Below are 57,671 nucleotides of genomic sequence, written 5' to 3'. Positions count from 1 at the left end.
GGCGACGCGGGCGTGCTCGAGCGGCCGCTGCCGCGCTTCGCGTGCGCGAGCACGAAGGACAAGGTGGTGGCCGTTGGGTTGGTGGCGCTGCCGCTCATCTGCCGCGGCCCCATGGTGTCGGCGCAATCGTCGTGGATGACGCTGCAGGGCGACGCGGCCATGGCCGCGCTCATTCAGGTGGCCATCGGCTGCGGCATCGTGGCGGCCGGGCTCATCGCGCTGCTCGTGACCGACCGGGTGTGGAACCGCAGCTTCATCCTCGTGTACGAGCTGTTCGTGCTGCCGGTCACCTTCGTGTCGTTCTGCACGGCGCAAGCCTCGGCCGACCTGTGGTTTCTCCACATGCTCATCGTGGATTCCACGTACAAGGTCACGCTGTTCTACATCGTCATGACGCCGTTTTTGTTCCCGGCCTCGCGTGCGGGCAACGCGTCCTGGCCGCTCATCGGGTCGTTCGCGTTCATGATTGCGGTCCGTGCGCTGTTCGTGGGATTGCAGTCGGCGCTGCCGGCGCCGGCCTACGCGGGCCTCACCGTAACGGTGGTGCTGGCGTCGTTCGCAGGCGGCGGGGTGCTGTCGTTTCTGATCATGCAGCAGCAGGCGAACAGACGCGAGGCCGTGCAGGCCGAGGCGGCGGAAGCCGTGCTGGCGAACCTCGAGGAGCGCTGCGCCGCCGCGGCGGCGCGCTTCGATCTCACGCCGCGCGAGCGGGACGTGCTTCTGTTGCTCGCGCAGAACTACCGTGCACCGTACATTGCCGAGAAGCTGGTGGTGAGCCAGTCGACGGTCAAGACGCACATGCGCAACCTCTACGGCAAGCTGGGCGTGCACTCGCAGGCGGAACTGCTTCTGCGGCTCGAGCAGGAAGCCGAGAGCATTTCGGCCTAGGGTTTAGTGGCGGCGGGCGAAGGCTTCGAGCACGAGCTGGGCGCGAGTGCCGATGGGGGTTTCGTTCTCCGCGAGGAAGCGGGGGACGTCCTCGATGGCAAGCTGGAAGGGTTCGATGAGCTCGGCCGGCTCGGGTTGCGCATCTGAAATGCGCTCCACCTGGGCGAACACGACGTGCACTGTCTCGTCGGTGAGGCCGGTGGACGAGTAGCCCGCCTGCGGAAGCGGTTGGAGCGCCGCCGCCTCGTCGAGGTCGGTGCGCAGGCCGTAGCCCGTCTCCTCGCGCAGCTCGCGGTTCACGCACGTGGCCAGATCTTCGCCCGGCTCCATGAGCCCGGCCGGAAACGCGATGCACCAGCTGTTGAGCGGGTAGCGGAACTCGCGGATGAGCAGCAGCTTCCCGTCGGCCGTTTGCCCCACGATGCACACGGCGTCGGCGGGGGTGCGCATCCCGCGCGCGTTGCCCTCGAGTTCGGCGCGGTACGCGTCGAGGGCCTTGCGCGAGGCGCTCTCGTATTCGTAGCGCGAGCCGTCGGGCATGTCGTAGGCGAGCACGTACTTCTTGATCCAACCATCGGAAACCTGGCGGATGTCGGCAAGCTGGGGAACGGCGGTCATGGGAGCTCCTTCGTGGGTTGGGTGCGGAGACTAGAAGTCGAACACGTCGCCGACGTTGGCGGCGATGCAGAGGTCGGCTTGGCGGTCGCGCGGGGTGGGGGTGCGGTTGACGATGACGAGGCGGCGGCCGGTGAAGAAGTCGATGAGCCCCGCGGCCGGATACACGGCCAAGGAGGTGCCTGCCACGACGAGGAGGTCGGCCTGTGCGAGAGCGTCGACGGCGCCCTGCATCGTGCGCTCGTCGAGCGGCTCCTCGTAGAGCACGACGTCGGGCTTGACGATCCCGCCGCAGGCGGGACACCGCGGGACGCCGTCGGGCGCTTGCGCGCGGAGGGCGAGCAGGTCTTGGACGGGGTAGGGCGCGCGGCAGCCCATGCAGAAGTTGCGCAGGACGCTGCCGTGCAGCTCGAACACGTTTGCGCTGCCGGCTTTCTGATGCAGGCCGTCGATGTTCTGCGTCACGACGGCGCTGAGCGTGCCGGCCTGCTCGAGTTCGGCAAGCTTCCGGTGCGCGCGGTTGGGCTGGGCGTCGAGGGCCAGCATGCGGTCGCAGTAGAAGTCGAAGAACGCGCCAGGATGCGCGTCGAAGAAGCTGCGGCTGATCATCTGCTCGGGCGGGTAGGGGTACTTCTGTGCGTACAGCCCGTCGGGGCTGCGGAAATCGGGGATGCCGCTCTCGGTGGACACGCCCGCGCCGCCGAAGAACACCATCCCGCCCGGAGGCGTGTCGGCCACCCAGCTGCGGAACGTGTCGATGTCGCGTGCGGTGGGTTCGTCCATGGCTCCTCCAATCAGGTTTGCCCCATCATAGCAGGAAGGCGACCGGGTGGTCGCCTTCCTTGGAGCGTGGGTTGTGTGCGGGGGCTAGCCTTCGATGGCGATGCTCTTCTTCTCCTCGAGCTTCGGCTGCTCCTGCTTCTTCGGCACGGCGATGCGCAGCACGCCGTCTTCGAACTTTGCCTTGATGTCGTCTTCCTCGATGTCGTCGCCCACGTAGAACGTACGGCTGCACTTACCGCTGAAGCGCTCCTTGCGGACGTACGTGCCCTTCTCGTCCTTGTCCTCGGACTCAGACTGCGTCTGCGCGGCGATGGTGAGGTAGCCGTCCTTGAGGTCGGCCTGCACGTCATCCTTCTTGAAGCCGGGCAGGTCGATGGTCAGCTCGTAGCCCGCGTCGGTTTCCTTGATGTCCGTGCGCATAAGGCTGGGCGACATTTTCTGCATGGCTTGCATCGGGGCGCTGGCCGCGTCGAAGAACGCGTCGAACGGATCGGTCATCAGCTCGCTCAGCAGGTTGCGATTCCTCCGCATCGGTACCATCATGGCCATGGGTCATCATCTCCTGTTAACTCGGTGGTGTAGGCGGTAGGTTCGGTTGTGCCGGCGCGCCGCCTTGCTTGGTATGGTTGTATTGTAGGAAGGCAATTAGCACTCGGCAAGCGAGAGTGCTAATTGGTTACTTTTTCGTAATGTTTTATGCGCCCCTTTGATGCGCGGCGGGTGCTCCCTTTCTTTTTGGCGCGTCCGGGTGTTTTCCTTTTCCCCCATGGCATGCGAGTGCCCCCCTCCCATGGCGCGCGCGAGCGCTCGCGGGTTGTATGCGGCGCTTGCGCGCCGTCGATGCAACCCGCAGGTCCCCTCAACGGCGCGCCAGCGCCGCACGGACCCGCGAAACTCCGGGCGCGCCAAAGAAAAAGGGAAGGCGCGCCCGCCGCGCGCTAAAGCCCCTCGTCAGGCGCTCTCTACCCCTCGTCTCCCAGGACGCGGTCCATCATTTCTTGGCGGTTGGCTACTCCGAGCTTCGCGTAGATGTGCGCGATGTGCGTCTTCACGGTGTTTTCGGCGAGCACCAGTTCGTCTTGGATGAGCGTGCGCGTGCGTCCTTGGGCCAGCAGGATGAACACCTCGGTTTCGCGGGGCGACAACTTGTACGCGACGGCGATGTCTTTGCAGCGGTCGGCAATGGCGCGCGACACGTGTTCGCCCGTCAAATCGCCCTGCGGGGCGGGAGCGGAAACGGAGCAGGAGGTCGGCGCGGGTTCCGGCTCAACAGGGTCGTTCTGCGCGCCGAGGCGCCGCGCGCCCATCCACTCGCTCACGATGGCGGCAATGGTGAGCGAATAGGCGGCGCCCAGCATCACCATGCTGCTGAACGCCACGCCGCTGCCCAGCAACGCCACCCATAGGATGGAGCTGAGCGCGTAGACGGCCGCGGCGATGCCCATCACGCGATACGACGGCATGGTCAGCGCGTCGACAGCCGTCACCACCACCATCCAGAACAGCAGGTGAGCGCACGAGTCGTCGAGCCTCATGAACGCGTCAAGCAGCGCGGCGGGAATGCCCTGCGCCGACGTCTGAGACACCACGACGAACAGTCCGCCGATCACGAAGATGAACGCCGGCTGAAAGCGCAGGTCGAGGCGCCATTGCGTCGTTTTCACCAACGTGGCGTACGCGAACAGGGCCAAGAGAGCCGTGGAAACGAGCGAGAACAGGAGGCCGGCGAACAGACCCTGCGCGGCAACGGCCTCGTTTCCCCACAGCCCGATGGAGCTGAACGATCGCACGGTGGCCAGCAGCAGCGCGCCGGCTGCAACCAGCACCATGAGGCTGCGTCGGCCTTCGTGCCCCTTCGGCAGCTCGGCGCGCCGAGGCTGAAGCTCGAGCGCGTCCGATCCCGCTGCGGCGCTGCGGGCGCCCTTGAGCAGGGCCGCCGAGACGAGCGGAAGCGCTATGGTGATAACGATTTGCCAGACGGAAGGCACCGCTTCGCGCACGATGGGCAGCACGAGCGTCTCCGTCGCCAATGCGGCGACGATGCACCAGGCGGTGCAGGCGAAGGTTTGCGTGCGGGTGAGCAAGAGGTAAAACCGCGAGGCGATCCAGAAGTACCCCGCGCCGAATATGACCAACCCGGCTACGGCCAACACGATGGGATCGAACAGGCTTTGGTTCGACGCGAGGGCGAAACAGGCGGTGCCCACCGATGACGCGAGCGGCAGCACGTAGGAAAACGGACGGTCGCGTTCGCGCAGCCAACGCGGGGCAAGCGCGAAGGCGATGCCCACGGCAAGGATACCCAGCAGGAAGAACAGGCGCGGATTGACGGCGGGGTCGAGGTCGTGCAGCGAGGAGGGGAAGCCTCCGGTATGGCCGGCCAAGGTGCACCAGAGCAGGTTCGCTCCCAATCCGGCGGAGGCAAGGACGGCACTGCGATTGACGCGCGCGGCGGCGCTGTTGTGCATGGTCCGATCCCCCCGATTCTCTTCCCGGCGCTCCCTCAAGCGTCGGTGCGAAGCCCCTGGCAGGGCTGGGTCATTATATACGATTTCCACGATAGGCGAAAAGGTGCCCACCTCCATCAACCAAACCGGGGGATACCCGCACGGGTTCGCCCCATTATTCACCCGGATGCGTTGATGGTGCGCGAAACGGTTCGATCGTACCATCGTCCCCGCATGCGGCAGGCGCGCGTTGCGCGTGGGAAGGAGGGTCGGGCCGAAGGTTCGCGCCGTTGCATTTCGGATGAGAGAAGACGGAGGAGATCATGAAAAACATGCGACTGAAAACCGCGCTCGGCATGGCGGGGGTGGTGGTCGTCACGGCGGCCTGCTGCGTCGCCGGCCCCGCGTTGGCTGTCGATTCCGCATCGACTGCGGACGAAATCGTGCGGGGAGGGGAGCCGGACGGCGACGTCCAGTATCCGGGCAAAGAGTACATCGTGGACAACTACAGTAAGTGGGACAAGATTGCCGAGGAGTATGCCCCCGAAATCATCAAGTACGCGAACGGGCAGCTGGTGCAGCGCACGCCCACCGAGTACGAGTGCCCCCATTGGATGCAGCAAAGCTGGACCATTTCGTACAACACGTACTACCTCGACGCCGACAATCGCGGGTGCAATTCGTGCCACGCCGATTTGAACGCGATGATCGAGAACATGGAATACAAGCACGCCACCATCGACAACGAAGCGCTTGAGACGTACGGCGATGTGAACCAATGCATCTCGTGCCACCGCGACAACGGCGACGATTTCGGCCGCCTCATACATGCCATCCACTTCAACGAGCGCAGCGGTTCCAAGTTCGCCGAGGGCTCGAACGGCACGTGCCAATCGTGCCACGACGCGACGGCGGACGGCAACGGCATGCAGCTGTGGGACAACGTGAAGCACGAGGCGCTGCAGGGCATCAACAAGGTTGAGAACGTGCAGGGCGAGTTCGCAACAACCCAGGACAAGGTGCAGACGCAGGACGAGCTGTACAGCTACGACTTCGTCCACGGCTACTACGACCACATGCGCTACGCCTGCAGCCCTGCAGGTTTGGACATCGACCTGCCGCAAAGCATGTTCGACGAGTGGGAAATAACCATCGACGGCAACGTGAACGAGCCCTATACGGCGAACCTGCCCGACCTGGTGGCCGAGGCCGAGGCGGCCGGCGTCGTGGTGACGAAGCCGTCGAAGATGGTGTGCGAGCTGAATCCCATCGGCGGTGGCGGCATCGGCCAGGCCGAAATCACGGGCATTCCCGTAAGCTGGCTCATCGAGAAGGCGGGCGGCTACACCGAAGACACGAACAGCGTGCGCGTCATTCGCGCGGACGGTTCGTCGCGCAGCGGGTTCGACCTCTCGGTGCTCGACAAGGGGTACTTGGTGTACAAAATCGGCGGCGAATACCTTGACGCGCGACACGGTTTCCCGGTGACGCACTGGCAGGAAACGTACGACGCACAGATTTTCTCGAAGCAGATCAACGGCTACCACGTGACGTCCGATGTGATGGACGAGCGCGTATGCGGCCAGGTCAACCAAGAAGGTGCGCAGGTGAACCGCCCGAACGTGACGGTGTGCGGCGTACCCGAGGGCCTCATCATCCAGAACGGGCAGCCGTTCACGTTCAGCGGTTACGCCGATGCGTTCGACCATCCCATGAAGACGGTGGAATTCTCCATGGACGGCGGCGAGACGTGGACCCCGTTCGAGGTGGGCGACGTCGATCCGGCGAAGTGGCTGTGGTGGAGCTTCACGTTCACGCCCGAAAAGGAGGGCGCATACGTGCTGAGCGTGCGCGGCACGGACGTTGACGGCGAAGTGAGCTATCGCAATCACGAGGTGCTGGTGAACGCGAAGGACGAGATGCCGTCCGAAGACGAGATCACCGAGATCGGGAAGATCGTCGATCCGGCTTTGGCCGACGGCGAAGCTTCCGGCGATCAGCAGTAAGCGAGGATGAGTGACATGACACAACGAAGCAAAAGGGTGTTCGCCGGCGTTGCCGGGGCGGCGCTGCTGTTCACCGGGTCGGGCATGGCGTTGAATGCGCTGAACCCCGCCCCTGCCGATGCGTCCGACGAGGCGCGTGGAACAACCCATACGTTCAACGAGAACGTGGTGGAGGCCTCCTGGGCCGACATCGACGACGGCTCGTACGTGCGCGTGCCGGACGTGCAAGGGACCTTCGTGTTCAATCAGCTGGGAACGACGCCGAACGACGAGCTGTTCAACGTATTCGGCACGGCGCTGACTTCGATGTGCTCGAAGCCCGCCGTTGAGCTGGGCTCTCAAGCGGACGGAGTGGCCAACTATTACGTGAACGTGGGCGGCCACATCCAGAAGAACTTCACGGTGGATGTGAGCGCGCTGTCCGAAGATGCCAGCGAGGAGACGCTTATGGCGTGCTCGTGCGCGACGGGCTCGCCCTTCGGGCAGGCGGCGGTGCTGGGCGTGCCGCTTGCCTCCATCGTCGAAATGGCCGACTTGGAAGACGGCGTGAACACCGTGACGGCGTACGGCGCCGATGGATTCGGACAGCCCTTGCCGCTGCGCTACGCGTTGGAGCACGACGCGATGCTGGTCTATCAGGTGAACGGCGAAGAACTGACGTCGGCCGAAGGGTCGAGCATGCAGCTCTGGATGCCCGAGACCGTAGCGCGCTACTTCACACGCAACATCACCGACATCGAGCTGACGCGCGAAGATGCCGTGCCGGACGTGCAGCAGGTCGATCCGTGCTACCGCAACAAGGTGAACATCATGAACTACGCCGACGGCTGCACGTTCGCCGCGGGAGACGAGATCACCTTCGAAGGGGTGGCCGACGATGTGGGCAGCCCCATCGAGGCCATCGAGTTCTCGTTCGACGGTGGAACCACCTGGACAACATGCGCCACTGAAGGCGCCACTGCCGACAAGTGGGTGAACTGGCAGTTCACCACCACCTTCGAAGAGCAGGGCGATCATCGCATGACCGTCCGAGCCAAAACCGCCGACGGCACAGTATCCCCGCTCGAAGCCACCCTGCTGTTCGCCGTCGAGTAAGGGTAGCTTCCTATGTGGCGCCCGGGCGCTTTCTTTTTCCCATGGCGTGCCCGGGTGCTTTCTTTTTTCCCACGGCGCGCGAGTGCCCCCCTTCCCATGGCGCGCGCGAGCGCTCGCGGGTTGTATGCGGCGCTTGCGCGCCGATGGTGCAACCCGCAGGTCCCCTCAACGGCGCGCCAGCGCCGCACGGACCAGTGAAACTCTGGGCGCGCCATGGGAAGGGGGGGGAGGCGAGTCCGTCGCGCGTCATGGGGTGGCGGGGTGAGGGGCGCGCCCGCTGCGCGCCACCCCTCTCACCTCCCCAAACACCAAAATGACCCCACGGGGGTAATGGTCATCCTCCTTCTTCGAACGCATGATGCGGGCTAGTAAGACGTACGAAACGAGCGAGAAGGAGGAGGATCATGGTCGATGAGACGAAGGGCGCGCCGCCGGAGCCGCGGCGCACGAAGCGCGGGTGGATCGTTGCGGGCGTGGTGGCCGCGGTGGTTGTCGTGGCGGGTATTGGGGCGTGGGTGTGGCACGAGCAGCCCAGCTTCTGCAACGCGCTGTGCCACAGCCCCATGGACGCGTACGTGGAAAGCTACGGCGCGGGCGATCCGGGCACCTTGGTGACGCAGCATGCCGAGACGGGCAAGACGTGCCTCGACTGTCACGAGGCAACCATCACCACGCAGGTGTCCGAGGTGATGGCGTGGGTGTCCGACAGCTACCCCATGGACGAGGACGGCCAGCTGCTGGCCACGGGCAAGGAGTTCGCCACCGAGGAGTTCTGCACGAGCGGCGGCTGCCACGACATGAACGAGGTAGTGAACGCCACCTGGGGCTTCGAGGGCAACGACGAGAAGTACAACCCGCATTCGAGCCATCAGGACAACGCCATCGAATGCAGCGATTGCCACAAGGTGCACGAGACGAGCACGCTGTACTGCGCCAAATGCCACGACCTGCAACTGCCCGAAGGATGGGAGGCCACCAATGAATAACGCACAAAGCGGATTGTCCCGCCGCAGCTTCCTCAAGGGCGCGGGTATCACGGCCCTCGGCGCGGCGGCTGCCGGCGCGCTTGCGGGATGCGGCAACGGCTACGTGAACGCTGCGGAGGCGAAGAACGTCGCCACGCAGATGCCGGGTACGCCCAGCTGGTTGGGCGCGGCGCCCGACGTGGCCGAAACCGACATCACCGAAACCATCGATGTGGACGTGGTGGTAGTGGGGTGCCGCACGGGCGGTTTGCCCGCCGTCATCTCGGCTGCCGAACATGGCGCGAAGGTGCTCGGCATCGAGCAGATGAGCGCCATCGCCACGCCGCGCGAGGACTTGGGAGCGATCGACTCCACGCTGCAACGGGAGTCGTTCGAGGAGTTCCCGCAGTTCGAAATCGACAAGATGGAGGCCATGGAGGACATCGTCCGCTATGCCAACGGCTTCGTGAACTACGATTTGGTGAAGCTGTGGGCCGATGAATCGGGCGACATGATCGACTGGCTGAGCGAGATCATCGCTCGCAACGGCGAATTCGCCATGCGCTTCGAAGGCTCGGTGGGCACGGAGGGGCAGGGCGCGCGCGACAAGGCGTGGGCCACGGGCCACAGCCCGGAGAAGCTCACGGACAACAAGGACGTCACCTTCGGCACCACGCTGCGCGACTATGCCGAAGAGCTCGGCGCCGAGTTCCGCTACGACACCATGCTGGTGAAGTGCGAGCAGGATGCGTCGGGGCGTGTGACGGGCGTCATCTGCCGCGACGGGAACGACCGCCACTATCTGCGCGTCAACGCGAGCAAGGGCGTCATCCTGGCCACCGGCGGCTACGCGGCGAACACCGAGATGGTGGAGGCGCGTCAGGCGTGGAACAACCGCTTGAAAATCAACGTGCCGGTGGGCGGGAGCTGCACGGGCGACGGCATCAAGGCCGCCCTGTGGTGCGGTGCCACCATCGATCCCATCGGCGCGGCCGTCACGTTCAACCGGGCGTGCTGCAAGCCCGACGAAGTGGCCGGCAGCGACCTCGTGGGCAAGTGGTTCTGGTTCGGCGAGCAGCCGTTCCTCAAGGTCAACCTGAACGGCAAGCGCTTCTGCAACGAGAGCGGCCCGTACGATTACATGCTGCACTCGGCGTTCATGCAGCCGTACCATACCTATGTTGACATCTGGGATTCGGACTATGTCGAGCAGGTGCGTCAGATCAACGAGGTGGGCTGCTGCCGCCTGTACCCCTTCGACAACGGGGCGCCGTCGAACATGCCCATCACGAAGATGGCGAGCGATTTCGAAGCGCTCATCGAGGCGGGCTACATCCAGCAGGCCGACACGATGGAGGAGCTGGCCGAGAAGCTGAACCTGCCGGTGGATGCCACGGTGGAAACGTGGGAGCGCTACAACGGGTTCGCCGAAGCGGGCAAGGACGACGACTACAACAAGGAGCCCTACCGCCTGACGCAGCTCACCCATCCGCCGTACTACGGCGTGCGCACGGGCGCGTGGTTCTTGGCCACCATCGACGGCGTGCTGATCGACACCGACATGCATGCGGTGGACGAGGCGGGCAAGGCTATCGACGGTCTGTACATGGTGGGGAACGACTCGGGCGGTTTCTTCAGCGTGAGCTACCCCAACCTGTTCACCGGCTTGGCCGCGGGCCGCACGATGACGTTCGGTCGCCGCGCCGGCATGCTGGCGGCCACCGGGCAGGCGTAGGCCCCGCATCGACCCCTCTTGCGAAGCCCTGCCGCTCGATGCGGCGGGGCTTCGCTGGCGAAGGGCACATGCCGCCCCGGGTTCGATGTCGCTGTCCAGCTGCCGACCCTCGAGGCCTCCCGTATCGACAGAGAGACGCTGCCCGCATAGAATACGGCCATGGATTCGTTCGATCTCTTCAACATAGCGCTTGACGGGTACAGCGCGCTTTTGTGCGCGATGATGGGCGCCCAGGCGCTCGTTGCCGCCCGCGGGCGCCGCGACGAGGTGAGTCGCTGCTTCGCGGGCATCTGCCTGGCGAACACCGTCATGGCCTTGGGGGATATAACGTCGTGGGCTCCTGCGCCACCGTTGGATCAAGGCCAGTATGTGCTGGTGGTGGCGGGTTCCTTCGCTTACTATGCGGCCGTGATGCCCCTCTATCTGTTCTTCACGGGCTACATCGTATCGTACTTGGAACGCCGCACGCAGCTTGCGCCGGCGGTACGTCGCGCGATCCCGCCGCTTCTGGGGGTGCTGTTCGTGGCGTATTCGGCCTGCTGCGTTGCCTCGCTGTGGAACGGGATGCTGTTCGTCGTGACTCCTGAGGCGGGTTATGAGCGCGGTAGCCTGTTCTGGATATCGCAAGCGTCCGTCATTGCGCTGCACCTGTTCAACGCTGTTATCATCCTGCGCCATTTCGGCAGTCTGACCGCAGCGGAGCGCCTGGGCTTCGCAAGCTATCTCCTGCTGCCGATGGTGGCCAACGCGATGCAGGTGGCGATGTTCGGCGTGGCGCTTCTGAACGCTGCCATCACGGTGGTGCTGCTCATCATCTTCATCAGCATCCAATCCGAGCGCAAGGCGCTTTTGGCGCGGCGCGAGCAGGAGCTGGCCGAGACGCGCGCCGACATCATGCTCAGCCAGATTCAGCCGCACTTCCTGTACAACACGCTTACGGCCATTCGCGAGATGTGCCTGAGCGATCCGACCGAGGCGGCGCGCATGGTCACGGACTTCTCGGCGTATCTGCGCGAGAACATGGCCTCGCTCACCAGCCGCGAGCCCATCCCGTTCGAACGCGAGTTGCGGCATGCGTGCACGTACCTGGCGCTCGAGCAGAAGCGGTTCGGCGATCGGCTGCGCGTGGAGTTCGACGTGCGGGCCACGGCGTTTTCGCTGCCGCCTCTGTCGCTGCAGGCGCTCGCGGAGAACGCGGTGCGTCACGGCGTGACGAAGCGCGAGGAGGGAGGCCGGGTGCGCGTGGCCTCTACGGAGGAGCCGGACGCGTTTGTGGTGACGGTTGCCGACGATGGCGTGGGCTTCGAGCCGGATGCGGTGGGGCTCGACGGTCGGTTGCACGTGGGCATCGCGAACGTGAGCGCACGCGTGGAGGCGCTGTGCGGCGGCGCGCTTGTGGTGGACAGTACGCTGGGTGCGGGCACGCGCGCGACGCTGCGCATCCCGAAGGGGGAGGGCGCGGGCGGCGGTGCCGGCAGCGGAAGGGGCGGCGAATGAACATCATCGTAGTGGACGACGAGCCGCTGGCGCTGCGCGGCATTGCGCGCCTTGTGCGGGAGGCCGGCGAGGCGAGCGAGGTGCAGGAGTTCTCGCTGCCGCGCACGGCGCTCGCCTTTGCGCGCGAGCATCGCGTGGACGTGGCGTTTCTCGACATCGAGATGCCCGGGATGAGCGGCATCGAGCTGGCGAAAGCGCTCAAGGACAGGAATCCCGACACGCATATCGTGTTCGTGACCAGCTACGAGCAGTATGCCCTCGATGCATTCACCGTGCGCGCGACGGGCTATTTGCTGAAGCCGGCGCGTCTTGAGGACGTGCGTCGCGAGCTCACCTTCGTCTACGATGAGCGCCGTGCGCGCGTGCGCCGGCCGAGCATCGTGCACGTGCGGACGTTCGGAGGGTTCGAAGCTGAGGTGGACGGCGTACCGCTGTCGTTCAAGCGCTCGAAGTCCAAAGAGCTGTTCGCGCTTTTGGTGGACAAGCGCGGTTGCGGCGTGGCTACGCGCGAGGCGTGCGCGGTGCTCTGGGAGGACGCGCCCTACAATGCTTCGAGGCGCAGCTACTTCCAAAACATCGTGGCCGATCTGCGCGCCGCGCTCACCGCTGCGGGCGCGGAGGCGGTGCTCGTGCGCTCGCGGAACAGCCTGGCCATCGACCCGGCGCTCATCGACAGCGACAGTTACCGCTTCCTCGAGGGCGACCCTGTTGCGGTGAACTCGTATCGCGGCGACTACCTGCCCGCCTATTCGTGGGCCGAGTACTCCATAGGCCCGTTCCTGCGCATGGGCTAAGGTTCGCCGCGCTTCGTGCGGTAGGGAGTCGCGCCTGCGCGCCAAGCCGTTCGCGGGAATTCCCGTGTGCGTGTTGCCGTTTTGTTGCACAGCCTTCTTTATCATAAATCCGATTTTTGCATGCGTGCGATGTCGGAGGAGATAATGAAGCGATTGGGAAACATGGCGCTCGGGGTGCTGCTTGCGTGTTCGCTCGTGCCAGTGCCGGCGGGCGCGGCATGGGCTGCCGAGCCGACTGCGAGCAATGGCTCGGGTGCTGCGACCAGTGCTGCGGCGGCGCAACGGGCGCTTGTGCCGGGCACGTATGTCGAGCATGAGGCCATTGCGTACGTGATGGATGGCGGCGTGCGGACGTTCTCGTCCGATGGCGGGGCGCTCGAAGGCGCTCAGGATCTGATGGATATCGCGGCAGGTGCGGCCGCCGAGGCGCTTGGCGACGATGCCGACGCGCCTGAGGCCGCGGCTTTCGCGCGCTCGCTCTCGGCGGACGGGAAGGCCGAGGCTGCGGCTGGTCGCCTCGTGCTCGTGCGCGACGAGGCCAAGACTACCGAGCAGCTTATCGCCGATCTCGAAGCCGATCCCCGCGTGGTATTCGCCGAGCCGAACGCCGTGGTGGAGACGGGCGATGCCGACGAAGAGACGGTGCAGACCGCGCCTGCGGACGAAGCACTCGATGAAGAGTGGGCGGACGGGGTTGCGGCAGCCGATACGGTTGACGAGTCCGGTGCAACCGACGCGGATGGCGACGCCTCCGGCTCTGATGCGACCGAGCAGTCGGACGGCGCACCTGCCGAGGTCGTGTTCGGCCAAGACGACGACGGCCCGGCGGCCGACCTCGACGAATTCGTGTGGGGCTTCCGCAACGACGGTCGCATGGGCGGCAGCGCGGAAGGCGACGCGGTGGACATGGAATATGCGGCGTGGCCCGACGCGCAGGCTGCCACCGGTCTCGGCGAGGTGGTTGTGGCCGTCATCGATTCGGGCGTGGACGCCTCGAACCCCGATCTCGCGCCGGTTATGTGGAACGAGGGCTTGACCTCCGGTATCAAGTCCACCGGCAAGGAAGACGAATACGGCTTCGCGGCGGCCGCCGACCCGGCGGCAGGCGTCACGTCGCACACCGGCATAACCAGCTACCACGGCACGCACGTGGCGGGCACCATCGGCGCGGCGTGGGACGATGAGGGCGTGAGCGGCCTCGCGCCGAACGCGCGCATCATGGCGGTGCGCCACAACGACACGCTCGCCGGCATGCTGCAGTGCTTCGACTACGTGAGCCGCGCGTGCGACGCCGGCGTGGACGTGCGGGTGTCCAACAACTCGTGGGGCTTCGGCCAGGGTATGTGGCGCTCCATCGACCTCGCGGTGACCGAGGTTGGGCGACAGGGCGTCGTGAGCGTGTTCGCGTCGGGCAACTCCGCTTTCGACAACGACGCGGCGGCCAGCACGGCCACCACGCTGGCCGACAACCCCTACGCCATCGTGGTGAACGCGCTCGATCCCACGGGCGAGCGCTCCTCGTTCACCCAGTACGGCGAGACGACCACCGACGTGATGGCCCCCGGCTCGGGCATCCTGTCCACGTGGGCCACCGGCGAAGCGAATGCGGCGGGTGTGGCCGATGGCCCGAACTACCTCGGCGAGGAAGACGAAGACGCCGTGCTGTACGAAAGCTTCGATGCCGAGAGCCATGCCGTCGAGGGCGTCGAAAAGGATGCCGCGGGTTTCTACCTTCCGTTCGACGATTCTGCCTCCGTGTCGAACGAGGGCAAGCGTTTTGATGGTGCCGGCTCTCTTGCTGTCGAGTGCTCGGCTGACGGGCCCACCCGGGTCGTGCTCGGGTCGGTCGATCTTTCCGACGTTGCCGAGAAGCCGCGCTACGTGAGCATCCGCTACACGGGCGTGGGTGCAGAGGGCTCCGGTTCCGGGCTCCTCGCCCAGCTCGTCATGTTCGTGAAAACCACCACGAGCGACGAGCCGTACGTTGCCGTGGAGGTCGAAGGGAGCTTCGGTATCGGCGGCGATTCGTGGGGTGGCTTCTACGCCGAACTCCCCGAGAACACGGACTGGGAGAACTTCGGTCTGGGCATCATGTGCGGCGTCTTGTCGTTCGACATGACCGGCGGCGTTCGGACGATCGGCGGCATGCAAGCGGGCACCGTGTACGTGGACAGCGTCGGTTTGGGCAGCGACCTCGTACCTTACGCCTACGAGCAGGGCACGTCGATGGCGTCCCCCGCGGTGGCCGGCGCGGCGACGGTGCTGGCCGGGAAGGGGCTGGCCGAAGTCGAAGGCGACGAGGCGAAGTCGGCCGAGAAGCTGGCAGCGCTGGTGAAAGGCGCGGCTGAGCGCGACGAACGCTACGAGGGCCTGTGTTCCACGAGCGGCTACGCCACGGTGGACGGCGCGCAGAATCCCGGCCCGGCCATCACGGCGGTGTCCGATGCGGACGACGCTGTGGAGGTGGAGGGCTACTTCATGTCCGAGGGTGCGACGACGGTGCGTTTGGGCGACGCGGAAGCCGTCGTGGTGGGCCGCGAAGATCTCGGCGACAACAAGGTGCGTCTGACGGTGCAAAAGCCTGCAGGCTTCGCGGGCGGCCAGACGGTCGTGCGCGCAGAAGCGGGCGGCAAGCTGGCCAGCCACCGCGCCGACTTGAACGCGCGCGTGGACGCGACCTACTACGACCAAACGAACTTGCCCGTTCCCGAGGAGCTTGCCAGCTGGGGCTCGTGGCAGCTTGTGGGCTTCGACGGCGACATCTACTGCCTGCCGCGCACGACCAACTTCACCGAAGAGACGGACGGCTGCGACTGCATGCTGCGCTATCGCCCCGATACGCGGGAGTGGGAGCAGGTACCGCTGCCGACGGATCTTGCACAGGCGGCGGGCTTGCAGGGCATCATCGACGTGTCGGGTGCGACGGTGGGCGGCGCGCTCGTGCTGCAGCTGACCGACGAGCCGGGTTCCGTCACGCTCGTTCGCTACATGGCGGATGGGACCTGGGAGCCTGCCGGCTACACGTTCTCGATTGCGGACGGCGCGCCGTTGTACGGGACGCTGGCGAGCGACGGTGAGTCCGCGTATGTATTCGGTGGTTTGAGCATCGCGAGCGGTGCGGCGGCCGACAACGCCATCGTGTACCGGGTGGACTTCGACGCTCAGTCGCTTGAGGCGTGCGGGGAGCTGTCGACGGGGCGCATTCGACCCCAGGTCTCGTATGGAAACGGTGCCTTCGTGGTTTCGGGCGGCGTGTCGGTAAGCTACCAGGTGGGCGGCGTCTTGGGCGTCGAATTGGCGACGCCGCAAAGCGGCGGAATGGACGTGGATACGGGCGAGGAGATCCCCGAGGGATGGCTTGCGGGCATGCCGGTGAATACGGCGGCGCATGTGGCCGAGACGGGGCAGCTGGCTTGGGCGTCGGGTGCGCTCGCGGACGGCTTCGCGCTCGTGGGCCCCGAAAGCGACGACGGCGCGTCCGACACCTACCTGCTGGCGGGCGACGGCACTTCCGACCCCGAGCAGTATGGCAAGCGTGCTTCGTGGCAGAAGCTGCTCGCTCCGGCGGCCACGGCCTATCGCGGACAACTCTACGTGCTGGCGAGCGTGCAGGACGATCCGTATCGCGCGTTCAGCGCAACGGCGGTGGAGACGGTCGCGCAGCCGGGCGACTATGTGGCACCCGAACCGGAGCCCGAACCGGAGCCCGATCCTGCGCCGCAGCCCGAGCCCGCGCCCGATCCGGCGCCCGAACGTGCTGGCGGTGCGGGCGCGGCGTCGAAGTCGCTGGTCTCCACGGGCGATCCGCTGGCCGCAGTCATGCCGGTTCTTGCGGGTGTGGGCGTGCTGGCGCTGGTGGGCGTGGTGATTGCGGCGGTTCGGCACCGCCGCGCAGGCAAACGTTGAAAAGGTTTGCGTTTTGGAAGAGATGGAACGGAGGAACTGCATGAAAGATGAAAAGCGCCCCCGGCCGCTTGGGCGGTACGTGGGGAGGGCGGTCGTGTCGGCCGCCCTCGCGATGGGGCTCGTGGGCGTGCCGTCCACGGCGCTCGCCGAGGAACCGGCGAATCTGCCTGTCCCTCAAATCAACCTTGCGAGTGGCGAAGGCGCCTTCGACTGGGCGACGGGCGCGTCGTCCGCGCGGACGCTCTCGGAAAGCGCCTTGCCCACTCAGTACGATCTGCGTGAAGAGGGATACGTCACGCCGGTGAAGTTCCAAAACCCGTGGGGTTCCTGCTGGTCGTTCGGCATCGCCGCTGCTTCGGAGGCGAGCATCATCTCCGAAGCTGCACAGAAGGGCATCAATCTCAACGACGACTTCAAAGACATCTCCGAGCGCCATCTGGCTTGGTTCGCCTACACGCCGCTTCTCGCTGACGACGATTCCGGTCAGGGTGGCGAGGGCATGGTGAGCCTCCAAGAGGGCAACAACCGCTTGAACAGCGGCGGGTGGATGGTGTACGGAACCTCCCTGTTCTCGTCGGGCATCGGCCCCGTTCCGGAGTCGGTCGTGCCGTACAAAAACGACGAGGGCTTGATCGACAAGGTGACGGACCCCGCGACGGGCGCTGAGTTCAACTACCAGTACAGCGCCGACGGCACGTGGTCGGTGGACGAGGAGTACCGCTTCCAGCAGATGGTGGAGTTCGAGCAGTCCGTGCAGCTTCCCTCTCCGGGCGATTACAACGTCGAGGGGGATTACGAGGGCGCCGAGCGCGCCAACGACGCCATCAAGCAGCAGCTGTACGAGGGCCGCGGCGTGGCCATTGCGTTCTGCGCGGATCAGTCGCAGCCTGGCCAGATCACCGAGATGGGCTACATGAACCCCGGCATCAACGACACCAAGACGTGGGCGCACTACACCTACGATGAGGAGCCGATCACTCATGCGGTGACCATCGTCGGTTGGGATGACAGCTACGCCGCGGAGAACTTCGGCAACCCCGACCCGGAGACGGGCGAGGTCGATCCCAGCAAGCAGCCGCATGCTGACGGCGCGTGGATCGTCAAGAACAGCTGGGGCTCGGGCGCCGAGTTCCCCAACGGCTATCCCGGCGGCTGGGGCACCGACGAGGACGGCGACGGCAACGGAGACGGCTACTTCTACCTCTCGTACTGGGACAAGAGCATCACCAAGCCCGAGACGTTCGACTTCGCCGTCGAGTCCACGCAAAGCGAGGACGACCACTACTTCGTGCACCAGTACGACTACATGCCCGCGGCGAACGTCGCGAGCAACTCCTCTCCGCTTCCGATGAAAATGGCGAACATCTTCTCCGCCGACGACGCGGAGACGGTCCGCAAGCTCACGTGCGAGACAACGCGTCCCAACACGCAGGTGACCTTCGACGTGTACCTGCTTAACGAGGACGCGACCCTGCCCACTGACGGCGTGAAGCTGGCTACGGTTGAGCAGACGTTCGAGTGGGGCGGCTTCCACGCGGTGGAGTTGACCGACGAGCAGGCGTTCACCCTGCATGCGGACGAGCGCTTCTCGGTGGTGGTAACGCAGCAGTGTCTTGATGATGGCTACTACTATGCCAGCTACGACTTCGGCTGGGATCAGGCGTACCTGGGCACGTTGAAGAGTCAGTACCACGCGCAGTACTACGATCAATACTACGAGGCGTATCTCGTGGCGGCTGAGGACGCTCTGCGGCAGGCGAAGTACGACGAGTTGATCGACGAGGGCATGAGCGAGGAGGAAGCGGCCGCTGCGGCGGACGAGTATATGGAAACTCCGGAGGCTCAGGAGAAGGTTGCCGCTGCAGCAGCTCAGAAGGCCGAAGAGAAGATTCAGGAGATGGTTCCCACCTATTACTTCGAGGGCGTGGTGAACGAGGGCGAAAGCTTCATCTACGCGTCCGACGACAACGGGGCGAACCCTGCGTGGAGGGATTTCCACACGGATTCCGTAGCGAGCGAGGCGCAGAACACGCAGATCGACAACCTGCCCATCAAGGCGTACGGCTATCCGGTTGAAGAGGGTGCCGACGATCCTGCCACCGAGCAGGATATCCAGCAGCTTGAGGAGCGCTTGAGCTTCGGCAAGAACATGCTCGAGAGCGCCGTGGAGAGCGCAGACGGCTCCGATGTGCCCACCTCGCAGTACTGGGTGCCGAGCGAGGTGCGTGCCGAGTTGATCGTCGCCATCATGGAGGCTGAGGACCTGCTTGCAACCGAGCATCCCACGCAAGGGGATGTGCGCCGCATCAGCTTGGCGCTCAGCGTGGCCGCGCAAGCGTTCGACGAGGCCAAACAGCCCGGCTCGCTGGCCGACGAGTATGCGAGCGCCGAGGCCGTGAAGCAGCTTGAGGACGCCATCAAGGACGCGCGCAACGATTTGGCGCAGACCGTCGTGAGCGCGGACGGAGCCGATGTGGCGAAGGGCACGTCGTGGGTGACGCAGGCCGTCCATGACGCGTTCGACGCGGCCATCGCCTCGGCGGAGGCGGCAGTGGGCGCGGAGCGTCCGCTTGCGAGCGACATCGAGCGCGCCGTCGCGGACCTTGCCGCCGCGCGCGAGGCGTTCGACGCCGCGAAGGCCGACGGCTTGAAGGAGGCTGCCGGCTCGGGCGGCACCGAGGAGAAGCCCGATGCCAAGCCCAATGCCAAGCCCGACGCGAAGGGCGGCGCCTTGGTGCAGACCGGTGACGACGCGACGCTCGGCATCGTCGTTGCGTGCGTCGGCGGCCTATCGGCGCTTGTCGCCGGTACGGCGATGGCGATGCGCCGGCGCATCGACAAGGAGTAGCGCGTTAGCGCAGATGTAGGTGTAGGCGGCGGCCGGAGGGATGCCTTCCGGCCGCCTGTTTCGATTTGACGCGTCCTTCTGCGCTGCTGCGGAGGGTTGCGGAAGGAGGCCCGTCATGGGTTTGTTCGGTCCGGGGAAATCCGAAGGGGAGAAGCTGCAGGAGCGCGTGGCGAAGGCGCTTGACGAAATGGGCGTCACCGTGGAGTCGGCGGCTGAGAAAGACGGCGCTTTGCACGTGGGCTGCTTCCAAGGGTCGTCGGGGCTGACCTCGTACAAGAACCTGTCGCTCACCATGGAAGGCGTTATCGGCTTTCTGCAGGCGAACGGGCGCGAGATCGTGGACGTGAAGGTGAGCCCCTGCGGGTCGGGCGATACCGTCATGAGCCAGCTGGTGACGATTCTGTACCGTTGAGGCGGCGCTGCGGCGCGCGGCAGGAAGGGACGTTCATGGTGAAGCGGATTTTTGCGCTGGCACTCAGCGTGGTATTGACGTGCGGGCTCGTGCCTGCGGCGGCGTTCGCGCTGCCCGAGCAGTCGGACGACGGGTCGCTGTCGGGCGGCGATCTGACGGCTGTCGACGTGAGGCCCGGCGCTCTCTCCATGCCGAGCGTCGCTGCCCTGGCGCGCTACAACTATCCGGACGGGGCGGGTGCCCGCGCCGCCGCCGAGGACGGGAACGATCTGGCTTCGCGTTTCGATCTGCGCGAGGCGGGCACCGCCACCCCGGTGAAGTACCAGAACCCGTGGGGTTCGTGCTGGACGTTCGGCACGCTGGCCTCGCTTGAGAGCAACGTGCTGGTGCAAGGCGGCCTCGCCGACGGCGCGACCCCCGATTTCTCCGAGCGTCAGCTGGCGTGGTTCGGCCGCACGACGGTGGGGACGGAGACGGATGCGGGGCAGGCGGGGGAGGGCTCGTTCGCCGAGCGCACGGAGGGCGCGAGCCAAACCGACACCCAGCTCACCTTCAACGCCGGCGGCGACTACGGCACCTCCGCCGCCGTGCTTTCCGCATGGTTCGGCGCAGCCGACGAGGCCGACATTCCCTATACGGATGTGAACGGGGTTTGGGACGAGTACGACACCTCCGGCGACTGGTCGCTGCCCGAAAGCGATCGTACCGCCGCGGCCGTGCATGTACAGGATGTGATCTCGCTTCCCAGCCCCGCCGTGTTCTCCGATCCGGCGAACCCTTCCACCGACAACTACACGTACGATTCTGATGCCACGGCGGCCATCAAGCGTGCGCTCAGGGACAGCGGCGCGGTGTCCGTGAGCTACCATGCCGATCAGTCGCGCCCGATCACCGATCCGGACGACCCCGGCTACGGGGAGGGCACGTACTTCAACTACCTGACGTGGGCCCAGTACGTGAACGCTTACATCACCGAGGACGATCCGGCCACGCCCGACGTGGACGAGCGCACGACGGCCAACCACGCCGTGGCCATCGTGGGCTGGGACGACACGATTTCCCCGGAGACGTTCTCCGATGATCCCGCCAAACAGCCGCCCGAGGGCGGCGCGTGGATCGTCAAGAACAGCTGGGGCGACGACTGGGGTTTGGACGGCTGCTTCTACCTGTCGTTCTACGACATGAGCATCGGCATGCCCACGTCCTTCCTGGTCGATCTGCCCGATGCGGACGGCTCGTTCAGTTACGACTCGAACTATCAGTACGATTATCTGAGCGCTGCGAGCGTGGGCAAGGTGGAGCCGGGCGCGTTCGGGGACGCCGTTGCGGCGGCCAACGTGTTCGCGGCCGAGGGCGACGAGGTGCTGGAAGCCGTGTCCGCGACTACGGCGAACCCTGGCTCCATCGTGTCGGTGGAGGTGTACCTGCTCGACGACGACGCGACCGGCCCCGTCGACGGCACGCTGGTGGCGAGCCAGACCGAAGAGGTGGAGTACGGCGGCTACCACACCATCGCGCTTGACGAGCCGGTGGCCCTTGGCGCGGGTCAGCGGTTCTCCGTGGTGGAGCGCATCGAGGGCTACGAGGGCGCGTACCTGCCGCTTGAGGTGGCGGCCTACGACAAAAACGACCCCGACGAGGCCCAGGGCGGTTACGTGAAGGTGCAGCGGGCCGTGGCGAATGCGGGCGAGAGCTTCTACAGTGCCGACGGGGGCGCCACCTGGAGCGACGTGACGACGCTTTCCGCCGCTGACGTGCAGGGGCTCATCGCACCCTCGAGGTTCGGCGGCTATCCCGCAGTGTATGCGGAGGGCGGCGTGGGCAACGTCATGATCAAGGCGTTCACGACGGATGAGGCGGACGCGCCCGATCCCGAGCCGGACCCCGACCCCGAGGACCCGGACGATCCGGCCCTGCGCTCCTCGTTCGACCCGCGCGAGGAGGGGCTTGTCACGCCGGTGCGCGATCAGGGCGGCAGCGACCTGTGCGGGCCGTTCGCCTCGATGGCGGCGCTGGAAACCTCGCTTGTCTACGACGACGCGGCCTCGGAGGGGCTGATCGAGGCAGGGCTTTCGCCCTACCATGCCGTGTACTTCGCCACGATGGGCGACGAGGAACGCGAAGCCGGCGGTCTGAACGCGTTCATGCCCGACAACCCCTACGCCGGTGGAATCTCGCCCTTCCGCATAGCGAACAGCCTTGCGGCTGGCAAGGGCGCCGTGATCGTGCGCGAGGGCGAGACGGATGCGGCCTACGACTCGATGGACGAGGCGTTGCGCTTCGCAAGCGATGCGCGCTTGACGGGAACGGCGGCGCTGGGCCTTGCGGCCGGCAGCTATTGGGAGGCGCTGGAGGGCGATGCGCTGCGCGCGGCCGCGAAGCGCATCGTCGCCGAGGAGGGGCCGGTGACGGCCGAGTTCTGCAGTTGGCAGGGGCCGAACTTCAACGGCGAGCATTCGTGCTACTACACAGCGCCGGACCAGACGGGCTACGCGGCTGACCATTACGTGGCCGTTGTGGGCTGGGACGACGATTTCTCGCGCGAGAACTTCAACGAAGCAATGCGCCCCGAATGCGACGGCGCATGGCTCGTCAAGAACTCGTGGGGCGCCGACCAAGGCGATGCGGGATACTTCTGGATCTCGTACGAGGACGCTTCGCTCGACGTGCAGACGGCGCTGTTCGGCGAGGTGAAGCGTGCAGGCGAAGCCATGTACCAGTACGACGAGGCGGGTTGGACGGACTCGCTGTCGGTGGGCGGCGATGCGGGCTGGGCTGCGAACGTGTTCGTGGCTGAGCGCGACGAGTGGCTCGACCGTGTGCAGTTCTGCACGACGGGTATCGACACCGCATACGAGGTGGAGGTGCACCGCGGGGCCACCGACGCCGACCCGCGTGGCGGCGAGTTGGTGGCTGCGTGCGCGGGCGTGCGGGAACTTCCCGGCTACGCGACCGTGGAGCTCGACGAGCCGGTGGCGCTGGCCGCAGGCGAGACGTTTTCGGTGGTGGTGCGGGTCGAAAACGAGGGCTACGCGTACCCGCTGGCCGTGGAGACGTTCACGCCCGACCCTGAGATGCCGGGGGCCGAACCCGCGCATATGGGGCGCGGCGCGGACGGCGCGCGCGAGGTGAGCTGGGTGTCGCCCGACGGTGTGAACTGGGTCGATCCTGCAGGTTACGGGCACGACCTCGCGCAGGGCACGGCATCCGGCGGCTCCTCGCGCTCGTACGTGACGAACGTGTGCGTGAAGGCGCTCACGATGCCGCGCGCGGCATCCGGCGGTGCGGGCGAGAACGGCGCGTCTGGCGGGAGCGGCGGCGCAGCGGGCGAAGCGAAGGAGCTTGCGCGCACGGGCGATTCGGCTGCGATGGCGGGTGCGGCAGCGCTTTGCGCGCTGGCTGCGGCGGCGTGCGCGGCGGTTGCCGGTGCAGCTGCGCGCCGCCGTCCCGGCGCGGGCGGACGATAGGAACACAGCGGTTCGGCGAAGGGCGCATGCTACAATGACGGCTATGCAGCAGGTCGTCGACCACATATTCTCACGGGAGCTCGCGCGAACCGCGACCGCGCTCTCGTTCGTGCTGCTTGCCACCTCGCTCATGAACATCGTGGTGTTCCCGCTGTTCGATCCCGTGTTCACGTATGCGCGCGACGTGTCGGTGTTCGCAAGCTCCGCGGCGCTCATCGGCATCGGCCTGGTTGCGGCGTTTCGCCCGGCGCTGTTGCGCGTGCGGCTGCTGCAGCGCGTTGCCCTCGGGTGCTTGGCGGCTGGCGCGCTGCTCGTGCCGCTTTCGCTCTATGCGCTCAGCCCGATCGGGCTTGTGGTGGGCGCGAGCCTTGCGGCTGTCGGTCGCAGCTGGGTGGTGGTTGCGGTGGGCATGGCGGCGTCGCGGCTGGGTGTGCGGCAGGCGGGCGTGTGCGTGTCGCTTGCATTCGTGGCATATTACCTGATGACGGCACTGGTGTGGGTGGTACCCGTGGTAGCGGGCGTCGCGCTGTTCTTCGTGCTCCCCTTCGCTTCCCTCGCGCTTGCGTGGCCGCGCGCTCGGGCGGTGCTCGAGGCGGCCGAGACGGGCGAGGCTCCGGCGGACTTCTCCATCACGCAGCCCTCGTCGTTCCTTCCCTTGGGCAGCCAGCTGTTCGTGTGCCTGTTTCTGTTCCGCGTGGCGTTCGGCTATTCGCTGCGCTTCGGCGAAGTGGGCGGGGTGCCGTTATCCGATTTCCTCGTCATCGTGCCGGTGGCGGCGGTTGCGCTGTACGCGGTTCTGTCGCGGAAAACGTTCCCGGCCGACCTGTTGGCCCAGGTGTCGGTGCTGTTCGTGGTGGCCGGTTTCTTCTTGGGGTCGATGCTGTACGATCGCGCGCCCTTCGCCAGCGTCACGCTGCTGTCGGCGGGGAACACGCTGTTCGACATGGTGGCATGGGTGGCGCTCATCGCCGTGGCCTCGCGCAACGAACGCGGCGCGGTGGCGGCATTCGCGTGGGGGCGCGGCCTCACCGGGCTGGGCACCATCGTGGGGGCGGCGCTCGGCGTGCTGGCGAACGACCTGTTCGGAAGCGATGCGCTGGGCCTGGCGCTCATGGGCGGCACGCTCATTCTCGTGTTCGTGGGGTATGCGCTCATCGGGCTCAAGCGATTCAGCTTCTCCGAGACCATCGCGGGGGTGACGCCGGTTGTCACGACGGTGGTGAAAACGCCGGAGCAGGAATTCGAGGAGCGCTGTCGGCGCGTGGCCGAGCGCTACGGGCTGAGCCCGCGCGAGCTGGAAGTGTTCATGATGCTGGCGCGCGGGCGCGATCGCGCGTACATCCAGGAGCAGCTTGTGGTGTCGCGCAACACCGTGAAAGCGCACGTCAAGCACGTGTATGCCAAGTTGGGCATCCATGCGCACCAAGACCTCATCGACCTGGTTGAAGACTAGGGTGGAATGCGGTTCAACGTATCTTTCACGGTTGGCGATGGGTGCGTCCGATGCCCTATACTGGAGCCTTGCGTTGCGCTGATTCGACCTTGATTCGATTTCGAGAGGAGCCGGCATGACGGTTATCGGCCTCATTTCCGACACCCATGGACGTCTGCCCGACGAGGCGCTTGCTGCCATGGCCGACGTCGACCATATCATCCACGCGGGCGACATCGGCGGCCCCGAGGTGCTGCACGCGCTCGAGGCGCTTGCGCCTACCACGGCCGTGCTGGGCAACAACGACTTCGACGAATACGGCAGCCGCGTTGGGCGCTTCGCGCATCCGGTGATCGACGGCGTGCGGTTCCTCGTGGCGCACTATCCGCGCGACGTGCAGATCGGCTTCAACGGGTGCGCGGGTCTGGCCGCCGGCGACCCTCTTCCGCAGGTGTGCGTCCACGGGCACACGCACGTGCCCGAGCTGCTGTACGGGCCCGAAGCGCGGCCTGCTTCGTTCGTCATCTGCCCAGGTGCGCCGTTCCGCCCGCGCGGCGGCTTCCCGAAATGCACGGGGCGCATGCTCGTCGACGACGGGCGCGTGCTGGGCGTGCGCATTGCGTCGCTCGACGGGCAGACCGTGTTCGAAGTGGGCGAGGACCTGGCGTGACGGTGAAACGGGAACAAATGTTTCACGTGAAACATCCGAAGCAGGCTCGGCAGGCTGCCGCGGTCATCGCGCTTATCGTGCTGCTGGGCGTGTCGTGGATCAACGCGACCATAGCCGATGCTCCGGCGCCGAGCGCGTCGCAGCAGGGGGCTGCGACGTCGGCTTCGGCGGAAGGCGTCAGCGAGGCGGCGTACCGCGCGGCCGAGCGCGACGATGAGCGTGCCTCCGACACGCAGCGCGCGAACCTCGACCCCGCCGCCTTCGAACGCGTGACCGTGCGCCATGTGGTGGACGGCGATACCCTTGCGGTGGCAACCGATGATGGCGAGCACGTGTCGGTGCGTCTCGTCGGTATGGATACGCCCGAGAGCGTGGCACCGCAGGAGGAGCGCAACTGCGAGGAGGGCGTGGTGGCGTCGAATCGCATGAAAGAGCTGGTGAACAGCGACGATACCCTGTGGTTGCAGTACGACACGAGCGTTACCGACAAGTACGGCCGCCTGCTCGCGTACGTATGGCGCACCCTGCCCGCGAGTGCCGAGGAGGCCAACGACCCGGCATTCATCGCGCGCGACATGCTGAACGCGATGCAGGTGATCGACGGCTACGGCCAGGCCAAAACCTACCGTCCCGACACCTTCCACGACACCCTGTTCAAGCAGTGGGGGAGCGAAGCCCTCGACGCGCACCGCGGCGTCACCGCAAAGTGGGCCTAGCGCGCCGCGCAGCCTCGGCTCGCAAAGCGAACGAATGTTTCACGTGAAACATTCCGAACCGCGTCTCGCGCCCAAAACGTAAGCGGGCGCCTCGTTTGAGACGCCCGCTCGGGGAGGGAGGGAATGTCAACGGGAATCAGCCGGCGAGGGCCGCGCTCGGGCGCGCTGCCTGCTGACGCAGGAGCGCCCTGCGCACGCGCAGCACGACATACGTCGCAACCACTACGGTGTACACCACCAGGCTCACGATGGCCGTATCGCGACCCGCGAAGGCCGACGGAGCCAGCAGCAGCACCAAATGCACGTACGTGAGCAGGTAGAACGGGTACGCCAGGCGCTGCACGCCCTTCCAGCGCGCCGCGTTCATGCGACGCTTGACCACCTGAAACGACGTAACCAGCAGCACGGTCATCAGTGCTACGAGCACGGCAGCGAGCGCAAGCGAGAAGCCCAGGTTGCCGGCGAACGCCGAGCCGAGGCGCGGCACGTACGACACGCCGTAGAAGGCGAGATGCCCCAGCGCGAAGATGCAACCGAGGATGGAAAGCTGCCGTCGGATGGGCATGAGCCGAGCGCGCAGCGGCGACGAATCGCCCAACACGCCCACGAACATCACGATGGTGAACAGCAGAAACGCCAGCGCGCAGCGCTGCATGAGCGGCATGAACCATGTCCACCACACCCCTGTGACGTTCGTCGAGACGCCGAACCAGTATAGCGCGACAAGCCCAAGCGCGGCGCAATAGAACGGAACAGGAAAGCGCTTCAACGGCTTGGCCAGCAGAACCACCAAGGCGAAGCATACGACAACCGCAAGCAAGAACCTCATACCAACCCCCTTTGTTGGCTGCAATTCTGTCATACTATCATAGTATAGACGGGAAAACAACGGTATTTGGCGTACGAGAATTACCAGGTATTACGGAAATCATTGTCCTTGAGATAGGCGCATTCAAGCGAGGAATACGCATTGACTGTCATACAATCGGGTGATAGTATGGCCGCAACGGCTGTCACACAAAGTTATGACGGTTATACTCATGCATGGGTCGTTATTGGAGTTGTTGGGGGACAATCCGATCGGGCTTTGTTTCCCGCAGACGATCACGAGGGGGTCAAACGTGGGTACTTCACTGACACGACGCAGTTTCGTCAAATGGGGGTCGGCTACCGCAGGTGCTGCGGCGCTCGTCGGCTTCACCGGCTGCGCGCCGGCAAGCGAGGCCGAAAAGGAGAGCGGCGCGCCCGCTTCCGAGGCAAAGGGCGAGTGGAAGACCGGAGCCTGCATGAACAACTGCAGCTGCGGATCGTCCCGCTGCCTGCTCAAGGTGTACGTCGAAGACGGCGTGCCGCTGAAAATCAGGACGGACGAGCAGGATGAGGACACCATCGAGGTGCCGCAGCGCCGCGCCTGTCCGCGCGGTCGTGCGCAAATCAGCAACATGACATCGCCGGCGCGCATCAAGTACCCGATGAAGCGCAAGGGCTGGAGCCCGGACAATCCGAACGGCGAGATGCGCGGCAAAGACGAATGGGAGCGCATCAGCTGGGACGAAGCGCTCGACTACATTGCCGCCGAGATGAAGAAGGCGTACGACGCATACGGCAACCGCTCTATTCTGGCCGCTGCCTACAACGACATCGGCGACACGTATTTCGATCCGGTCATCTGCCTGCTCAACGAAATGGGCGGCGCCGTGCATCACGACATGGGCACCGTGTCGCTGGGCTCATGGCCGCTGCCCGAGCTGTTCATGACCGGCGGCATGCTCAACGCCCCCGACGCGCTTGCGGTTTCCGAGAGCGATCTGCACTTCCACTTCGGCAACAACTGGATGGCGAACAAGGGAGGCAACACCACTTACCAGCTCGATTACGCTCGCGAGCAGGGCGGCAAGATCATCATCGTCGATCCGTGGCTGAATCAGACGGTGCAGGCCGTTGCCGACGAGTGGGTTGCTATCCGACCTGGCACCGATACGGCATTCTGCATCGGCATGATGTACCACCAGATCGAGAACAACCTGTACGATCAGGAGTTCCTCGACACGTACTGCGTGGGCTTCGACGCCGAGCACATGCCCGAGGGCGCGCCGGTCGAAGACAACTTCAAAGACTACGTGCTGGGCACCTACGACGGCGAACCGAAGACGCCCGAGTGGGCTGAGGCCATCTGCGGCATTCCGGCGGACACGATTCGCCGCCTCGCCGAGGAAATTCACGCCACCGAGAAGGTGGACTTCTTCGCCGGCCAGTCCACGACGAAGATTCCTGCGGGCGAGATGTTCGCGCAGGCGTTCTACACGTTGGCCATGATGCACGGCGGGCTGGGCAAGCCGGGCACCTACGCCTCGTGGGTGGGTCTTCACGAGGGCATGTCGGGCGCGCCGTACTGCACGGCGGGCGACACGTCGAACGGTGCCGGGCTGAACCCGGTGAACCCGTTGACGCCGCCCTCGGTCATGTCGACGCCCGATTGGTCGAAGATCGAAGACCCCTCGTCGTGGGAGCGAATCGACCACACCGAGTGCTGGATTTCCATCCTCAACGGCGAATACGGCCGCGACATATGGCCCGGCGGCAAGAAGCCGCTCGACATCCATGTGATCTACTCGGGCGGGTACCAGAACTCGCTCAACTCGCTGCCGAATGCCAACGCGGCCATCGAAGTGTTCCGCAAGGTCGACTTCGTATGGGGTGCAAACCCGTTCTTCGACCCGTCGCGTCAGTATTGCGACATCGTGCTTCCCGTTGCCACGTGGTGGGAGAAGGGCAACCTGGCCTGGACGAACAACTCCGAGACGGTATACTGGGCCGATCGCATCATGGAGCCGCTGTACGAGTCGAAGCCGGAATCGTACGTGGCCGAGGAGCTCGCGAAGCGTTTGAACGTGGACCCGAAGGCCGTGAACACCATGACCGACGCCGAGCGCACGTATTCGTCCCTCGCCGGCGCCACCTACATGACCGATCACGACACCATGAAGTACGCGCCCCTGTTCACCATCACGCAGGAGGACATCGACGAGTTAGGCGTTGAAGGCACCCCGCAAGAGGGCGTCATGACGGTTGCCGAGTTCAAGGAAAAGGGCTGCTACAAGACCAAGCGCTCCTTCGGCGACAAGCTGACGAACTACCCGTACAAGGCATTCTTCGCCGATCCGCAGGCCAACCCGCTTGCCACATCCACCGGCAAGTTCGAGATCTACTGCCCGATGCTGTCCGGGTACGTCAACTCCGTCGGGTTCTCCACCATCTCGCCCATCGCGAAGTGGCAGATCGGCGATCCGGAGCAGGGTCAGGGCACGCAGACGGACGAGTACCCGCTGCTGCTGTGGACGCCCCATTCGCTGCGCCGCGCCCATACGGTGAACGACAACGTGGCATCGCTGCGCGAGGCGTTCCCGCAGGAGTGCTTTATGAGCGAGGTGGACGCTTCGGAGCGCGGCATCAAGAACGGCGATCTGGTGCTCATGACCAGCCCTTATGGTAAGGTGCTTCGCCCGGCAAAGGTGCTTCCCACGCTCGTTCCCGGTTCGGTGGCGCTGCAGGACGGCGCGTGGATTCAGATCGACGAAGCCACGGGCATCGACATCGGCGGCGATCCGAACATCTTGCAGGCGCCGAAGTCTTCCGGCGAAGCGTCCCAATCGTGGACGGGCACGCTCGTGCAAGTTGAGAAGTACACGGGAGACATCAAGCTCGACCCGGATAAGAATCGGCCCATCGTCATGCCGGTTGGCGTGGAATAGGGGAGGTGCATCATGGCTCAGTACGCATTCTACTTTGATTCCAACAAGTGCTCCGGCTGCAAGACGTGCCAGGTGGCGTGCAAGGAAACCTACAAGCTGCCCGTGAACAACCTGTACCGCAAGGTGCTCAACTACCAGGGCGGATCGTGGGAGCTCAACGAGGCCGGCAGCTACGTTCCCAGCGGCGTGTTCGGGTACTTCGTCTCCATGGCGTGCAATCATTGCGTGGACCCGGCTTGCGTGGCGAACTGCCCGACGGGCGCCATGCAGAAGGACGAGGACACCGGCATCGTGTGGACCGATCACGAGGTGTGCATCGGCTGCAAAACGTGCGCGACGGTGTGTCCCTACGACGCGCCGACGTATGACGAAGAAGCGGGCTACATGCTGAAGTGCGACCTGTGCAAGGACGAGATCGCCGCTGGCGGCAAGCCCATCTGCGTCACCGGCTGCCCCATGCGCGCGCTCGATTTCGGCACGCGCGAGGACATGATTGCCGCGCACGGTGAGGGCGACGTCGAGGTGGAGCCCCTGCCGAAGAACACGACGCATCCGAACCTCATCCTGAACCCGCACCGCAATGCGCAGAAGACGGGTAGCGGAACGGGCGCGCTCGTGAACCTGGAAGAAGAGATCTAGCGATTCGATGGTGAAGGCCGGGCGGCGGCAGCCGAAGCGCTGCGCCGCCGCCCGGCGCATGGGGAAGGGGACGCGATGAACGCGAACTACGACCGGGAAACGCTCGCGGGCGCGCAGCTGTGCTTCGCCCTCGCGTCGCGGCTGCTGTACTGCGAACCCGATGATGCCGAGCTGACCGCGCAGGCGGAGGAGCGCCTGTTCGCGGAGGCGCCGTTCGGCATGGAGCATCCGCAGGTGCGCGAGGGCCTTGCGGCCATGGACGCGTGGTGCGCGGATGCTGCGGCAGAGGGCCCCGATGCGCGGGCCGAGCGCTTCGCCGCCCTGCGACGCGAGTGGTTCCGCCTGTTCGTGGGCGCAGGGGCGCCCGACGCTCCCAGCTGGGAGTCGTTCTACGTCGATCCGAACAGCCAGCTGTTCAGCGTGCACACCCTTGAGGTGCGTGCCTGGTACCAGCGCTACGGCCTGGAGCTCGAGCGCCTCCATGCCGAGCCCGACGACAACCTGGGTCTCATGCTGGGATTCGTCGGCCACCTCATCGACCTGGAAGGGGAGGCGACGGCCGCCGGCGACGAGGCGCGGGCCCGCACCCTGGCGGACGACCAGGAGGCGTTCGTGGCGGAGCACGTGCTGCCGTGGCTTTCCGCGTGGCGCTATTCCGCGCTCAAGCACGCGACTTCGGCGTACTTCCGCGGCGCGGCCGCCTTCGTGTTCGGCCTGTGCGCGTGCTACGCCGAGCGCTTCGGCATCGTGTTCGACGAAGATGCGCAGGCGTTCAAGCGTGCGATTCGCTAGGCAGAGCGCGCGGAAGGCCCTATCATGGACTGAACGACGTCCGCTGAACGACTTCTGGGGAGAGGAGGCGTCAGATGTTCGGGACCTTGGTGGTGTTCTACCTGTTCCTTGGAGGGTGCGGGGCGGGCATCATGCTCGTGACGGCGGTGTGGTCGCTCGCGTTTCACCGAAGCGTCGAGCGCTCGCTCGCGCAGACAAAGGCGTTCGACGACGTGAAAGCGCGGTGCTTCGGCGCCGGCTTCGTCGTATTGTGCCTGGCGGCGCTGTGCCTGCTGCTCGACCTGGGGCGCCCCGAGCGCATGTTCATGCTGTTCACCCGGCCCACGTGGTCCATTCTCACGTTCGGGTCGTACACGCTCATGGCGAACCTGCTGGTGGGCGGCTTCCTCGTGGCGGCAAACCTGCTGTACCTTCCCTTCGTGCATGCGCCGGCGCGCAAAGTGGGCGAGGTGCTGTGCGCGGTGCTGTCGCTGCTCATGATGGGCTACACCGGCGTGTACGTGGGCAGCATCGAGGCGGTGGCGCTGTGGTTCAACCTGGCCGTTCCCGTGCTGTTCGTGCTCTCGTCGCTGTCATCGGGCCTGTCGGCCGTGTTCATCCTGGGCGCGTTCGGCCGCGACGTGCGGCTGCTGGACGGGTGGACGATGCTGCTGCACCGCTGCCATCTGGGAACGCTCGTGCTGGAAGTGGCGGCGCTCGGCGCATTCGTGGGCTTCGCCGTCCTCGACCCGTTCGCCCGCGAATCGCTGGCTCTCCTGCTCGACCCGGCGGGGCTCGGCCCGTGGTTCGTGGTGGGCCTGTGCGGTTTGGGGTTGCTCGTCCCCCTGATCACCGAGGGGTTCGTCATGGCGGCGGACCGCCTTGTGCGGCTGCTGCCGGTTGACGTGCTGTGCATCGCGGGCGGGCTCGTGCTGCGGTTCTGCGTTGTTTGGTCGGGGATGCACTGAAGATGCGCGGTTGCCGGTGCTGAACAAGCTGGTTATCTTGTACAATGCGGGACGGAACGGCCCCGTAATTCAACGTAGGGAAGTGGCATGGCATTATTCGAGATAGACGAGTCGTCCGGGCTGCCGGTGTGGGTACAGCTGCGCAACCGGTTCGTCTACTTGATCAAGACGGGCCACTATCAACCCGGCGATCAGCTGCCCAGCGTGCGCACGCTTGCCGCGGAAGCCGCCATCAACTACAACACGGTGAGCAAGGTGTACATCAACCTCGAGCACGACGGCTACGTGGAGTCGGTGCGCGGACGCGGCGTGTTCGTGCGCGAGACGGCCAAGCTTGCCGCCGACGATGTGCAGTCCATCGCCGACACGGAAATCGAGGAGAGCATCAGGCGCTGCCTTGCGTTGGGCATGACGCTTGATGAAATCATGTTGAGGATGATCGATGTTGCCCATCGCGTTCAGCAGGACGTCGAGGGCGGCGCGAGCATGAGACGGGGCTTGTATGAGAAATCACAAAGGGAAAAATCAGACTGACGGGGCGGCCGCCAAGCCGTTCTCCATCGAGAAGTACAACTCGCGCACCGACCGGCGCACGTCGCAGAACGGCTCGCTCATGTTCTCGGCGTTCGTGTTCGTGGTGGCGCTTGCGGTGGTCATTGCGGCGGGCTACCTGATCACGGGCGCGTTCACCGTGTGGGTGGTGCTCGTGGGCTTCGCCTTGGCCTGCCTGGCCGAGATGTCGGTGCACATCGCCATGCAGTGGGAGAAGATCGTCGTGCTGCGCTTCGGCAAGTTCAGCCGCTCGAAGGGCCCCGGCCTGTACTTCACCATCCCCTTCATCGAGCAGACCGCGCTCAAGGCCGACCAGCGCATCATGGTGACCGGTTTCGGCGCCGAAGAGACGCTGACGAGCGACCTCGTGCCCATCAACGTGGACGCCGTGCTGTTCTGGATGGTGTGGGATGCGGAAAAGGCCTGCCTCGAGGTGGAGAACTACTACAACTCCGTGTCGCTCGTGGCGCAGACCGCGCTGCGCGACGCCATCGGACGCGCGAGCGTGTCGGAGGTGGCCATTCGCCGCAACCAGCTCGACCAGGAGTTGCAGGAGGTTATCGAGGAGCGCACGTCGCTGTGGGGCATCACCGTGCTGTCGGTGGAAATCCGCGACATCGTCATTCCGCAGGAGTTGCAGGAGGTCATGTCCACCGAGGCGCAGGCCGAGCGCGAGAAGAACGCGCGCATGGTGCTTGCCGAGGTGGAGAAGGACATCTCGGCGATGCTCGTGGACGCGGCGAAGGTGTACGAGGAGAACGACGTGGCCCTGCGCCTGCGCACCATGCACCTGCTGTACGAGAGCGTGAAGGGCTCCGGCGGCACCGTGGTCATCCCGAGCGCCTACAGCGAAGGCTTCAGCGACGCCGCCTTCAACCACATGTCCGACTCCCTGAAAACCCCCAAGGGGTAGGGAGCAGCCCTCCTCCCACCTGGGGTAGCGCAGAAATACTCCAGAGTGGGTGAGAGCTTTGGCGGCTCTTTTCCCCTTGTTCCGCAATCCTGGAGGATGGCGGGAGCCCGCTCCCTCGGTAGCATCCGGGGTGTTGTCAGCGTCCGCAGCGTCTGACGAAGCGAAGGGCCTCCCGTCTTCACCCTCCCTCCCGAAGACTCCCCCTCCCTCGGGGCCTTTCGCCTCGGCAGGCGCGCGGCGCTGCGACAGACGAACGGCCGCACGGAAGCGGCCCTGTTGCAGGCAAGGAAGGGGATCAGCATGAAGTCTTTCGAGATGAATCGTCGCGCGTTCTTGGGTTTGGGTGCTACGGCGGCGGTGGCCGCGGGCATGGGCCTGGCGGGCTGCACGCCGAAGGCGGCAAGCGACGAGGCGGCGGCCGCGCAGGCCACCGCCGCCGAGGTCGAGCTGCCGGCGGGCGCGCCGAAGGGCACGCCGGCGACGGCAACCTGGTGCGCCGTGCCCGAAGCCATCACCGATATAGCCGAGGAAAAGTCGTTCGACGTGGTGGTTGTGGGCGCCGGCATCGCGGGCCTGTCCGCGGCGGCTACGGCGGCCGAGAACGGCGCGAGCGTCGCGGTCATCGAAACGCTGAGCACGTACCAGACGCGCGGGCAGGACATCGGCACCGTGAACTCGTCCTATCAGAAGGCGAACGGGCTCGAAGCCAGCGAAGAGGACATCAACCAGATGTGCCTCGCGCTGCAGCGCTATTCCGGCAACCGCACCGACCAGCGCATCTACCGCGTGTGGGGCCAGCGTTCCGGCGCCGACTTCGACTGGTGGTACCAGACCATGCTCGAGCCGAAGGGCTACGGCATCGAGATTCCGCGTTGGCCGATGGAGGTGGAGTACGATCCCGTCGACGGCGAGTGGTTCCCGCAGTTCTGCAACCAGCAGGAGTTCACCGTTCCCGAGGGGCAGGAAGCGGGCATGAACGGCGGCTTCCCCGGTGCCATCGGCGAGCTTGAGGCGTACGCCAAAGAGCACGGCGCCGAGTTCTTCTACGAGCACCGCGGCCGGCAGCTCGTGCGCGGCTCCAATCCGAACGGCACCGAGGGGCGCGTGACGGGCGTCATCGCCGAGACGAGCGATGGCAGCTACGTGAAGTTCACCGCCAAAAACGGCGTGATCCTGGCAACGGGCGACTACGGCCACAACGAGGACATGATGCAGGCATGGTGCCCTTCGCAGCTCGCGCTGTCGAAGGAGAAGAACGTGTATCCCAGCACCGGCAACGTGGGCGACGGGCACCTCATGGGCCTGTGGATCGGCGGCATGATGCAGGGCATTCCGCACGCGTACATGGCGCACGGCACGCCCGGCGGTCTGGGCTCCGACCCCTTCCTCATTCTCGACATGAACGGGCGCCGCTTCACGAACGAGGACATTCCGGGACAGTCGTTCTCCGACCTGGCCGAAGAGCAGCCCGGCACGGTGTTCTGGCAAATCGCCGACGCGAAGTATCCCGAGCAGATGAAATGGTCCTCGCCCACCCACGGCGCGAACATGAGCTTCACGGGCGATATCGATGCCTGGAACGCCGCCATGGAAACGGGCGACAAGGAAACCATCGAGGCGATGCTCACCGAGCAGGGCGTCTCCATGCAGCATGCGTGGACGGTCGAGGAGCTTGCCGAGGGCATCCATGTGGATGCGGCCACGTTGCAGGAAACGCTCGACCGCTACAACGGGTTCGCGCACGACGGCTACGATGCGGACTTCGGCAAGCAGGCAAAGCGCCTGTGGCCGGTGGAGAACCCGCCGTACTTCTACAGCTCGAGCGGGCAGTGGGCGTTCATGCTCACCATGGGCGGTCTCAAGGGCACCGAGAAGGCCGAGGTCATCGACGAGTGGGGCAACCCCATCCCGGGTCTGTGGATGGCGGGCAACGTGCAGGGCATGCGCTTCGCCGTGGACTATCCCACCATCGTGTGCGGCCTCTCGCACTCGCTGTGCCTGACGTTCGGCCGCGTGGCCGGCGAGCAGGCGGCCGCTGCCGATACGAGCGTGACCGAGTACGCGTCAGTGTACGCGACGTGGAAGGAAGCCAATCCCGACGCGGATGCGGCAGGCAGCGGCGCCGGTGGCCCCGGCGGCGCGGGTGATGCGGGGGATGCTCCGGCGCCTGCACAAGGGTAGGCGTGGCGCTTTCGAGCTCCTCCGCTGCTGGAAGGGCCGCCGGTGGGCGGCCCTTTTCGCGCGCGTGCTTCTGCTATACTCTCGGTCAAGTTGAGGGTTTCAGGGGATGGCAGGGGAGCATCATGGACGCGCTATCGACGGTGAAGAAACGCTGGTTCCTGCTGGCGGCGGCCGGGCTTGCCGCGTGCCTCGTCCTGTTCGGCGAGGGCGCCAGTATCAGCAGCCGCGCGTCGGTTGAGACGTTCGCGGTGATGACCGGGGAGAACCCGCTGTCGGGCGGCGTCACCATCATGGCGGCGTTCTTGCTGGTTGCCGTGTTCGCGCGCCCGGCGGCCCGCATGCTGAGCACGACGGCGTTTCTCGTGGTGGACGCCGTGGCGAACGCGCTGGGCGCCGCGCTGCTGCTGTCGGACCTCGTGGGGTTGGGCGGCAACGCGCCGCTGTCTGAGGCGGGCGGCCTGCTCATCGGGTTCGGGTCCGCGCTGCTGCTGGTGCGCTGGGCCGACTTCCTCGTGCCGTTGGGTGCGAAAACGTCGTCGCTGTGCCTGGCGACGGCGCTCGCGTTCGTGGTGGCTTTCGACGTGCTGTCGAAGGCGCTCATCGACCTTGCGTTCGTCCTCGCCGTGCTGGCGCTGTGCGCTTTGTCGCCGTTGCTGCTGGTACGCGCCTCGCGCGGCGAGCGTGCGGAGCGCGAGGAGTGCGCGTCGCAGCCGCACGATTCCATCGAGGAGTACCGCGGCGTGGTGCCCGTGTGGCTGTCGTTCGCTTCCATCGTGTTCTACGCCGTCGTCATGGGCGGCGTGCAGCTGGGCGGCATGGCCGTGAACACCGTCTTCGACGGCGTTGCCGAGGTGGTGGCGTCGACGGGCATCGCGGTGGACGCGGGCATGCTGGTGGCGGTGGTCGTCATCGTGGCGGGCGTGCGCTTCCTGCACGGCAACAACATGAGCTTCTACCGGCTCACCATCCTCGCGCTGCTGGCCGTGTCGCTGTACCTCTCGGCGGTGCTGTCGGCGAATTGGAGCGCGGTCAACCTCGTCATCATGACGGTGGCGCGTATGCTCATATTCGCCTACGTGTGGTCGATGTTCTCGACGCCGGCGAAAACCATGTCGCCCATCAGGCTGTTTTCGGTGGGATGGCTGCTGTTCCTCGTGCCGAACAACGTGGCCATGCGCGTGGGGCAGGCGGTGCTCGGCACCGAGGGGCCGCTCGTGGTGTTCGAGTTGGCGCTTGCCGTGATCTTGCTGCTGTTGTTCGTGTTCGAGTTCACGCCGCTGCTCACCGATCGCTCGGGAGGCGGAAGCGCGGTCGGCGCGACCGACGGCGGCAAGGAAGACGCCTTCGCCGCGCGCATCGCGACGTTGGTGGAGCAGGGCGGGCTGACGCCGCGCGAGCAGGACGTGCTTGTGGCGCTTGCGCGCGGGCGTTCGGCGCAGTACGTGGCCGACACGTTCGTCGTGAGCAAGGAGACGGCGCGCACCCATATTCGGCACGTCTATCAGAAGCTCGAGGTGCACTCGCGCGAGGAGCTTATGGATTTGGTCGAGAGCGAGCTGGGGTAGGGGCGCGGGCCGGCCGTGTGGCGCGCGTTTAGGACGGCAGCCCGACGGCCGGCGGCTCAAGATGGGTGACCAGGAAGTCCGGTGCGAACGAGCCGAACAGCTCCGCCATCTGCTGCGGCGGTTGCACCATGCCGCCGCGTACCCAGGTGCGCGTCATGTATTGCGCGCCCGCTACGAAGAAGTCGACTTCCAGAAGCTCCTGCTCGGTGAGGGGGCGGCCGATGTTCGTCGTCGCGTTTTCCAGGATGTGCTCCTTCACCGCACGGCCGCCGTGCTCGCACACGGAGTTGTAGCCGATGCACCTGAAGGCGTGCACGAAAAAGTCCTTGTGCTGTACGAGCAGGTTGAACTTCTTGAGGTGTGCTTCGAACAGCCTCTGATCGATGCCCATACGGTAGAGCGACTGGTTCATGAGGTAATCCCAAAACCAGGTGGGCACGTCGAAGATGTCCCGGAAATACTCGTAGAAGGTGGCGCGCGACACGCCCAGGTGCTCGCAGAGATGCGACACCTTCACCTTTTCAAGCGGGCATTCGTGCATGAGCTCGGCCAGCGCGTCGACGATGCGCAAGCGTGTTTCAATTTGTTTCTGCATGAGAGTCCCCTTCCCCCATCGACGCTATTGTAAAACATCGCGCGCAGCTTGTGGCGGCGGTTTTCCCTCCGGTGCCCGCCAGTCTGACAGAATGCCCGTATTGTCAGTTGACCTCCTCGTTTCCAGACAAAGCGGTCGGAGTGTCAGTTGTTTGGGTGCGCCTCGCGGCCGTAGACTCGGTGGCAGGGAGAACGCAAGTTCCAAGGTTTCGAGCAAGGAGGGATCGTATGAAGGGAATGGATCATCTTTCGCGGCGCGGCTTTCTGACGGGTGCGGCGGCAACGGGCGCGCTTGCGGCCATGGGGGCGTTGGCGGGGTGCAGCCCGAAGGCGTCGGCCGAGGCGACCCAGGAAAACGGTGCGGGGTCGGCTGCGGAAGGGGCGAAGACGGCGTCGGTGTTCGACCAGCCGGAGTCGGTTGCGAGCCAGGTCAAAGAAACGAAGGACTACGACGTGGTGGTGGTTGGCGGCGGCAACTCCGGCGTGGTGGGCGCTTTGGAGCTCGCGCAGCTGGGAGCGAAGGTGCTGCTCGTGGAGCAGACGACGGCGTGCACGAAGTACGCGGGCGACATCGACGCGCTCGATAGCCAGATTCAGAAGGACCAGGGCATCGACATCGACAAGGAGTGGGTCATCAAGGACCTCGTGCGCTACGGTCAGGGCAAGGTCGACGAGAACCTCATCCGTCAGTGGGCGTACAACGCGGGCGCGTTCATCGACTGGTATCAGGAAAACATGCAGAAAAAGGGCCTCGACGTCATGGTGGACACCGTCTGCAAGAAGTTCAGCCCCGAGGGCATCTGGTATTCGCCCGCATCGGTGCACACGGCCTACCAGCCGCCTCTCAAGGAAACCGCGAACTCCATGGGTTCCGAGATTGCCATTCCGGCCATGCTCGAGCTGTACGAAGAGGCCGGCGGCGAAGTGATGTACAAGACGACCGCGGTGGAGCTCGTGCAGGATGAATCCGGCAAGGTAACGGGCGTCATCGTCGAGCAGGACGGTGCGTACCTCCAGCTCAACACGTCGAAAGCGGTCATGCTTGCCACGGGCGGCTTCGGCGGCAACAAGGACATGATGGACGAGATGGGCGTGCTGTCGCACAAGTTCTGCTCGTGCCATATCGGCGCTGAGAATTCTCACGGCGACGGCATCCGCATGGCCGTGTGGGCCGGTGCCGATCGCGACTACGCCTGCGAGGGCACGTGCAACATCTTCGACCGCGGATGCATCACCGGCGACGACGAGAACGGCGATATCGGCCTCGACGGGCAGGGCGGTGCGAACCCGAAACTCTGGTGGCCCGGCTCGCAGCCTTTCCTGCGCCTGAACGCGCTCGGGAAGCGCTACTGCAACGAAGACGGCCCGTACGATATCGCATTCAACCAGGCATGCATGCAGCCGGGCCATTACTGGTGGCAGGTGTTCGACGCAAGCAGCTGGGAAGACGTCGTATCCTTCGGCACCACCATCTGCTCGCGCGTCGTTGCCGAGGAGGGCGCGAAGAACTGCCTGCTGCTCGGCCAGTACTACCCCTGCACGAACGCCGAGGAATGGCAGAGCGTGTTCATCGACCCGAACGTGGAGAACGGCGTGCTGATCAAGGCCGACACCATTGAGGAGCTGGTGGATCAGATGGGTCTGCCGAAGGAGGCCGCGCTCGCATCCATCAAACGCTACAACGAGCTTGCCGACAAGGGCGTCGACGAGGACTTCCACAAGGCCCCGTTCCGTCTGACGGCGGTCGACGAAGGTCCGTTCTACGCCTGCAAGCTGGCCGGATGGCTGCTGTCCACCATGAGCGGCGTGCGCGTGGACTACACCTACACCCCGCTGACGCCCGAAGGCGATCGCATCGAGGGACTCAAGTGCGTGGGCCTCGATCACGGCGGGTTCTTCAACGGCATGTACGCGCAGTATTACGGCGGGCTGAACATGAGCCACAACGTGGTGTCCTCATGGCTTGCGGCCATGGACCTGATGGGGAAGGAGTATCCGGTGCCGGTGCTGAGCGCGGCGAACGCGTACAAGGCGTAGGGCCCCTTCATGTTGGGAAAGGGAAACGGCCGCTGGGACGGCGGCCGTTTCTTGGTGCAGATGGAAAGCTTGGAAAGCGGAATGGCTTAGAATGCGGTGAAGGTGGCCTTCGGGCAGAAGCAGATGGGGCACTTCTCGAAGTTCTCGCCCTTGTGGATGTAGCCGCAGATGGGGCACAGGTAGAACTTGTCGTCGTCCGGAGCGTCGATGTCGTTGTACGCGGCCAGGTAGCGCTCGGCGTGCACGGACTCGGCCAGCTTGGCGCGGGTGAACACCTGGACAGCCTTCGTGTTGCCCTCTTCCTGCGCCTTCGCGATGAACGCCGGGTACATGTCGGAGGTCTCGAAGATCTCGCCCTGAGCACCGGAGATGAGGTTCAGGTCGGTCTGCACGCCTTCGCAGTCGGGCGCGGCCGGCTTCTCGAACTCGGGCTCCATCTCGGCAACCAGCTTGTACTCGAGGCCGATGTGGATCTGCTCGGCGGCCGAAGTGGCCTCGAACAGGCGGGCGATCTGGTCGTAGCCCTGCTCCTTGGCGGCCTTCGCGAACGCGGCGTACTTCGCGGAAGCGCCGGTCTCGCCACCGATGGCGGCCTTCAGGTTCTCAAGCGTCGTGCCAACTTCGCAGGTGCCGAAGCCGTTCATGTTCGTGGTGTTCTCAGCGGTGGGGATCTCGGAACGTACCTTCATGGATGCATTCTCCTTCTCGTCTTACGTTTTCTTGCGTGCCCTCTTAATGAGAATTAATCTCAATAAGAATAATACTCCGAAGCCGAACGCCGCGCAAGGGGGTAAACGATACGGTTTTCCGATTCGCACAACGTCCACATTCGCCGTTCGTCGTGCCGTTCTTGTCGAAGCTTTCAATCGGTGTTTTCGCACTCAATGATATCCAGCAGCTCCTGTCGGTTCGTTGCGCCCGTCTTGGCGTAGATATGCTTGATGTGCGTCTGGACGGTGCTTTTAGCTATGAACAGTTCGTCGCAGATGAACGGGACGTTTCGTCCTTTCGATAAGAGGAGCACGACATCCTGTTCTCGTTTCGATATGCCGAACCGGCGGGCGAAGGTCTCGAGCGCTGCGTCTGCTGCCTCTGCGCTCGGGAAGGGCTGCGGCGGTTGAAGCTTGAATACGCTTGCGTCTTGTCCGGGCTCGTTCGCGAACAGATCACCCTTCGTCACCATCCATAACACCGCAACGAGCATCAGCAGACCCAAGATGACGATGGATTGGCGCGGGTCGGAAGAGAACGTTGCCATGAGGGAGGCGCTCATGCGGCCGCATGCCATGCCGGCGAACAGCGGCACGAGCGCTCGGGAGGTGGCATCAGTGCTGCGCCATGAAAACTTTTGAATGTGATTGCCGATGACGATCCAATAGTAAACGAAGAATACACCGAATCCGGCTGCGACGAGGGCTGCCCCGATAGGCGCTCGATGCGAAGGAAACCAGGCGATGGCGGCGAGACCCGCAGCCATGAGCAGGGGAGCCGGTTTGTATGCTGAGTTCGAGTCTTCGACGAACCCTTTTCGACCTTTGAGCAGTGAAAGAATCACGATGCATGCGATGGAAAACGCGGCGGCGAGTGCCGGTTGACCGCCCAGATACGCATGGGGTTCTCCGCTGCTTTGTGCGAGCACTCCGAGGAATCCGTACAACATGACGGTGATGAGGAACGAAGGCGCGTAGCGAATTGGTTTTGCCGCTGCGCTGGGCGAAGCTGCACGTACGTCGGTCCGCTCCGTGGAGTCAGGCAGGCACGCTGTTGCAATGATGAAAAGTGCAGCTATCACGAGGAAGGTTGCTGGGGCATCGAGCATTGAGAGGATCAGCAGGCCGGTCGCCGAGCATGCAGCAGATGCGGCTGTTGCGGCAATGCGCCGACGCAGGGCGAGCGGTGCGTATCGACGCATGAGTGTTAGCAAGCAGAGTGGGGCAAGCGTCCAGGCGACGAGTGTGGCGAGATTCGCAAGTAGTCCCATGGAGGGGGTTGCGATGAACAAGGCCAGAGATGCCGCGGCCATACCGCATCCGGCGAACCAACGCCAGCTTCGCGTCAGGTCGGTTCGACGTGCTCGAAAGATGGTTTTGAGCGCAACAAGCGTGATGATCGACGTAAGTGGCAATGCCGTGGGGATAAGCTGCGTAGCTGCAGCATTGGAGAAAAAAGGCCCGGGCATCGGTCCGAAATACAGGAGGCCGAGCAAACAGGTTCCGTACGCCGAGGACGAGCATAGCAGTCTTGCATCGATGCATTCGGCCATATCCCGAAAATACGTTCTCAAGGTGGTCATGAGTCCCTCCTTCTGTCCCCAGGTCTTTTTAGCACAAGTTCGCTCGTGTTCAGGGAGTGCGCGGGGATTTCCCCTCTTTTTTAGGATACGGAAGGGCCGATGCGATACGAAAAATCCCCTTGCAGCTAGGATGTGCCGCCGTTCGATTCGGCCCATGATGGCGATGATGCAAGGCGAAAGCGTTCGCCTGGGTTCACGAAGGAGGAAACGATGGGAACGAAGGGTATGCTCAGCAGAAGGGGCTTTCTAGGTTTGGGAGCATTGGTCGCAGCAGGAACAGCGACGGTGGGGTTGGCTTCGTGCGCGCCTCAGAGCGCTGCCGATGCGAAGAAGGAGGCGTCCGCGGTAGAGGGGGCGGCGGTCGACTGGCTCGGGGCACCCGAGGAGATCGCCGAGTCCGCTATCGTCGAGACGGTGGAAGCTGACGTCGTGGTGGTGGGCGGCGGCAACGGCGGCATGTTCGCAGCTGCTGCTGCGGCCGAAGAGGGCGCTCGTGTGGTGCTATTGGAGAAGACTCCGCAGATTGGGGCTAACTGTCGCGAGTGGATCGGCGCGCTCGGCTCGTCGATGCAAGCGGAGAAGGGAGTCGAGGTTGACAAGAACGAGGTGATCGAGCAGTTGTGCTTCTACGCCTCGCATCGCTGCGATCAGCGCTTGATACGGCTGTGGGCCGACCATTCTGGTGAGACGGTCGATTGGCTCGATGATGTTGTTCGCGAACAGGATTCGAACGCGTACGTGTTCTTGGAGACCGATACCGGAGTAGGCGACCATGGCTCATACAGAACGTATGCGATGCAGCACAATGTGCAGAACGACGACGAGAAGCTGAAGAGTCTAAATTTCGTGGCTCGGAAACTTGACGATCTAGGCGTCGAAGTGCGGGTTTCTACGGCAATGGAGCAGCTTGAACGAGCGGACGGTGGCCAAGGACGCGTGACGGGCGTCATCGCGAAGTCGTCAGAAGGCATGGTTCGTTTCAATGCTTCGAAAGGCGTCATCGTCGCGACGGGTGGCTACTGCGCTAACCTTGACATGATGACGGCGAAGAACAAGGTGGCCGTCGACCATTGTACGGCGCTCGAAGCTCCGGGAGAGTCGAATTACGGAGACGGCATTCGTGCGGCACTGTGGGCGGGCGCAGCGATGGATGAGCAACCGACTGTGATGGTGTTCGACCGCGGCGGGGTTCCGGCGGGGGCGAAAGGGGGATGTGCCTACACGCAGCCCGGCATCATGACGCACATCGGCAGCCAGCCATTTCTCAAAGTGAACAAAGACGGCGAGCGTTTTTGCAATGAGTCCGTGCCGTACGACTTCATGTACGCCGCTGGTTCGTTGGAACGCGATGGTGTGTACTGCGAGGTGTGGGATGCGAACTGGGTTGAGCAGGTCGAGCAGTTCCATACGCTGGCGTGCTCGCGTATCATCCCGAGCCCGACTGGCGGACAGGTGCAGATATTCAACGTCGAGTCCGAAACCGGGATGATAGAGGAAACGCTTATTCCTGCAGGCGTGGTGGTGGAATCGGACACTCTTGAGGGCTTGGCCTCGAAACTGCAGGTGCCCGAAGAGGCATTCGTCAAAACGGTAGAGCGCTACAACGAACTGTGCGCGCTGGGTAAAGACGAGGACTTCGGCAAGGAAAGCTATCGCATGCTGCCGATCGATACGCCGCCGTACCGTGCGGCCACCATCGGCGGGCAGTTGCTGTGCACGCTCGACGGTTTGCGCGTGAACGCAGACCTGCAGGTGCTCGACTCAAACCACGATCCTATTCCCGGTCTCTATGCGGCAGGGAACGATTCCGGTGGGTTTTTCGCGAATAACTATCCCGAATTGCTGCCAGGCATCGCATGCGGTCGCACCATAACATTCGGTCGATTGGCCGGCAAGACGGTTGCCGGACTCTAGCCCCCCCAATGCGAGAGCCCGCTTGACGCGGGCTCTCAAGGGTTGCCTACCAATGTCATTGATTTGAATTCATACAAATGTTCTACTTTTGTAGTATACTGGTTCAACGGATAGAGCCAGTGCAAGCGCCGCGCCAAGACCTTTGGTGCCGCCCATAGATGGCGACGACGTCCCCGTCGCCCGTACCACGCTTGCAAGATCCTCTCGGCAAGGGATGCAAGAAGACGGAGGTGGGCCATGTCTTCTGCGAATATGTCCAGCACGCTTACGGTTCAAGGAATCGAGGTATCATTCTTTTCGGGCGGGGGACGGCGGGACTATGTTTCGCTGACCGATATCGCGCGATACAAAAGCGCAACGCCAAAGGACGTCATTAAGAACTGGATGCGAGGGCGCGAGGTGATCGAGTACCTCGGGTTATGGGAACGGTTGCATAACCCCGAATTTAAAGGGGTCGAATTCGACTCCTTTAAACAAGAGGCCGGACGTAACGCGTTCGTGCTTACGCCTCGACAGTGGATCGATCAGACCGGTGCCATCGGCATGGTGTCGCGATCGGGACGCTACGGGGGAGGAACCTTTGCGCATACCGATATAGCGTTCGAGTTTGCCTCGTGGGTATCGCCCGAGTTCAAGCTGTACCTCATTACCGACTATCAGCGTCTCAAGCTGGAAGAGCGTAAAACGTCGACGCTTGAATGGAAGGTGACGCGAGAACTTTCAAAGGTCAATTACCTGCTTCATACCGATGCGGTGCGGGACAAATTGGTTCCCGACGAAGTGGACGAAGTGCATCGCTCAAAGGTTTACGCGGAAGAAGCCGATGTGCTTAACGTCGCGCTGTTCGGCAAGACGGCGGCTGAGTGGCGACGCGATTACCCCGACCGCTCGGGGAATATGCGCGACTATGCAAACATGTACCAGCTGATCGTATTGAGCAATCTTGAAAGCTACCACGCCGAACTCATCAAGCATGGTGTGCCGCAAGGCGAGCGGCTCATGGCTCTGAACAGGGCCGCGCGCGAGCAGCTGTCGCTTTTGATCAAATACGATGCGGAAACGAGGTTGCTATCATCCGGTGCGTCCGACTGAGCACGTCAGGCGCCGTAGAAAAACGCCTCGGCTGCGTGGAGCAGCCGAGGCGTCGACGTCAAAGCGATCGCAAGCTTCTACTCGCTTCGCAGGGCCTCTACGGGGTCTTTGCGGCTGGCGGCGCTTGAGGGGATGAGGCCGGCCAGGAACGTGAGGAACACGCTGATGGCGATCAGGATGATGGCAGCCTGCCAGGGCAGCGAGGCCACGTTTGCCACATCGAAGAGCGAGTACACGATGGCGTTCGCGGGGATGCAGGCGAGCATGGTCAGGCCGATGCCGATGATGCCGGCCGTGAAGCCCACGATGATGGTCTCGGCGTTGAACACGCGGCTGATGTCGCCCTTGCTCGCGCCGATTGAGCGCAGGATGCCGATTTCCTTCTTGCGTTCGAGCACCGAGATGTAGGTGATGACGCCGATCATGATGGACGACACCACGAGCGAGATGGCCACGAACGCCACCAGCACATAGCTGATCATGTTCACGATGTCGGTGACCGATGCCATGAGGGTGCCCACGAAGTCGGTGTACGTGATCACCTTGTCGTCCTGGCCCTCGTCGGTCATGCGGGTGTTGTAGGCGTCGAGAATGTCGATGACCTTCTCTTTGCTCTCGAAGTCGATGGGGTAGATGTCGATGCCGCCCGGCTTGTTAAGGTCGGCGTATCCCAGCTTCTTGAGGTTGTTGTCGTACGACGCGTCCTCCACGTTCATCATCGACATCATGAGCTCCGTGAGCTCCTCCTCGTCCATGTTCATCTCGAAGGCGTTCGCGAACGCCGATTCGTCGATGCTCATAGCGCTGGCCATGTTGGAGCTCAGCTGGCCCATGGACTGCTGCATGGCGGCGGACACCTGCGACTCGAGGGCTGCCGACATCTGCTGCATATACGTGGCCATCACGGTTTGCATGTACGAGGTCATGGCCGTTTGGATGGACGTTTGCAGCTGGCCTTGCAGCGCCTGCGCAATGGCGGGCACCGCCTGCTGCATCTTCGCGGACAGCTGTTCCTGCAACTGCTTCTGCAGCGCTTCGGTGGCCTTGTCCATATCGATGGAGCCCATGATGGCGTCGGAGATCTTCTTCTGGACCTCGGGCGTTTGCATGTAGGCTTCAGCGGCCTTCTGCATATTATTGGGATCGGACGGATCAAAACCTTCCCACTGGGCGTACCAGGGATAGAACCCGCTCATGATGTCCTTCATGGCGGCTTGGATTTTCTCCGCATCCATTTCGGGCTGCACGTCGCCCATGTCGAGCTTGATGTCGCTGAAGTCGATGAGCCCGCTCATATCGATGCTGGACGGATCGATGGCGATGGACGAGCTGTCGAACGCCGGCATCGAGCCCATGTCGAGCGAGAGCCCCGACAGGTCGAGCGACAGGCCGGACATGCCGCTTGTCAGTTTGCTCTGGTCGATGGTGAAGGCGGCTTGGAGGGCGTCGCCGTTGATGGTGAACAGCGAGTCCATGTTGAAGGAGTCTTCGTCCTCGTCCTCTTCGCCGAAGGGCTTGCCCGTGAACACGTTGATGGACGGGTCGGCAAGCTGGTCCTTCACGATTTGGCTGTTGGCGGCCTCGTCGATGACGTAGTCGGTGAGCGTGGCCGGGTAGTTGATGCCCGAGCTGAGCATGGTGGCGCTCGCGTCGTCGCGCGGCTGCACGATGCCCACGATTTTCACGTCCTCGCCGTTTTCCACGAGATCGCGCATGTACGTCGTGTCGTCGGTCTTGTCTTTCCAGACGTTGAACTCATCGTCGTACACGTAGTAATCGGTGGCCTGCACCAGCTTGAACGTGATGCCCAGGATGTCGTCGTAGGACGGCTGCTCGATGTCGCTGGGCGTGGTCACCTCTTCTTCGGCGGCGAACGCCTTCACCATGTCGTCGAACTCGCTCGCATCGCGCAGGCCCAGCGTGTACAGCATGAAGTCGCTGATGTTGCCGCTGCCCGTGAGCACGAGCACCACTTCGTTGTGATTTTCAGGCCAATGACCGGCCTTTACGTCGTACTGGTTCTCGTAGAGGTTCGGGTCGCTGGGCATCTCGTAGAACGTGTCGGTGCTCATGGACATCGACATGAGGCTGTTCGAGCTGGTGGACGAGCCCAGGCCCAAGGCGGAGAACGACTTGTCGGGGTTCACCTGGCGCAGCTTCTCGGTGTTGGAGCTGAAAATCTGCGGCGCCACGTTGTAGGTGTACTCGATGGCGTTCGTGTACTGGTCGATGTCGCTCTCGCCGCTGTCGAGGTACTCTTTGAGCGAGGCCAGGTCGTTCGACCCGATGCTCGAGAACATGTTGGTGACCATTTCGGTGACGCCCACGAGGTTCTGATCGTCGCCGCTGCCATCGCCCTCGCCCCCCGTGTTGCCGCCGGCGCCCGTCGCGGCGCCCAGCATCATGGACGTCATGTCGAAGCCGGTGCTTTGAATTTGCAGCGGATACTCGGAGAGCGTTTCTTCCTCAACCGACTTGATGTAGTTGTTCACGCCGTTGGCAAGCGCCAGGATGGCCGCGATGCCGATGATGCCGATAGAGCCCGCGAACGCCGTCATGAGCGTGCGGCCCTTCTTCGTCATGAGGTTCTTGAACGACAGGGACAGCGCGGTGAGGAACGACATTTTCGTGCGCTGAACGGGCTTTTCGCTCTGCCGCATGTCCTCTTCGGTGGGCAAGTAAGGGTCGGTATCGCTGCGCACGACGCCGTCGGCCAGGTTCACGATGCGGGTGGCGTACTCTTCGGCCAGCTCGGGGTTGTGCGTGACCATGATGACCAGGCGGTCGTTCGCTATTTCGGTGAGCAGGTCCATGATCTGGACGCTCGTTTTGGAATCGAGCGCGCCCGTGGGTTCGTCGGCCAGCAGGATTTCGGGGTCGTTGATGAGGGCGCGGGCGATGGCCACGCGCTGCATCTGGCCGCCGGACAACTGGCTGGGCTTCTTGTTGATGTGGTCGCCCAGGCCCACCTTCTGCAGCGCGGCCACGGCGCGATCGTGCCGTTCGGCGCGCGACACGCCCGACAGCGTGAGGGCCAGCTCGACGTTGGCGAGCACCGTTTGGTGGGGGATGAGGTTGTAGCTTTGGAACACGAAGCCGATGCGGTTGTTGCGGTAGGCGTCCCAGTCCTTGTCTTTATACTGCTCGGTTGAGATGCCGTCGATGATGAGGTTGCCCGAGTCGTAATGGTCGAGGCCGCCCACGATGTTGAGCAGCGTGGTTTTGCCCGACCCCGAAGGGCCCAGGATGGCCACGAACTCGTTGTCGCGGAACGAGACGGATACGTTGTCGAGGGCGGTTTGCGTGAAGTCTGCAGTCGTGTACGACTTGCAGATATTGATCAGCTGCAACATGTCGATGCCTTTCGGCGCATTCTTCGCGAAGGGAGGTGATGCGCGAGTGTTACACAATAGTTAACGTTTTGTTAATCATGGTTGATTTTCGCGCTTTCCCCTTCGAGGAATAGGCAATCTCCACCGAGTTTACCGAACGGTTACCTTTGCCACGGTTACTTTTGAAGCGCATGAGTTCTTGCAGAGTTGCAAAAAAGCAGGCCGAGCAACACGGTGTCGCTCGGCCTGCTTTCGAGGGAGGGATGGGCAAGATTATTTCAGTACTTGAGAGCTGATGATCGAGGCCGCCTGAGTGCCGGTGACGACGCTGCGGTTGAGCGATGCGCCGGCGAGGTAGTCGTATTTGAACACGCCGCCGATAGCTTCGCCCGTTACGTACAAGCCTTCGATGGGCGTTCCGTCGGGCTCGAGCACTTGTAGGCTCTCGTTTGCGTACAGGCCCCCGAACCCCATGATGGAGCCCGGTACCAACGGGTAGAACGCGTAGAATTTCGGGCCGGTGCACATTACGGCACAAGCACTTTTCTCCACGTCGAGGCCCGACGTTGATTCGCCGTCTGTATGCGCGTTGAACTCTTCGACGGTCGCCTTGAGCGCATCGGCGGGTACCTCGATTTTTTCGGCCAATTCCTCAAGGGACGTTGCTTCGACGACGTCGGCTCCTTGCTTGTGGAACTTCTCCATATCGCTTTTCACCGCGTCCATCGCTGCGACGGTTTCGTCGAAGACGAGCGCGCATTTTTGGCCTGGCTGCGATGTGACGGCCTTGCCGTTGTTCACGTAGCCCTTGGATTCGTCGGTGTAGCGTTGTCCGAGCGTGTTGATGGCGAGGGTGTAGGCGATGGCGTTGAAGGGGTTACAGATGGCGGGGTTCTTCGGTGCGACCGCGGCCATGTGCAGCGCTTGCGCCCCGCCCATCTGGTAGTACATGCCTCCTGCACGAACTGCTGCGTTGATGCCGTCTCCTGCAAGCTCTTTCTGCCCGCGAACCATGATGCTGTCACCATCGGGTCCGATGTACTGTTCGAGCAATTGCTTGTTCGCGACGTACCCCCCGGTAGCGATGATCGTCGCCTTGGCCTTTATGATCTCGAATCCCTTGTCGCTGCGGACCTTCACCCCCGCTACGGCGCCCTTGTCGTTGAAGACGAAATCGAGCAGTTTGGTTTTGGTCGCCGTCTCGCCGCCTGCATCAGTGTATGCGTTTGCGAGGGTGTTGAGCAACGGCCCCATTCCTTCCGCGTTTCCCGGCGCTGCATACAATTGCAGGCAGTCCCAAGGAACGAGCTGGGTCGGCTCGGTGAACTCGCCGCCGTGCGATTTCATCCAGTCGATCGCTTCGACGATGCCGTCGGCGATCATCTGGGTGATGGTGGGATCGCCCTCGCCCTTGCTCTTTGTGTTGTAGATCTCGACGAGCGCGGCTCGGCCTTCGTCGGTGTCTTCCATGGGGATGTTGAATGCGCCGCCTGAGATGGTCGCATTGCATGATCCGCCCAGGGTTCCGCCCTTTTCGACGAGCAGCGTGTTTTGCACTCCGAGGTCGCGTAGCTTGAGCGCGGCCGATATGCCTGCGAGCCCCGCGCCAACGACGATGACGTCGTATTCCTTTTCGGCCACGTGCCCCTCTTCGTTTAGATTGCCTGAAGAAGCGGCGTTCTCGCTCTTGTTAGGCGCGCATCCCGTGAGAGCACCTGCTGCGCCGACAAGACCCAATGAAGCAACTCCCCCGATGAAGTGTCTCCTTGATACGGTACGTTCGTTCATGATGAACCTCCTTGTTGTTCGTTTTGCGACGCCGGTGACATCCGGTGCCCATCCGTGCTCCCCAAGCTTTCGGACTGGTTCAAGTGTGCCAGTGATCGAATTCCCAAAGCGTAGGAAATCGAGGCGATCGAGGGCTACGGTACGGGTGTTTTTCGCAGAGGACGGGGGCTACGAAAAGGGTGGTTTTGGACAAATGGGGAGTTTGAGGCTCGATCTCTCCATTATCGTGTCCGAAATAAGGTATTCTTCCGGCCATAAGCCGACGGGGGAGGGGTCATGGGTGTCAGGGAATCGCGCGCATCGAGTGAAGGAATCTCGGGGATATTAGAGTACTTCGGTATGCGTCTTTCGCTGTTTCCGTTTGGGCTGGGTCTTTCGTTTTGCTATACCTACAGCACGCAGCGCCTTGTCTTCAACGATGTTGAGGGCATATTTCAGGTTGTGCAATATCTGGGTACGGCGTTGTCCTGTATTGTGATGTTCTTCCTCTCGAGAAGGGCGGGGGAGAACCTTTCCACGAAGCGAGGCGCGCTTCTTGTGCTTCCTGTCCTTGCGGGGGCGGTTGCCATGATGCTTGTCGTGCCCAGCCCACTTTCGAATTCCAATGTTGTTGTGCTCGCTTTGGGCGCTATGAGCGGGATGTTCATCGGTTGGCTTTATTTGGTTTGGGGGTCGTTTTACAAGCAGCTTGATGTCAAGCCTGCAATATGGTGCGTGTTGGGATCGCTTGTGCTTTCGGCGGTGCTTAAGCTCTTCATCGCGTTCTTGCATTCCGACGTGATTGGCGCTTTTGCGTGCGCGGCTTTCCCGCTTCTGTCCATGGGTTGCTGGTGGATTGCGAACAAGGAGCGACCGCCATCGAAGCTCAAGGTTGAGCGGTTCTCAGCGAAAACGCTGTACACGCTGAAGAACATGGGCTTCGGCGTCATGCTTTTCGCATTCGCCATTGGCCTTTTTATGTCGATGGGGCTGCAGGTTTTCTCTCTTCCGATTGAGTTTCGGATCGTCGCGCATGTGGTCACCGTTGCGGTTGGCGTGTCGGCGCTTTTCGTCGCGTATCGATGGAAAGAGGATTTCGAGTTCTCGAACCTATGGTTTATCGTGCTGCTTATGGCGGCAACGGGGCTGGTGGTCGCTGGATTCGGAGAGGGAACTATGGGATCTCTTTCCATTGCAATATTCACCGCGGCGCAGATGTTCGTTATCGTGTTCTACTATCTGGCTTTGGCGGATGTGGCGCACAACAGTTCCTATACTTCCGATATGGTGTATGGCTTTGGCTGGTCTTTGTATGCTTTGTGTATGGGCTTGGGATTTCTGCCGATTCATGTGGTGACTGTCGAGCTTAATCAGCTGGCTCTATCGCTTGCAATTTTGTATCTCCTGCTCATCGCGCTGTTCTTTTTCATGCGGGTGCATCAGTCGCGGGAATTGCGATTGTTCGCCGATTTGAATCCTACGCTTACGGGTGACCGGCTGACGCTTCTGACCGAGCAAATTGACCGGCTTGCAGTTAAGCATGGTCTGTCCGATCGGGAAATAGAAGTGATCCTGCTGTACGCTCAAGGAAGGAACCGTGCCTTTATCAGCCAGGAACTGTTCATTTCGGAGAACACGGTACGCGACCACATCAAGAACGTGTATCAAAAGATGCGTATCCACAACAAGCAAGAGCTTATCGATATCATCCAGGGGATCTGAACGGATTGGCGGTGAGCGTACGGCTCGGGAGACTGGCGCACGGTATTCTGACGAATGGGTCTTGTTGCTTCGCGTAGCTTTCGGAATAGTTCATAATAGTTTCGAAAGAAACCGAACCGCGTCGCAAGCACGCGGCCGAAGCGAAAGGACGAACGAGCATATGGAACATGACGTGGCCTGGAAAAAGTACGACGAAGCGGACCTTGAGGCGCTCGAGCATTTGGCGGCGGAGTACATCGATTTCATCTCGGACAACAAGACCGAGCGCGAGTGCGCCCGAACGGCCATCGCGCTGGCGGAAGAGCACGGCTACGCGAGCCTCGACGACGCGGTGCGCGAAGGTCGCGCGCTCAAGGCGGGCGACAAGGTGTGGGCGCAGGCGCACGGCAAGGCGCTCATCCTGGCGCACCTCGGCGACAAGCCGCTTGCGGAGGGCCTCAACATCCTGGGCGCGCACATCGACAGCCCGCGCCTCGACCTCAAGCAGAACCCCCTGTACGAATCCAACGGGTTCGCGCACCTCGACACGCACTATTACGGCGGCATCAAGAACTACCAGTGGGTCACGCTGCCGCTGGCCATGCACGGCGTGATTGCGAAGAAGGACGGCACCGTGGTGGACGTGCAGGTGGGCGACGACCCGGGCGACCCCGTGTTCTGCGTCACCGACCTGCTCATTCACCTGGCCGGCAAGCAGATGGCGAAGAAGGCCAACGAAGTGGTGGAAGGCGAAGACCTCGACATCCTCGTGGGCAACCGCCCCTATACCCCTGCGTCCGCGGATAGCCCGGCGGACGGTTCCGACGTTCCCGCGGACGCAACCGACGCCCCCATCGACGCCGACAAAGAGCCCGTCAAGGCGTTCGCGCTCAAGCTGCTGGCCGAGAAGTACGGCATTGCCGAAGACGACTTCCTGTCGGCCGAAATCGAGATGGTGCCCGCCGGCCGCGCACGCGACCTGGGGCTCGACCGCAGCATGGTGATCGGCTACGGGCAGGACGACCGCGTGTGCGCCTACACGTCGCTCGTGGCGCAACTGGCGGTGGAGCATCCGGCGAAGACGGCCGTGTGCGTGCTCGTGGACAAGGAGGAGATCGGCAGCGTGGGCGCTACCGGCATGGCCTCGCAGTTCTTCGAGAACACCATCGCCGAGATCATGGAGCTTGCGGGCGAGAGCGGCCCGTTGCCGCTGCGTCGCGCGCTGGCCGCGTCGAGCATGCTGTCCTCCGACGTGTCCGCCGGCTTCGACCCCGCGTACGCCGCCGCTTTCGAGACGAAGAACTCGGCGTTTCTGGGGCGCGGCCTCGTGTTCAACAAGTACACGGGCAGCCGTGGCAAGAGCGGCTCGAACGACGCGAACGCCGAGTACGTGGCGCGCATCCGCCGCATCATGGACGATGCCGGCGTGGCATTCCAAACCGCTGAGCTGGGTAAAGTCGATGTGGGTGGCGGCGGAACCATCGCCTACATTCCCGCCAAGTACGGCATGGACGTCATCGACTCGGGCGTGGCCGTGCTGTCGATGCACTCGCCGTGGGAGGTCACGAGCAAGGCCGACATCTACGAAGCCTTCAAAGGCTACGAAGCGTTTTTGAAGAACGCGTAAGCACCTGGTGGAAGCGGCGCCTGCGGGCGCCGCTTCATGTTCTCAGCGCACACGCCCCCGGTATGCGGTAGTATCACGTCGTGCAAGACGAGGGGGTACTATGGACGAACTGACCATCGGTCGCATGGCGAAACTGAACTGCGTGTCCGAGAAAGCGCTGCGCCTCTACCATATGAAGGGGATCCTCGAGCCTGCGCGCACGGACGAGGAAACGGGCTACCGTTACTACGACCTGGGGCAGTGCGCAACGGTCGACATGATTCAGCAGCTTCGCATCCTGGGGTTCACGCTCGACGAGATCAAGGCCATCGAGGAAGCTCACGACGTGGAGTTCTTCTTCGAGGTGCTGCAGAAGCGCCGCGCGGGTATCGCGGAGCAGGAGCGTCACCTGGCTATCGCGCACAAGGTTGCCGACGACCTCATCGCGCACTGCGACACGTACCTGCATCGGCCGCTGTGCAATCAGATCATGCTCGAGCATCTGCCGCCGCGCACCGTGCTGAAATTCGCGAACGACGACCCGCACCTGCTGACCACGTACGACGGTCGGGAGGCCATGGACAATTGGGAGCTCACGCTGCGCGCCATCAAACGGGTGATCGTGGAACGCGGCTGGCCTATCTCGCTGTTCCGCAGCGTCGGCTGCATCATCCCGCACGAGCGTTTGGCGGCGGGCGACCTGCGCTTCGAGTCGTCGTTCGTGTTCGTGGACGAAGCGTTCGGTGAAGCGTTCGAGGCCGCCGAAGTGCTGCCCGGTGGCGATCACCTCACCATGTATTGCGCGGGCGCCACCACCGAGCGCGGCGAGGATGCCGAGACGGTGCTGCTCGAGCGCATGTTGGACTATGCGCACCACAAGCATTTCGCCATCGCGGGCGATTACGTGGGCGAGGTAATTGCCGACACGCCGGAGTTCCTGTTCGAGCGTCGCGACATGTTCTTCAAGCTGTGCCTGCCCGTGCGCTACGATCCGTGCGCGGATGGGACGGCGTAAACATTCCCGCGGGTGGAAGGTTGCTTGAGCGCTGATCGACAATGCGTTGACCAGCGATTTCGCGTTGGCAAACAGCCCTTTCCCCTCAAGGGCGTCACCTGCGAGCGACCACGCCCCTTGCAGCTCACACCTGATGTGCCTGCTTGACCTTGCCCCGCCGGTAAAGCATACGCTTTCCGCAGGGGTTTCAAGGAACAACGGCATACCAGGAAAGGGGACACCCATGAGCGACACGTTCAAGGGATTCGGGCGCCTTGCCGCAACGGCAAGCTGCGTGGCTCTCGTGGCGGCGTTGGCGGGATGCGCGCCGCAGCAGGGCACCGAGGAGCAAGCGGGCGCGCCGGCGTCGGGCGCTACGAACGCATCGAGTGCCGTGGCGAACACGGTGAGCATACTCGACTACGACCCGCTCAATCCCATCGTCAAAACGCGGGACGACGGCACCGTCATCCAACGCACGCCGACTGAGGACTACTCGACGTCGCAGGACGCCGACGCGGCGTACAACCATCCCGAGAAAAACGTTCCGTACAACACGTACTATGCGAAGGCCGACGCGCGCGGATGCAACGCGTGTCACGAAGATTTGGCGGCGACGATCGATGCCATGCCGTACGGACACGTGAAGCTGAGCAACGACTTGGGTATCGAGGTCACCTTGCAGCAGTGCCTCGACTGTCACGAGGAGGGGCCGGGATACCAGACCATTGAGAACTCGTTCGGCACGGTGATTCACGGCATCCACGATACCGACGACAAGGCCGCGTGCTGGAACTGCCACAACGCCACGAACGACGATGAGGGCATGCAGCTGTGGGACGTGGTCAAGCACGATCAGCTGCGCGGCATCACGCCGGTAGAGGACGTCGAAGGCGATTTCACGTTCTCGCAGGAGGAGACCATTCCCGCTGAGAGCATCTTCGATTTCGACTGGCAGTATTGGGACCTCGACTACGTCCGCGCCGACAACGAGGCCAACAATGTGCCGCTCGACGAGCAAATGTTCAACGACTGGACCATCACCGTCACGGGCGAAGTGGACCAGGACGTCACCTATCAGCTGACCGATCTCATTGCCGAGGCTCCCTCGGAGACGGTGCCGATGGTGATGCATTGCACGTACAACCCAACGGGCGGCCCCCTGATCGGGCAATCCATGGTCACCGGCATTCCGCTTGATTGGCTGCTTGACAAGGCCGGTCTCACCGACGACGCGGTGTCGATGTTCGCCGGTTCTCCCGACGGCAACTCGAATTCGGTGTACCTCTCGTCGCTCGAGGGGCAGAAGGTACTCATCGTGTACGAGATCGACGGCGAACGCCTGTCGTGGCGGCAGGGCTATCCCGTGCAGCTGTGGGCTGGCGGCGTGGGCGCTCCGGTGTTCACGAAGGAGCTTTCCGACGTGGTCATCTGCAATGCCGATGAAGAAGTGGACGACTACAAGGGTTGGGTGAAGAGCGAGGGCGGCTTCTACAACAAGCCGAACGTGGGCATCTTCAACCTCGACGAGGGGCAAGTGGTTGCCGCGGGCGAGCCGTACGCCGTCAAGGGCTACGCGAGCGCGTGGGATGACCCCATCACGGGCATCGAGTTCTCAATGGACGGCGGCGAGACGTGGACGCGCTGCGAAACGCCGAACGCGAACACCGATCAGTGGGTGACCTGGAGCTTCACCATTACGCCCGAAGCTGATACCGACACGGCGTACGTGCTGCGCGTGCGCGCGACGTCCGAGAGCGGCCTGGTGACCGAAGAACCTTTGGAGAAACTGTTCAACGCCCGCACGGCGTAAGGAGAGGGGTAGCCATGAAAACGAAGTCTTCAGCGGTGTGGGGCGTTGCGGCGGCATCGGCCATGATGCTGGGCGTGTGCGGCGGCTCCGTGGCCGAAGCGGCGGGATGGGACGGCGCGCAGGCGGGGGCCGGCGCGGCGAGCGATGGCGCAGCCGGGACGGCGGCGCGCGCGGAGAGCGCGGCGACGGCGACGGCGACGGTCGACCCGGCGTCGCAGGTGGTGCGGCTGGATACGGTGCAGGGCAGGCTGTCGTACGGGCAGGGCGCGGTGGACAGCGTGGACGATATCGCGCGCGTGTTCAAGAAGGCGCCAGCGTACCTGTGCGGGGCCTCGTCCGAGCAGCTGGCGGTGCGCGGCGAAGCGGATAGCGCGAGTGCGGCGGGCGAGGCGGCGGTCGCGAACGAGCTGACGGTGACGGGCGACGTGCAGCACGTGTTCGCGGCTCCTCTCGACGATCTGGCGTCCGACGACGATCATCCCGTCGTGTTGGGCTGTTCGTGCGGCGGCAACCCGGCCGACGGGCGCGCGAGCGTGTCGGCCGAAGTGACGGGCGTGACCATCCGCTCGCTGCTCGAGCGGGCGCAGGTGAGCGAGGGCGCGAACACCATCGTGTTCACATCCCGCGACGGCTACGAGACGGCGCTGCCGCTGAGCTACGTGACGCAGCGCCACAGCCTCATCGTGTATGCGGTGAACGGCGAAGCGGTGGACAACGCCATGGGCGGCTCGAATCAGCTGTGGCTGGGGTCGACGTCCGCGCGCTACTTCGTGCGTGACGTCGCCTCCATCGAACTGCGCACGCAGGAGACGCCGCCGCCCGCGCCGGGTTCGGCCGCCGCACGCGATCAGGCCAAGAACGTGCCGAACGCGAGCGTGCTCGAAGGGCGCTCGGCATGATCGGCGACGTGG

40 protein-coding genes and 1 pseudogene (2 of these 41 cut by a window edge) are annotated in these 57,671 nt (G+C 63.9%); 31 read left to right on the top strand and 10 right to left on the bottom strand.

Annotation, left to right across the window (positions count from 1 at the left end):
* Positions 1-888, top strand: partial view of a LuxR C-terminal-related transcriptional regulator gene (locus C1876_RS00640; RefSeq protein WP_114544792.1) — the 3' portion only. 546 nt of this gene lie to the left of the window's left edge; 888 of the gene's 1,434 nt are visible here — the last part of the coding sequence; its start codon lies beyond the left edge, outside the window; it ends in the stop codon at positions 886-888.
* A gap of 3 nt (positions 889-891) precedes the next feature.
* On the opposite strand, the gene C1876_RS00635 is transcribed toward C1876_RS00640, so the two are convergent.
* The 4 genes from C1876_RS00635 to C1876_RS00620 all read right to left on the bottom strand — a co-directional run bounded on the left by C1876_RS00635 (position 892) and on the right by C1876_RS00620 (position 4,754).
* Positions 892-1,506 (bottom strand): NUDIX hydrolase, encoded by a 615-nt coding sequence (locus C1876_RS00635; protein WP_114544791.1) that lies wholly within the window; start codon positions 1,504-1,506, stop codon positions 892-894.
* Between the two features lie 30 nt (positions 1,507-1,536).
* Positions 1,537-2,286, bottom strand: coding sequence for an NAD-dependent protein deacylase (locus C1876_RS00630; RefSeq protein WP_114544790.1), 750 nt, complete (start codon positions 2,284-2,286; stop codon positions 1,537-1,539).
* Between the two features lie 84 nt (positions 2,287-2,370).
* Positions 2,371-2,835, bottom strand: a complete 465-nt coding sequence (locus C1876_RS00625) for an Hsp20/alpha crystallin family protein (protein WP_114544789.1) — start codon at positions 2,833-2,835, stop codon at positions 2,371-2,373.
* 413 nt (positions 2,836-3,248) lie between these two features.
* Entirely contained in the window at positions 3,249-4,754 is a 1,506-nt protein-coding gene (locus C1876_RS00620; RefSeq protein ID WP_114544788.1) for a helix-turn-helix transcriptional regulator, read from the bottom strand.
* 302 nt (positions 4,755-5,056) lie between these two features.
* Here C1876_RS00620 and C1876_RS00615 point away from each other — a divergent pair, with 302 nt between their 5' ends.
* The 13 genes from C1876_RS00615 to C1876_RS00555 all read left to right on the top strand — a co-directional run bounded on the left by C1876_RS00615 (position 5,057) and on the right by C1876_RS00555 (position 26,276).
* Complete coding sequence (locus C1876_RS00615) at positions 5,057-6,739, top strand: molybdopterin-dependent oxidoreductase (protein WP_114544787.1); 1,683 nt, start codon at positions 5,057-5,059, stop codon at positions 6,737-6,739.
* Positions 6,740-6,754: 15 nt separating this feature from the next.
* Positions 6,755-7,834, top strand: coding sequence for a molybdopterin-dependent oxidoreductase (locus C1876_RS00610; protein WP_114544786.1), 1,080 nt, complete (start codon positions 6,755-6,757; stop codon positions 7,832-7,834).
* 404 nt (positions 7,835-8,238) lie between these two features.
* Positions 8,239-8,820, top strand: coding sequence for a cytochrome c3 family protein (locus tag C1876_RS00605; protein WP_114544785.1), 582 nt, complete (start codon positions 8,239-8,241; stop codon positions 8,818-8,820).
* Positions 8,813-10,534, top strand: a complete 1,722-nt coding sequence (locus tag C1876_RS00600) for an FAD-dependent oxidoreductase (RefSeq protein WP_114544784.1) — start codon at positions 8,813-8,815, stop codon at positions 10,532-10,534. Before C1876_RS00605 ends, C1876_RS00600 begins: the two co-directional genes overlap by 8 nt.
* A 159-nt stretch (positions 10,535-10,693) precedes the next feature.
* Entirely contained in the window at positions 10,694-12,031 is a 1,338-nt protein-coding gene (locus tag C1876_RS00595; protein WP_114544783.1) for a sensor histidine kinase, read from the top strand.
* Positions 12,028-12,825, top strand: a complete 798-nt coding sequence (locus C1876_RS00590; RefSeq protein WP_114544782.1) for a response regulator — start codon at positions 12,028-12,030, stop codon at positions 12,823-12,825. The genes C1876_RS00595 and C1876_RS00590 overlap by 4 nt, the downstream gene beginning before the upstream one ends.
* Before the next feature lie 144 nt (positions 12,826-12,969).
* Entirely contained in the window at positions 12,970-16,731 is a 3,762-nt protein-coding gene (locus tag C1876_RS00585) for a S8 family serine peptidase (RefSeq protein WP_148044503.1), read from the top strand.
* 40 nt (positions 16,732-16,771) lie between these two features.
* The gene (locus C1876_RS00580) at positions 16,772-19,579 is read left to right on the top strand and encodes a C1 family peptidase (protein ID WP_158544510.1); all 2,808 of its coding nucleotides are present in this window, start codon (positions 16,772-16,774) and stop codon (positions 19,577-19,579) included.
* Positions 19,580-19,694: 115 nt separating this feature from the next.
* Entirely contained in the window at positions 19,695-19,991 is a 297-nt protein-coding gene (locus C1876_RS00575) for a hypothetical protein (protein ID WP_114544779.1), read from the top strand.
* Positions 19,992-20,026: 35 nt separating this feature from the next.
* Positions 20,027-23,458: a lectin like domain-containing protein gene (locus C1876_RS00570; RefSeq protein ID WP_114544778.1), complete on the top strand. Its 3,432-nt coding sequence runs from the start codon at positions 20,027-20,029 to the stop codon at positions 23,456-23,458.
* 34 nt (positions 23,459-23,492) lie between these two features.
* Positions 23,493-24,911 carry a helix-turn-helix transcriptional regulator gene (locus C1876_RS00565; RefSeq protein WP_114544777.1) on the top strand — a complete coding sequence of 473 codons (1,419 nt, stop codon included), beginning with the start codon at positions 23,493-23,495 and terminating at the stop codon, positions 24,909-24,911.
* 115 nt (positions 24,912-25,026) lie between these two features.
* The gene (locus tag C1876_RS00560) at positions 25,027-25,560 is read left to right on the top strand and encodes a metallophosphoesterase family protein (RefSeq protein WP_114544776.1); all 534 of its coding nucleotides are present in this window, start codon (positions 25,027-25,029) and stop codon (positions 25,558-25,560) included.
* Positions 25,561-25,577: 17 nt separating this feature from the next.
* Positions 25,578-26,276 carry a thermonuclease family protein gene (locus C1876_RS00555; protein ID WP_158544508.1) on the top strand — a complete coding sequence of 233 codons (699 nt, stop codon included), beginning with the start codon at positions 25,578-25,580 and terminating at the stop codon, positions 26,274-26,276.
* A 136-nt stretch (positions 26,277-26,412) separates the two neighbouring features.
* On the opposite strand, the gene C1876_RS00550 is transcribed toward C1876_RS00555, so the two are convergent.
* Positions 26,413-27,105 (bottom strand): ferric reductase-like transmembrane domain-containing protein, encoded by a 693-nt coding sequence (locus C1876_RS00550; RefSeq protein ID WP_114544774.1) that lies wholly within the window; start codon positions 27,103-27,105, stop codon positions 26,413-26,415.
* A gap of 292 nt (positions 27,106-27,397) precedes the next feature.
* Between C1876_RS00550 and C1876_RS00545 the strand changes: the two genes are divergently transcribed.
* From C1876_RS00545 to C1876_RS00510, 8 genes and pseudogenes are all read left to right on the top strand, one after another.
* Positions 27,398-30,028, top strand: coding sequence for a molybdopterin-dependent oxidoreductase (locus C1876_RS00545; protein ID WP_114544773.1), 2,631 nt, complete (start codon positions 27,398-27,400; stop codon positions 30,026-30,028).
* Between the two features lie 12 nt (positions 30,029-30,040).
* A complete protein-coding gene (locus C1876_RS00540; protein ID WP_114544772.1) occupies positions 30,041-30,667 on the top strand; it encodes a 4Fe-4S dicluster domain-containing protein in 627 nt (208 codons plus the stop codon).
* 75 nt (positions 30,668-30,742) lie between these two features.
* The gene (locus tag C1876_RS00535) at positions 30,743-31,459 is read left to right on the top strand and encodes a TorD/DmsD family molecular chaperone (RefSeq protein ID WP_114544771.1); all 717 of its coding nucleotides are present in this window, start codon (positions 30,743-30,745) and stop codon (positions 31,457-31,459) included.
* Between the two features lie 68 nt (positions 31,460-31,527).
* Positions 31,528-32,406: pseudogene (gene nrfD / locus C1876_RS00530) on the top strand (NrfD/PsrC family molybdoenzyme membrane anchor subunit); the annotation flags it as partial.
* Positions 32,407-32,493: 87 nt separating this feature from the next.
* On the top strand, positions 32,494-32,940 hold the full coding sequence (locus C1876_RS00525) for a GntR family transcriptional regulator (RefSeq protein ID WP_114544769.1): 447 nt from the start codon (positions 32,494-32,496) through the stop codon (positions 32,938-32,940).
* Positions 32,909-33,871 (top strand): slipin family protein, encoded by a 963-nt coding sequence (locus C1876_RS00520; protein WP_114544768.1) that lies wholly within the window; start codon positions 32,909-32,911, stop codon positions 33,869-33,871. Before C1876_RS00525 ends, C1876_RS00520 begins: the two co-directional genes overlap by 32 nt.
* 300 nt (positions 33,872-34,171) lie before the next feature.
* Positions 34,172-36,052, top strand: a complete 1,881-nt coding sequence (locus C1876_RS00515; RefSeq protein ID WP_114544767.1) for an FAD-dependent oxidoreductase — start codon at positions 34,172-34,174, stop codon at positions 36,050-36,052.
* A gap of 122 nt (positions 36,053-36,174) precedes the next feature.
* Entirely contained in the window at positions 36,175-37,617 is a 1,443-nt protein-coding gene (locus C1876_RS00510) for a response regulator transcription factor (RefSeq protein WP_114544766.1), read from the top strand.
* Between the two features lie 28 nt (positions 37,618-37,645).
* Here C1876_RS00510 and C1876_RS00505 read toward each other — a convergent pair whose 3' ends face one another.
* Positions 37,646-38,212 (bottom strand): TetR/AcrR family transcriptional regulator, encoded by a 567-nt coding sequence (locus tag C1876_RS00505; RefSeq protein WP_114544765.1) that lies wholly within the window; start codon positions 38,210-38,212, stop codon positions 37,646-37,648.
* Between the two features lie 227 nt (positions 38,213-38,439).
* Here C1876_RS00505 and C1876_RS00500 point away from each other — a divergent pair, with 227 nt between their 5' ends.
* Complete coding sequence (locus C1876_RS00500) at positions 38,440-40,248, top strand: FAD-dependent oxidoreductase (protein ID WP_114544764.1); 1,809 nt, start codon at positions 38,440-38,442, stop codon at positions 40,246-40,248.
* Positions 40,249-40,334: 86 nt separating this feature from the next.
* Here C1876_RS00500 and ngr read toward each other — a convergent pair whose 3' ends face one another.
* Positions 40,335-40,937, bottom strand: coding sequence for a nigerythrin (ngr, locus tag C1876_RS00495; protein ID WP_114544763.1), 603 nt, complete (start codon positions 40,935-40,937; stop codon positions 40,335-40,337).
* Positions 40,938-41,110: 173 nt separating this feature from the next.
* Positions 41,111-42,541 carry a response regulator transcription factor gene (locus C1876_RS00490; protein WP_158544506.1) on the bottom strand — a complete coding sequence of 477 codons (1,431 nt, stop codon included), beginning with the start codon at positions 42,539-42,541 and terminating at the stop codon, positions 41,111-41,113.
* A 210-nt stretch (positions 42,542-42,751) separates the two neighbouring features.
* Between C1876_RS00490 and C1876_RS00485 the strand changes: the two genes are divergently transcribed.
* Both C1876_RS00485 and C1876_RS00480 read left to right on the top strand, forming a co-directional pair.
* Positions 42,752-44,455, top strand: coding sequence for an FAD-dependent oxidoreductase (locus C1876_RS00485; protein WP_114544761.1), 1,704 nt, complete (start codon positions 42,752-42,754; stop codon positions 44,453-44,455).
* Positions 44,456-44,692: 237 nt separating this feature from the next.
* A complete protein-coding gene (locus C1876_RS00480) occupies positions 44,693-45,547 on the top strand; it encodes a KilA-N domain-containing protein (protein WP_211309475.1) in 855 nt (284 codons plus the stop codon).
* Between the two features lie 77 nt (positions 45,548-45,624).
* Here the strand turns inward: C1876_RS00480 and C1876_RS00475 are convergent, their stop codons facing one another.
* Positions 45,625-48,900 carry an ABC transporter ATP-binding protein/permease gene (locus C1876_RS00475; RefSeq protein WP_114544759.1) on the bottom strand — a complete coding sequence of 1,092 codons (3,276 nt, stop codon included), beginning with the start codon at positions 48,898-48,900 and terminating at the stop codon, positions 45,625-45,627.
* A 252-nt stretch (positions 48,901-49,152) separates the two neighbouring features.
* Positions 49,153-50,667: an FAD-dependent oxidoreductase gene (locus C1876_RS00470; RefSeq protein WP_114544860.1), complete on the bottom strand. Its 1,515-nt coding sequence runs from the start codon at positions 50,665-50,667 to the stop codon at positions 49,153-49,155.
* A 276-nt stretch (positions 50,668-50,943) separates the two neighbouring features.
* Between C1876_RS00470 and C1876_RS00465 the strand changes: the two genes are divergently transcribed.
* From C1876_RS00465 to C1876_RS00440, 6 genes are all read left to right on the top strand, one after another.
* Entirely contained in the window at positions 50,944-52,368 is a 1,425-nt protein-coding gene (locus tag C1876_RS00465; RefSeq protein WP_114544758.1) for a response regulator transcription factor, read from the top strand.
* Between the two features lie 160 nt (positions 52,369-52,528).
* Positions 52,529-53,974: an aminopeptidase gene (locus C1876_RS00460; protein WP_114544757.1), complete on the top strand. Its 1,446-nt coding sequence runs from the start codon at positions 52,529-52,531 to the stop codon at positions 53,972-53,974.
* A 100-nt stretch (positions 53,975-54,074) separates the two neighbouring features.
* Positions 54,075-54,968: a MerR family transcriptional regulator gene (locus C1876_RS00455; protein ID WP_114544756.1), complete on the top strand. Its 894-nt coding sequence runs from the start codon at positions 54,075-54,077 to the stop codon at positions 54,966-54,968.
* A gap of 223 nt (positions 54,969-55,191) precedes the next feature.
* Complete coding sequence (locus tag C1876_RS00450; protein WP_114544755.1) at positions 55,192-56,760, top strand: molybdopterin-dependent oxidoreductase; 1,569 nt, start codon at positions 55,192-55,194, stop codon at positions 56,758-56,760.
* Positions 56,761-56,774: 14 nt separating this feature from the next.
* Positions 56,775-57,659, top strand: a complete 885-nt coding sequence (locus C1876_RS00445; RefSeq protein WP_114544754.1) for a molybdopterin-dependent oxidoreductase — start codon at positions 56,775-56,777, stop codon at positions 57,657-57,659.
* Positions 57,656-57,671, top strand: the 5' end (the start) of a protein-coding gene (locus C1876_RS00440) for a molybdopterin-binding protein (protein WP_114544753.1). Its footprint extends 266 nt past the window's final position; the window shows 16 of its 282 coding nt (coding positions 1-16); the start codon lies at positions 57,656-57,658; its stop codon lies off the right edge, out of view. Before C1876_RS00445 ends, C1876_RS00440 begins: the two co-directional genes overlap by 4 nt.

Origin of the sequence: Eggerthella sinensis (assembly GCF_003339815.1) — a bacterium.
GTDB lineage: Bacteria > Actinomycetota > Coriobacteriia > Coriobacteriales > Eggerthellaceae > Eggerthella > Eggerthella sinensis.
This window is presented reverse-complemented; position numbering and strand designations above follow the sequence as displayed.

What these genes read in the sequence shown, in the direction of transcription:
- C1876_RS00455 (WP_114544756.1), top strand. Translation starts at nt 54,075, where the DNA reads ATGGACGAACTGACCATCGGTCGCATGGCGAAACTGAACTGCGTGTCC.
- C1876_RS00535 (WP_114544771.1), top strand. Translation starts at nt 30,743, where the DNA reads ATGAACGCGAACTACGACCGGGAAACGCTCGCGGGCGCGCAGCTGTGC.
- C1876_RS00485 (WP_114544761.1), top strand. Translation starts at nt 42,752, where the DNA reads ATGGGAACGAAGGGTATGCTCAGCAGAAGGGGCTTTCTAGGTTTGGGA.
- C1876_RS00625 (WP_114544789.1), bottom strand. Translation starts at nt 2,835, where the DNA reads ATGGCCATGATGGTACCGATGCGGAGGAATCGCAACCTGCTGAGCGAG.
- C1876_RS00605 (WP_114544785.1), top strand. Translation starts at nt 8,239, where the DNA reads ATGGTCGATGAGACGAAGGGCGCGCCGCCGGAGCCGCGGCGCACGAAG.
- C1876_RS00555 (WP_158544508.1), top strand. Translation starts at nt 25,578, where the DNA reads ATGTTTCACGTGAAACATCCGAAGCAGGCTCGGCAGGCTGCCGCGGTC.
- C1876_RS00595 (WP_114544783.1), top strand. Translation starts at nt 10,694, where the DNA reads ATGGATTCGTTCGATCTCTTCAACATAGCGCTTGACGGGTACAGCGCG.
- C1876_RS00460 (WP_114544757.1), top strand. Translation starts at nt 52,529, where the DNA reads ATGGAACATGACGTGGCCTGGAAAAAGTACGACGAAGCGGACCTTGAG.
- C1876_RS00580 (WP_158544510.1), top strand. Translation starts at nt 16,772, where the DNA reads ATGAAAGATGAAAAGCGCCCCCGGCCGCTTGGGCGGTACGTGGGGAGG.
- C1876_RS00585 (WP_148044503.1), top strand. Translation starts at nt 12,970, where the DNA reads ATGAAGCGATTGGGAAACATGGCGCTCGGGGTGCTGCTTGCGTGTTCG.
- C1876_RS00450 (WP_114544755.1), top strand. Translation starts at nt 55,192, where the DNA reads ATGAGCGACACGTTCAAGGGATTCGGGCGCCTTGCCGCAACGGCAAGC.
- C1876_RS00525 (WP_114544769.1), top strand. Translation starts at nt 32,494, where the DNA reads ATGGCATTATTCGAGATAGACGAGTCGTCCGGGCTGCCGGTGTGGGTA.
- C1876_RS00465 (WP_114544758.1), top strand. Translation starts at nt 50,944, where the DNA reads ATGGGTGTCAGGGAATCGCGCGCATCGAGTGAAGGAATCTCGGGGATA.
- C1876_RS00560 (WP_114544776.1), top strand. Translation starts at nt 25,027, where the DNA reads ATGACGGTTATCGGCCTCATTTCCGACACCCATGGACGTCTGCCCGAC.
- C1876_RS00510 (WP_114544766.1), top strand. Translation starts at nt 36,175, where the DNA reads ATGGACGCGCTATCGACGGTGAAGAAACGCTGGTTCCTGCTGGCGGCG.
- C1876_RS00515 (WP_114544767.1), top strand. Translation starts at nt 34,172, where the DNA reads ATGAAGTCTTTCGAGATGAATCGTCGCGCGTTCTTGGGTTTGGGTGCT.
- C1876_RS00520 (WP_114544768.1), top strand. Translation starts at nt 32,909, where the DNA reads ATGAGAAATCACAAAGGGAAAAATCAGACTGACGGGGCGGCCGCCAAG.
- C1876_RS00490 (WP_158544506.1), bottom strand. Translation starts at nt 42,541, where the DNA reads ATGACCACCTTGAGAACGTATTTTCGGGATATGGCCGAATGCATCGAT.
- C1876_RS00620 (WP_114544788.1), bottom strand. Translation starts at nt 4,754, where the DNA reads ATGCACAACAGCGCCGCCGCGCGCGTCAATCGCAGTGCCGTCCTTGCC.
- C1876_RS00575 (WP_114544779.1), top strand. Translation starts at nt 19,695, where the DNA reads ATGGGTTTGTTCGGTCCGGGGAAATCCGAAGGGGAGAAGCTGCAGGAG.
- C1876_RS00550 (WP_114544774.1), bottom strand. Translation starts at nt 27,105, where the DNA reads ATGAGGTTCTTGCTTGCGGTTGTCGTATGCTTCGCCTTGGTGGTTCTG.
- C1876_RS00540 (WP_114544772.1), top strand. Translation starts at nt 30,041, where the DNA reads ATGGCTCAGTACGCATTCTACTTTGATTCCAACAAGTGCTCCGGCTGC.
- C1876_RS00475 (WP_114544759.1), bottom strand. Translation starts at nt 48,900, where the DNA reads ATGTTGCAGCTGATCAATATCTGCAAGTCGTACACGACTGCAGACTTC.
- C1876_RS00565 (WP_114544777.1), top strand. Translation starts at nt 23,493, where the DNA reads ATGACGGCTATGCAGCAGGTCGTCGACCACATATTCTCACGGGAGCTC.
- C1876_RS00635 (WP_114544791.1), bottom strand. Translation starts at nt 1,506, where the DNA reads ATGACCGCCGTTCCCCAGCTTGCCGACATCCGCCAGGTTTCCGATGGT.
- C1876_RS00615 (WP_114544787.1), top strand. Translation starts at nt 5,057, where the DNA reads ATGAAAAACATGCGACTGAAAACCGCGCTCGGCATGGCGGGGGTGGTG.
- C1876_RS00600 (WP_114544784.1), top strand. Translation starts at nt 8,813, where the DNA reads ATGAATAACGCACAAAGCGGATTGTCCCGCCGCAGCTTCCTCAAGGGC.
- C1876_RS00610 (WP_114544786.1), top strand. Translation starts at nt 6,755, where the DNA reads ATGACACAACGAAGCAAAAGGGTGTTCGCCGGCGTTGCCGGGGCGGCG.
- C1876_RS00500 (WP_114544764.1), top strand. Translation starts at nt 38,440, where the DNA reads ATGAAGGGAATGGATCATCTTTCGCGGCGCGGCTTTCTGACGGGTGCG.
- C1876_RS00445 (WP_114544754.1), top strand. Translation starts at nt 56,775, where the DNA reads ATGAAAACGAAGTCTTCAGCGGTGTGGGGCGTTGCGGCGGCATCGGCC.
- C1876_RS00590 (WP_114544782.1), top strand. Translation starts at nt 12,028, where the DNA reads ATGAACATCATCGTAGTGGACGACGAGCCGCTGGCGCTGCGCGGCATT.
- C1876_RS00570 (WP_114544778.1), top strand. Translation starts at nt 20,027, where the DNA reads ATGGTGAAGCGGATTTTTGCGCTGGCACTCAGCGTGGTATTGACGTGC.
- ngr (WP_114544763.1), bottom strand. Translation starts at nt 40,937, where the DNA reads ATGAAGGTACGTTCCGAGATCCCCACCGCTGAGAACACCACGAACATG.
- C1876_RS00505 (WP_114544765.1), bottom strand. Translation starts at nt 38,212, where the DNA reads ATGCAGAAACAAATTGAAACACGCTTGCGCATCGTCGACGCGCTGGCC.
- C1876_RS00480 (WP_211309475.1), top strand. Translation starts at nt 44,693, where the DNA reads ATGTCTTCTGCGAATATGTCCAGCACGCTTACGGTTCAAGGAATCGAG.
- C1876_RS00470 (WP_114544860.1), bottom strand. Translation starts at nt 50,667, where the DNA reads ATGAACGAACGTACCGTATCAAGGAGACACTTCATCGGGGGAGTTGCT.
- C1876_RS00630 (WP_114544790.1), bottom strand. Translation starts at nt 2,286, where the DNA reads ATGGACGAACCCACCGCACGCGACATCGACACGTTCCGCAGCTGGGTG.